55 protein-coding genes, 1 pseudogene and 1 riboswitch (1 of these 57 cut by a window edge) are annotated in these 55,585 nt (G+C 72.3%); of the genes and pseudogenes, 27 read left to right on the forward strand and 29 right to left on the reverse strand.

Annotated features, from left to right (window positions below; all coding sequences use genetic code 11):
• A protein-coding gene (locus ACFYSC_RS17730; RefSeq protein ID WP_389962265.1) for a DUF4267 domain-containing protein crosses the window boundary here: on the reverse strand, positions 1–70 show its 5' portion. 353 nt of this gene lie to the left of the window's left edge; the window shows 70 of its 423 coding nt (coding positions 1–70); its start codon is at positions 68–70; the stop codon falls past the left edge of the window.
• 76 nt (positions 71–146) lie between these two features.
• Positions 147–1,316, reverse strand: a complete 1,170-nt coding sequence (locus ACFYSC_RS17735) for an FAD-dependent monooxygenase (RefSeq protein ID WP_389962268.1) — start codon at positions 1,314–1,316, stop codon at positions 147–149.
• Positions 1,317–1,376: 60 nt separating this feature from the next.
• On the opposite strand from ACFYSC_RS17735, the gene ACFYSC_RS17740 reads away from it, so the two are divergent.
• On the forward strand, positions 1,377–1,919 hold the full coding sequence (locus tag ACFYSC_RS17740; protein WP_389962271.1) for a TetR/AcrR family transcriptional regulator: 543 nt from the start codon (positions 1,377–1,379) through the stop codon (positions 1,917–1,919).
• 238 nt (positions 1,920–2,157) lie between these two features.
• Positions 2,158–2,658: a hypothetical protein gene (locus ACFYSC_RS17745; protein WP_389962275.1), complete on the forward strand. Its 501-nt coding sequence runs from the start codon at positions 2,158–2,160 to the stop codon at positions 2,656–2,658.
• Between the two features lie 40 nt (positions 2,659–2,698).
• On the opposite strand, the gene ACFYSC_RS17750 is transcribed toward ACFYSC_RS17745, so the two are convergent.
• The gene (locus ACFYSC_RS17750) at positions 2,699–3,406 is read right to left on the reverse strand and encodes a class I SAM-dependent methyltransferase (RefSeq protein WP_389962278.1); all 708 of its coding nucleotides are present in this window, start codon (positions 3,404–3,406) and stop codon (positions 2,699–2,701) included.
• A 66-nt stretch (positions 3,407–3,472) separates the two neighbouring features.
• Positions 3,473–4,435 carry a helix-turn-helix domain-containing protein gene (locus ACFYSC_RS17755; RefSeq protein WP_389962281.1) on the reverse strand — a complete coding sequence of 321 codons (963 nt, stop codon included), beginning with the start codon at positions 4,433–4,435 and terminating at the stop codon, positions 3,473–3,475.
• 112 nt (positions 4,436–4,547) lie between these two features.
• Here ACFYSC_RS17755 and ACFYSC_RS17760 point away from each other — a divergent pair, with 112 nt between their 5' ends.
• Entirely contained in the window at positions 4,548–5,177 is a 630-nt protein-coding gene (locus ACFYSC_RS17760) for a hypothetical protein (RefSeq protein WP_389962285.1), read from the forward strand.
• A gap of 58 nt (positions 5,178–5,235) precedes the next feature.
• On the opposite strand, the gene araA is transcribed toward ACFYSC_RS17760, so the two are convergent.
• From araA to epsC, 9 genes are all read right to left on the reverse strand, one after another.
• Positions 5,236–6,717, reverse strand: a complete 1,482-nt coding sequence (gene araA / locus ACFYSC_RS17765; RefSeq protein WP_389962288.1) for an L-arabinose isomerase — start codon at positions 6,715–6,717, stop codon at positions 5,236–5,238.
• Positions 6,714–7,391, reverse strand: a complete 678-nt coding sequence (locus tag ACFYSC_RS17770; protein ID WP_362936649.1) for an L-ribulose-5-phosphate 4-epimerase — start codon at positions 7,389–7,391, stop codon at positions 6,714–6,716. The genes araA and ACFYSC_RS17770 overlap by 4 nt, the downstream gene beginning before the upstream one ends.
• Positions 7,392–7,553: 162 nt before the next feature.
• Positions 7,554–9,203: a ribulokinase gene (araB, locus tag ACFYSC_RS17775; RefSeq protein WP_389962291.1), complete on the reverse strand. Its 1,650-nt coding sequence runs from the start codon at positions 9,201–9,203 to the stop codon at positions 7,554–7,556.
• A 58-nt stretch (positions 9,204–9,261) separates the two neighbouring features.
• Positions 9,262–10,251, reverse strand: coding sequence for a galactofuranose ABC transporter, permease protein YjfF (gene yjfF, locus ACFYSC_RS17780; RefSeq protein ID WP_389962294.1), 990 nt, complete (start codon positions 10,249–10,251; stop codon positions 9,262–9,264).
• Entirely contained in the window at positions 10,248–11,345 is a 1,098-nt protein-coding gene (locus tag ACFYSC_RS17785; RefSeq protein WP_389962297.1) for an ABC transporter permease, read from the reverse strand. Before ACFYSC_RS17785 ends, yjfF begins: the two co-directional genes overlap by 4 nt.
• Positions 11,342–12,853, reverse strand: a complete 1,512-nt coding sequence (locus tag ACFYSC_RS17790) for a sugar ABC transporter ATP-binding protein (protein WP_389962300.1) — start codon at positions 12,851–12,853, stop codon at positions 11,342–11,344. Before ACFYSC_RS17790 ends, ACFYSC_RS17785 begins: the two co-directional genes overlap by 4 nt.
• Positions 12,854–12,944: 91 nt before the next feature.
• A complete protein-coding gene (locus tag ACFYSC_RS17795) occupies positions 12,945–13,937 on the reverse strand; it encodes an ABC transporter substrate-binding protein (protein ID WP_389962303.1) in 993 nt (330 codons plus the stop codon).
• A 637-nt stretch (positions 13,938–14,574) separates the two neighbouring features.
• Positions 14,575–14,937 (reverse strand): ArsC/Spx/MgsR family protein, encoded by a 363-nt coding sequence (locus ACFYSC_RS17800; RefSeq protein ID WP_362936631.1) that lies wholly within the window; start codon positions 14,935–14,937, stop codon positions 14,575–14,577.
• Positions 14,938–15,045: 108 nt separating this feature from the next.
• Positions 15,046–15,834 (reverse strand): serine O-acetyltransferase EpsC, encoded by a 789-nt coding sequence (gene epsC / locus ACFYSC_RS17805; RefSeq protein WP_389962307.1) that lies wholly within the window; start codon positions 15,832–15,834, stop codon positions 15,046–15,048.
• Positions 15,835–15,981: 147 nt separating this feature from the next.
• Here epsC and ACFYSC_RS17810 point away from each other — a divergent pair, with 147 nt between their 5' ends.
• A complete protein-coding gene (locus ACFYSC_RS17810) occupies positions 15,982–16,197 on the forward strand; it encodes a hypothetical protein (protein WP_389962310.1) in 216 nt (71 codons plus the stop codon).
• Positions 16,198–16,300: 103 nt separating this feature from the next.
• Here the strand turns inward: ACFYSC_RS17810 and ACFYSC_RS17815 are convergent, their stop codons facing one another.
• Complete coding sequence (locus ACFYSC_RS17815) at positions 16,301–16,543, reverse strand: cell division protein SepF (RefSeq protein WP_362936622.1); 243 nt, start codon at positions 16,541–16,543, stop codon at positions 16,301–16,303.
• Between the two features lie 435 nt (positions 16,544–16,978).
• On the opposite strand from ACFYSC_RS17815, the gene ACFYSC_RS17820 reads away from it, so the two are divergent.
• A complete protein-coding gene (locus ACFYSC_RS17820; RefSeq protein ID WP_389962313.1) occupies positions 16,979–17,788 on the forward strand; it encodes an MBL fold metallo-hydrolase in 810 nt (269 codons plus the stop codon).
• Between the two features lie 93 nt (positions 17,789–17,881).
• Here ACFYSC_RS17820 and ACFYSC_RS17825 read toward each other — a convergent pair whose 3' ends face one another.
• The gene (locus ACFYSC_RS17825) at positions 17,882–18,760 is read right to left on the reverse strand and encodes a GNAT family N-acetyltransferase (protein WP_389962316.1); all 879 of its coding nucleotides are present in this window, start codon (positions 18,758–18,760) and stop codon (positions 17,882–17,884) included.
• 290 nt (positions 18,761–19,050) lie between these two features.
• Here ACFYSC_RS17825 and ACFYSC_RS17830 point away from each other — a divergent pair, with 290 nt between their 5' ends.
• Together ACFYSC_RS17830 and ACFYSC_RS17835 are read left to right on the forward strand one after the other, a co-directional pair.
• The gene (locus ACFYSC_RS17830; RefSeq protein WP_389962319.1) at positions 19,051–19,638 is read left to right on the forward strand and encodes a flavoprotein; all 588 of its coding nucleotides are present in this window, start codon (positions 19,051–19,053) and stop codon (positions 19,636–19,638) included.
• Positions 19,639–19,860: 222 nt separating this feature from the next.
• Positions 19,861–20,220 (forward strand): DUF1801 domain-containing protein, encoded by a 360-nt coding sequence (locus ACFYSC_RS17835; RefSeq protein WP_362936610.1) that lies wholly within the window; start codon positions 19,861–19,863, stop codon positions 20,218–20,220.
• A 174-nt stretch (positions 20,221–20,394) separates the two neighbouring features.
• Here ACFYSC_RS17835 and ACFYSC_RS17840 read toward each other — a convergent pair whose 3' ends face one another.
• On the reverse strand, positions 20,395–21,420 hold the full coding sequence (locus ACFYSC_RS17840; protein WP_389962322.1) for a bifunctional 5,10-methylenetetrahydrofolate dehydrogenase/5,10-methenyltetrahydrofolate cyclohydrolase: 1,026 nt from the start codon (positions 21,418–21,420) through the stop codon (positions 20,395–20,397).
• 12 nt (positions 21,421–21,432) lie between these two features.
• Positions 21,433–21,515, reverse strand: a riboswitch (ZMP/ZTP riboswitch).
• 110 nt (positions 21,516–21,625) lie between these two features.
• Complete coding sequence (locus ACFYSC_RS17845; RefSeq protein WP_389962325.1) at positions 21,626–22,429, reverse strand: SAM-dependent methyltransferase; 804 nt, start codon at positions 22,427–22,429, stop codon at positions 21,626–21,628.
• A gap of 286 nt (positions 22,430–22,715) precedes the next feature.
• On the opposite strand from ACFYSC_RS17845, the gene ACFYSC_RS17850 reads away from it, so the two are divergent.
• Complete coding sequence (locus ACFYSC_RS17850; protein WP_389962328.1) at positions 22,716–23,717, forward strand: MBL fold metallo-hydrolase; 1,002 nt, start codon at positions 22,716–22,718, stop codon at positions 23,715–23,717.
• 48 nt (positions 23,718–23,765) lie between these two features.
• Entirely contained in the window at positions 23,766–24,305 is a 540-nt protein-coding gene (locus ACFYSC_RS17855) for an STAS domain-containing protein (RefSeq protein ID WP_389962331.1), read from the forward strand.
• On the opposite strand, the gene ACFYSC_RS17860 is transcribed toward ACFYSC_RS17855, so the two are convergent.
• Positions 24,189–25,157: an anti-sigma factor RsbA family regulatory protein gene (locus ACFYSC_RS17860; RefSeq protein ID WP_389962334.1), complete on the reverse strand. Its 969-nt coding sequence runs from the start codon at positions 25,155–25,157 to the stop codon at positions 24,189–24,191. The two genes, ACFYSC_RS17855 and ACFYSC_RS17860, sit on opposite strands and share 117 nt — an antisense overlap.
• A 355-nt stretch (positions 25,158–25,512) precedes the next feature.
• Here ACFYSC_RS17860 and ACFYSC_RS17865 point away from each other — a divergent pair, with 355 nt between their 5' ends.
• Genes ACFYSC_RS17865 through ACFYSC_RS17875 form a run of 3 tightly spaced genes read left to right on the forward strand, consistent with a single transcriptional unit; the run spans position 25,513 to position 27,502 of the window.
• Positions 25,513–26,217 carry a hypothetical protein gene (locus tag ACFYSC_RS17865; RefSeq protein WP_362936592.1) on the forward strand — a complete coding sequence of 235 codons (705 nt, stop codon included), beginning with the start codon at positions 25,513–25,515 and terminating at the stop codon, positions 26,215–26,217.
• On the forward strand, positions 26,218–26,937 hold the full coding sequence (locus ACFYSC_RS17870) for a hypothetical protein (protein WP_389962338.1): 720 nt from the start codon (positions 26,218–26,220) through the stop codon (positions 26,935–26,937). It begins immediately after the preceding gene.
• Entirely contained in the window at positions 26,873–27,502 is a 630-nt protein-coding gene (locus ACFYSC_RS17875) for an HAD-IA family hydrolase (protein WP_389962341.1), read from the forward strand. The genes ACFYSC_RS17870 and ACFYSC_RS17875 overlap by 65 nt, the downstream gene beginning before the upstream one ends.
• A 41-nt stretch (positions 27,503–27,543) precedes the next feature.
• Here the strand turns inward: ACFYSC_RS17875 and lipB are convergent, their stop codons facing one another.
• Positions 27,544–28,194, reverse strand: coding sequence for a lipoyl(octanoyl) transferase LipB (gene lipB, locus ACFYSC_RS17880; RefSeq protein ID WP_389962344.1), 651 nt, complete (start codon positions 28,192–28,194; stop codon positions 27,544–27,546).
• A gap of 127 nt (positions 28,195–28,321) precedes the next feature.
• The gene (locus ACFYSC_RS17885; RefSeq protein ID WP_362936580.1) at positions 28,322–28,510 is read right to left on the reverse strand and encodes a PspC domain-containing protein; all 189 of its coding nucleotides are present in this window, start codon (positions 28,508–28,510) and stop codon (positions 28,322–28,324) included.
• A gap of 271 nt (positions 28,511–28,781) precedes the next feature.
• Here ACFYSC_RS17885 and ACFYSC_RS17890 point away from each other — a divergent pair, with 271 nt between their 5' ends.
• The 3 genes from ACFYSC_RS17890 to ACFYSC_RS17900 all read left to right on the forward strand — a co-directional run bounded on the left by ACFYSC_RS17890 (position 28,782) and on the right by ACFYSC_RS17900 (position 34,060).
• The gene (locus ACFYSC_RS17890) at positions 28,782–30,515 is read left to right on the forward strand and encodes a M28 family metallopeptidase (RefSeq protein WP_389962348.1); all 1,734 of its coding nucleotides are present in this window, start codon (positions 28,782–28,784) and stop codon (positions 30,513–30,515) included.
• A gap of 222 nt (positions 30,516–30,737) precedes the next feature.
• Positions 30,738–32,309, forward strand: a complete 1,572-nt coding sequence (locus ACFYSC_RS17895; protein ID WP_389962352.1) for a M28 family metallopeptidase — start codon at positions 30,738–30,740, stop codon at positions 32,307–32,309.
• 248 nt (positions 32,310–32,557) lie between these two features.
• Positions 32,558–34,060, forward strand: coding sequence for a M28 family peptidase (locus ACFYSC_RS17900; protein WP_389962355.1), 1,503 nt, complete (start codon positions 32,558–32,560; stop codon positions 34,058–34,060).
• A 47-nt stretch (positions 34,061–34,107) separates the two neighbouring features.
• Here ACFYSC_RS17900 and ACFYSC_RS17905 read toward each other — a convergent pair whose 3' ends face one another.
• Together ACFYSC_RS17905 and ACFYSC_RS17910 are read right to left on the reverse strand one after the other, a co-directional pair.
• Positions 34,108–35,247, reverse strand: coding sequence for a hypothetical protein (locus ACFYSC_RS17905; RefSeq protein WP_389962358.1), 1,140 nt, complete (start codon positions 35,245–35,247; stop codon positions 34,108–34,110).
• Positions 35,244–35,735 (reverse strand): SigE family RNA polymerase sigma factor, encoded by a 492-nt coding sequence (locus ACFYSC_RS17910; protein WP_389962361.1) that lies wholly within the window; start codon positions 35,733–35,735, stop codon positions 35,244–35,246. Before ACFYSC_RS17910 ends, ACFYSC_RS17905 begins: the two co-directional genes overlap by 4 nt.
• A gap of 146 nt (positions 35,736–35,881) precedes the next feature.
• On the opposite strand from ACFYSC_RS17910, the gene ACFYSC_RS17915 reads away from it, so the two are divergent.
• Positions 35,882–36,721: an undecaprenyl-diphosphate phosphatase gene (locus ACFYSC_RS17915; RefSeq protein WP_389962364.1), complete on the forward strand. Its 840-nt coding sequence runs from the start codon at positions 35,882–35,884 to the stop codon at positions 36,719–36,721.
• 85 nt (positions 36,722–36,806) lie between these two features.
• Positions 36,807–39,656 (forward strand): ATP-dependent RNA helicase, encoded by a 2,850-nt coding sequence (locus ACFYSC_RS17920; RefSeq protein ID WP_389962367.1) that lies wholly within the window; start codon positions 36,807–36,809, stop codon positions 39,654–39,656.
• A gap of 6 nt (positions 39,657–39,662) precedes the next feature.
• Here ACFYSC_RS17920 and ACFYSC_RS17925 read toward each other — a convergent pair whose 3' ends face one another.
• Positions 39,663–40,244, reverse strand: coding sequence for a TetR/AcrR family transcriptional regulator (locus tag ACFYSC_RS17925; RefSeq protein WP_389962370.1), 582 nt, complete (start codon positions 40,242–40,244; stop codon positions 39,663–39,665).
• Between the two features lie 118 nt (positions 40,245–40,362).
• On the opposite strand from ACFYSC_RS17925, the gene ACFYSC_RS17930 reads away from it, so the two are divergent.
• The 3 genes from ACFYSC_RS17930 to ACFYSC_RS17940 all read left to right on the forward strand — a co-directional run bounded on the left by ACFYSC_RS17930 (position 40,363) and on the right by ACFYSC_RS17940 (position 42,165).
• A complete protein-coding gene (locus ACFYSC_RS17930) occupies positions 40,363–41,289 on the forward strand; it encodes an NmrA/HSCARG family protein (protein ID WP_389962374.1) in 927 nt (308 codons plus the stop codon).
• On the forward strand, positions 41,286–41,948 hold the full coding sequence (locus ACFYSC_RS17935; RefSeq protein WP_389962377.1) for an LLM class flavin-dependent oxidoreductase: 663 nt from the start codon (positions 41,286–41,288) through the stop codon (positions 41,946–41,948). Before ACFYSC_RS17930 ends, ACFYSC_RS17935 begins: the two co-directional genes overlap by 4 nt.
• Before the next feature lie 64 nt (positions 41,949–42,012).
• On the forward strand, positions 42,013–42,165 hold the full coding sequence (locus ACFYSC_RS17940) for a hypothetical protein (protein ID WP_389962380.1): 153 nt from the start codon (positions 42,013–42,015) through the stop codon (positions 42,163–42,165).
• A 137-nt stretch (positions 42,166–42,302) separates the two neighbouring features.
• Here the strand turns inward: ACFYSC_RS17940 and ACFYSC_RS17945 are convergent, their stop codons facing one another.
• The 3 genes and pseudogenes from ACFYSC_RS17945 to ACFYSC_RS17955 form a co-directional block, all read right to left on the reverse strand.
• A complete protein-coding gene (locus ACFYSC_RS17945; RefSeq protein WP_389962383.1) occupies positions 42,303–43,205 on the reverse strand; it encodes an RNA polymerase sigma-70 factor in 903 nt (300 codons plus the stop codon).
• Positions 43,206–43,302: 97 nt separating this feature from the next.
• The gene (locus tag ACFYSC_RS17950; RefSeq protein WP_389962766.1) at positions 43,303–44,094 is read right to left on the reverse strand and encodes a hypothetical protein; all 792 of its coding nucleotides are present in this window, start codon (positions 44,092–44,094) and stop codon (positions 43,303–43,305) included.
• Positions 44,095–44,479: 385 nt separating this feature from the next.
• Positions 44,480–44,785, reverse strand: a pseudogene (locus tag ACFYSC_RS17955) (helix-turn-helix domain-containing protein); the annotation flags it as partial.
• Positions 44,786–44,927: 142 nt separating this feature from the next.
• Between ACFYSC_RS17955 and ACFYSC_RS17960 the strand changes: the two are divergent.
• The 7 genes from ACFYSC_RS17960 (at position 44,928) to ACFYSC_RS17990 (ending at position 51,578) form a co-directional block, all read left to right on the forward strand.
• Positions 44,928–46,193, forward strand: coding sequence for a hypothetical protein (locus ACFYSC_RS17960; RefSeq protein WP_389962385.1), 1,266 nt, complete (start codon positions 44,928–44,930; stop codon positions 46,191–46,193).
• Positions 46,193–47,251 (forward strand): serine hydrolase domain-containing protein, encoded by a 1,059-nt coding sequence (locus tag ACFYSC_RS17965; protein ID WP_389962388.1) that lies wholly within the window; start codon positions 46,193–46,195, stop codon positions 47,249–47,251. Before ACFYSC_RS17960 ends, ACFYSC_RS17965 begins: the two co-directional genes overlap by 1 nt.
• Complete coding sequence (locus tag ACFYSC_RS17970) at positions 47,244–48,296, forward strand: UDP-N-acetylmuramate dehydrogenase (protein WP_389962391.1); 1,053 nt, start codon at positions 47,244–47,246, stop codon at positions 48,294–48,296. The genes ACFYSC_RS17965 and ACFYSC_RS17970 overlap by 8 nt, the downstream gene beginning before the upstream one ends.
• Before the next feature lie 178 nt (positions 48,297–48,474).
• Positions 48,475–49,326 carry an SPFH domain-containing protein gene (locus ACFYSC_RS17975; protein ID WP_389962394.1) on the forward strand — a complete coding sequence of 284 codons (852 nt, stop codon included), beginning with the start codon at positions 48,475–48,477 and terminating at the stop codon, positions 49,324–49,326.
• Positions 49,319–49,573 (forward strand): hypothetical protein, encoded by a 255-nt coding sequence (locus tag ACFYSC_RS17980; RefSeq protein WP_389962397.1) that lies wholly within the window; start codon positions 49,319–49,321, stop codon positions 49,571–49,573. Before ACFYSC_RS17975 ends, ACFYSC_RS17980 begins: the two co-directional genes overlap by 8 nt.
• Before the next feature lie 89 nt (positions 49,574–49,662).
• On the forward strand, positions 49,663–51,069 hold the full coding sequence (locus ACFYSC_RS17985) for an amidase (protein WP_389962399.1): 1,407 nt from the start codon (positions 49,663–49,665) through the stop codon (positions 51,067–51,069).
• Between the two features lie 119 nt (positions 51,070–51,188).
• Positions 51,189–51,578, forward strand: a complete 390-nt coding sequence (locus ACFYSC_RS17990) for a hypothetical protein (RefSeq protein ID WP_389962402.1) — start codon at positions 51,189–51,191, stop codon at positions 51,576–51,578.
• Positions 51,579–51,800: 222 nt separating this feature from the next.
• Here ACFYSC_RS17990 and ACFYSC_RS17995 read toward each other — a convergent pair whose 3' ends face one another.
• From ACFYSC_RS17995 to deoC, 3 genes are all read right to left on the reverse strand, one after another.
• Entirely contained in the window at positions 51,801–52,679 is an 879-nt protein-coding gene (locus ACFYSC_RS17995; protein WP_389962405.1) for an aldehyde dehydrogenase family protein, read from the reverse strand.
• 182 nt (positions 52,680–52,861) lie between these two features.
• Positions 52,862–54,286 (reverse strand): aldehyde dehydrogenase family protein, encoded by a 1,425-nt coding sequence (locus ACFYSC_RS18000; protein ID WP_389962408.1) that lies wholly within the window; start codon positions 54,284–54,286, stop codon positions 52,862–52,864.
• A 2-nt stretch (positions 54,287–54,288) separates the two neighbouring features.
• Positions 54,289–55,227, reverse strand: a complete 939-nt coding sequence (gene deoC, locus ACFYSC_RS18005) for a deoxyribose-phosphate aldolase (protein ID WP_362936751.1) — start codon at positions 55,225–55,227, stop codon at positions 54,289–54,291.
• Between the last annotated feature and the right edge of the window lie 358 nt (positions 55,228–55,585).

The raw sequence follows: 55,585 nt of genomic DNA on the forward strand, positions 1-55,585 counted from the left end.
CGATGAACAGGGCGCCGACGACTGCGAGGACAGTGCCGACCGTGGTGCGAGACAGCGGTTTCGTGGACATTGAGAGATCTCTTTCAAGGACGGTGGGGGTCAGGACGCCTGGCGGTCGCGGGTCCAGGCGGGGTGTCCGCGAGGTGTCACCAGGCGGGCAGGTCGATGGCGGTGGCGGCGCGGTGGATCGGCTCGACGACCTTGGCCATGATCCGCTCCTTGCCGGGCAGCAGGTTGACCAGACGCAGCATCAGCATCGACATGCGGACCTGGGAGCGGCTCGACAGGACCATGCGCTTGATGTTGGCGGTGCCCAGGGCCTGGTTGGCCGCGACGAAGGACCGCATCCGCGCCTCGTACGCGGGGAAGGCGGCGGTGTGGTCGCCACCGGCCCGCTTGAGCTCGCCCGCCAGCACGTACGCGCCGACCAGCGCGAGACTGGTGCCCTGGCCGGAGGCGGGTGAGGCGCAGTAGGCGGCGTCGCCGACCAGGGCGACCGGGCCGGCGTGCCAGGTGTCCATGCGCACCTGGCTCATGGAGTCGTAGTAGAAGTCGGGGGCGCCGGTCATGGCCTCCAGCAGGCGTGGCACCTCCCACCCTGATCCGCGGTAGGCCTCGGCCAGCGCACGCTCCTGCTCGGCTCGGTCGCCTGCCTTGCCGGTGGCGGCCCACAGGAACATGGCCTTCGCGCCGGCGTCCTGGCGGGTGCTGTAGAGCAGCGCCGTGCGGCCGGGGCCGACGTAGGTGAGCTCCTCGCAGTCGAGCCCGAGGTGGTTGGGCACGCTGAAGATCGAGACGTTGTAGCCCATGTCGTGGACGAAGCGCTCCTCGGGGCCGAAGGCCAGGGCGCGGGTGTTGGAGTGCAGCCCGTCGGCGCCGATGACGAGGTCGAAGTCGCGGACGAGCCCGCCGGCGAAGGTGACCCGGGTGCCGTCGATGGCGGCGATCGAGTCGCCGAAGACGTACTCGACGCCGGCGGTCGCCTCGTGGAGGAGCCGGGCGAGGTCGCCGCGGTGCAGTTCGGCGTCCTGGTGGACGCGGCCGCCGAAGCTGTCGCCGTCCATGCTGGCCACCCGGCGGCCCTCGCCGTCGACGACCGAGCCGGCGCGGACGTCGGTGCGCAGGGCGCGGATCTCCTCCAGCAGGCCCATCCTCTCGACGACGTCGAGGGCGGCGCCCCGGATGTCGACCTTGTAGCCGCCTTCGCGGATGTCGGCGGCGCGCTCGACGACGGTCGGGGTGAAGCCGTGCTCGCGGAGCCAGTAGGCCAGGGTCATGCCCGCCATGCTGGCGCCGGAGATCAGGATGTTCGTCACGCCACGAATAGTACATATGTGTTAGACACATGTGCAAGACGGCTGTGTAAGCTCGGGTCCATGGGAAATCGAGAAGATCTTCTGGAAGGCGCCAAGCACTGCCTCTACGAGAAGGGCTACTTCCGCACGACCGCGCGTGACATCGCCACGGCCGCGGGGGTCAGCCTGGCCGCGATCGGCTACCACTACGGCACGAAAGACGCGCTGCTCAACGAGGCGGTGGTGGAGGCGATGCAGGAATGGGCCGACGACCTGGGCCGGGCGCTGGCCGGGCCGGGAGACTTCGAGACGACCTGGGCCAAGGTCATCGAGTCCTTCACCCGTGCCAGGCCACTGTGGGTGATCCAGTTCGAGCTGGTCGCGCACATGGCGCGCACCCCCGAGATGCGCGAGTCCTTCGCGGAGGCGGGACGGCAGGCCAGGCTGGGGCTGGCGGAGCTGTTCGGCTCCGACTCCGAGAAGGTGGGAGCCGTGATCCAGACCCTGGTGGGCGGCCTGGCGGCGCAGTGGCTGGTGGACCCCGACGGCGCGCCGGATCCGGCGGACCTGCTGGAGGGCTTGCGCGTCCTGATGGGGCCCGCGCCGATGCCGTCCGAGGGGTGAGGCCGCGCACCGCAGGCGGTGACGGCGCGGCGGATCACGGCTCGCCGTGGTGATGCCGCCGGGCCTTCGAACATGAACTCGCCGGGCACGGCGTCAAGCGGAGGGCCGCCTCACGGCCGGGCGGCTATGGCCGTCATCTCCGTCGCCACGCGCACCGGCCACCGCTCTGGAGGCCCGGCCCGAACTCCCCTACGATCGACGCCGGCCCCCGGCAACCGCCCGCAGAGGAGTCGCGCCCATGGCCAACCGCTTCGGCGACGGTCCTCGTGTCCTGAGGCTCTCCAACGGCGCGACCGACGCGTTCCTGTCCGTGCTGCAGTTCGCCCTGTCCGACCTGGCCGCCGACCGATGGGAACGGGCGCTGGCGCAGTGGATCGCCTGGCACGACCAGAACCTCGCCGGCCGCGGCTGCGTCGGCTTCGACCTGAAGGAGATCGCCTGGGACCCGGCGGAATTCCCCCGGCAGAAGGCGTTCCTCCTGCGCGCCATCGACCTGGCCGGCACCCGCCACCGCTGGGACGAGCTGTGCTACGACCCGGCCCTCGCGGAGCCGCACCTGCGCGCGTACCGGGACATCGTCGAGCGGTTCGAACTGCCCGCGCGGTACGGCCCGTCCGGGACGTGGAGCTGGCCGGGCGCGGACGACGAGGAGACGTTCTGCCCCGCTCACGGCGTCCACTGCTCCGAGCTCGGCTGGTGCCGGGTCTGCGACGACCGCACGCCGGGCCCGAGGACATGAACCCGCCGCCCGGCGGCGCCTCCAGGCTTTGGATCGGGCTCTAGGCGAGCCGCCAGGCGAGGAGGCCGTCGGGCGCGCCGGCCCGCGTGAAGCCCGCCCCGGTCAGCTCCTTCTCGATCACCTCCCACGCGGGGCGGTAGGCGTGGCCGACGATCTCCTCCTCGTCGATCACCCGGTCGCCCTCGGTGATCCGGTAGAGGTAGCGGGCCCGGCACGCCTCCTCCCCGTCCGATTCGAGGATCTCCGACAGGACCGTGTAGGTGTGCCGGCCCACGCGGCGCGAGTCCAGTTCCCGCATCGGGCCCACCGCCGGCGGGCCGCCGTCACGCCAGGTGAGGACCAGCAGGCCGCCGGGCTCCAGGTGGGCGGCCAGCACCGGCCAGAGCCGCGCCCGGTAGTCCGGCTCCAGGGCGTACATCACATTGATCATCACCATGGCCTCGACCGGTTCGGCCAGGTCCAGGCTCAGCGCGTCGCAGGGCAGCACGGTCACCCGCTCCAGCAGCTCCGGGCGGGCGGTCAGCCGGGACAGCAGCACCCCGCGCATGCCGGCCGAGGGCTCCAGCGCGAAGATCTCGGCCGGGGTCCAGTCGGCCAGCGACGTGGTGATGAGGCCGGTCCCCGCGCCGATCTCCAGAACGCTCCGCCGCACCCCGGCCAGGAGCGGGGGCAGCGTCCTGCGGATCTCCGGCACGTGCGCGTTCTCGTGGATGAGGTCGTAGAAGGGAAGGGCGATGAAGTCGGTCATGGCGGGCAACGCTACCCACGGACAGACCGCCGAGCGGGATGAATCCCCAGCCTCGGCGGAAGATCCTCACCGGTTGTCCGGGGCGGGGCGGGTCCGTGAGCGGAAGGTGCGGCGGTAGGTGTCCGGGGGCACGCCGACCGTGCGGTTGAAGTGCCGGCGCAGCGTCGTGGCGGTGCCCATGCCGGTGGCCGCCGCGATGGCGTCGACGCCGTCACCGGTGGTCTCCAGCAGTTCCTGGGCGTGACGGATCCGCTGGGTCAGCAGCCACTGCAGCGGGGTGGTGCCGGTCACCGACCTGAAGTGGCGGTTCAGGTTCCGTGAGCTCATCCGCGCCCGGCGGGCCAAGTCCTCCACGGTCAGCGGCCGGTCCAGCCGTTCGATCACCCAGGGGAACAGTTCGGCGAGCGGGTGGTCGTCGGGGGCGGGCACCGGGGCGGTGACGAACTGGGCCTGACCGCCGTCCCGGTGCGGTGGCACGACCAGGCGGCGGGCGACCGTGTTGGCGACCGAGGAGCCGTGGTCGAGACGGACGAGGTGCAGGCACAGGTCCATGGCCGCGGCCTTGCCGGCCGAGGTGAGCACGCTGCCGTCGTCCACGTACAGGACGTCCGGGTCCACCTCCACCCGGGGGTGGCGGGCGGCCAGGTCCCCGGTGTGCGCCCAGTGCGTGGTCGCGCGCCTGCCGTCCAGCAGGCCGGCGGCGGCCAGCACGAACGCGCCCGTGCAGAGGGAGGCCACGCGCGCGCCCGCCTCGTGGGCCTCGCGCACCGCGTCGACCAGGTCGGCGGGCGGATCGACGTCGACGTCGGCCCAGCCCGGGACGATCACGGTGCCGGCGTGCCGGAGCCGGTCGAGGCCGTGGTCGGGCTCCAGCAGGAACCGGCCGAGCCGTACGGTGCCCGGCCCGCAGACGGTGACGTCGTACCAGGGGACCGTCACGCCGGCCGGGGCGGTGGCGAAGACCTCGTACGCCAGGGACAGCTCGAAGTGCAGCATGCCGTCGGTGGCGGCCAGCGCGACAGTGTTCATGTCCGGAATGGTACGGGCAATGGCATTCCGGACACTCACGGTGGGACGCCCGCCGTCACCAGGATGTTCACCACGGATCGCGGCAGGGCGTTCGAGTGCGAGGAGAGAAGCCATGGCATCGGGGACGTCAGAGGCGTCGGGGGCGTCGGAACTCAAGGTGGCGGTGTTCGGCGCGTACGGGCACACCGGGCGCTTCGTGGTGGCGCGGCTGCGGGAACGCGGGTTCGTCCCGGTCCTGTCCGGCCGTGACAGCGGAAAGCTGGAGGCGATGGCGTCCGGAACCCGGCTGGAGTACCACGACGACGAGCCGCCGGTCCTGGAGTGGCCCTTCCCCGGCCCGATGGGCCCCCGGACCGTCATCGGGGAGTTCACGATGGCCGACGTCGTGACCATCCCCAGCCACCTGCCCATCCCCGAGGTGCGCACCTACATGACGGCCGAGGCCGCCAGGGACCTGTCGGACCCGGACACTCCGGCGCCGGCCCCGGCCGACGAGCACGGGCGGTCCGCGCAGACCTTCCTCGTCGACGTCGTCGTGCGCTCCGGCGGCGCCGAACGGCGCGCCGTGGCGATCGGCCGGGACATCTACGCCGTCACCGCGCCGCTCGCGGTGGAGGCGGTCGAGCGTGTCCTCACCGGGCGGGCCGGGACGGCCGGCGTCGCCTCCGCCGGCGAGATCTTCGACGCCGCCGGCTTCCTCCGCGCGCTGGCCCCGCACATCTCCTTCGAGCCGCTTCCGTAGCGGGCCCTCCGGAACCGCGCGGCCGGCGAGCTCCCCCTCGCCGGCCGCCGCGGGCGCGTCAGAATCCCTGCGCGAGCCGGTAGTACGCCTGGTTCCAGCGCAGTTCCTTGGCGAACCGCCGGGAGGTGGTCTCGGCGTCGATGACGAGCAGCTCGACGCCGAGCATGTCGGAGAGGTCGGTGAGCTCCTCGGCCCCGACCGCCGCGGACAGCACGGTGTGGTGCGGCGCGCCGGCCGTCAGCCACGACTCGGTGGAGGTCCGCAGGTCGGGCCGCGGCCGCCAGACGGCGCGGGCGACCGGCAGGCTCGGCAGCGGCTCCGGCGGGGCGACGACGTCGATCTCGTTGGCCACCAGGCGGAACCGGTCGCCCATGTCGGCCAGGCCGATCACCACGGCCGGTCCGGGCCGGGCGTCGAACACCAGCCGCACCGGGTCCTCCCGGCCGCCGATGCCCAGCGGGTGGATCTCGCACGAGGGCGTGTCCTCGGCGATGGTGGGGCAGACCTCCAGCATGTGCGCGCCGAGGATCAGCTCCTCCCCCGGGGTGAGGTGGTAGGTGTAGTCCTCCATGAACGAGGTGCCGCCCGGCAGCCCGGCCGACATCACCTTCAGCGTGCGCAGCAGCACCGAGGTCTTCCAGTCGCCCTCGCCGCCGAAGCCGTAGCCGTCGGCCATGAGGCGCTGTACGGCGAGCCCCGGAAGCTGCCGCAGCCCGCCGAGGTCCTCGAAGTTCGTGGTGAACGCCCGGAAGCCGCCGGCCTCCAGGAAGGCGCGCAGGCCCAGCTCGATGCGGGCCGCGTAACGCAGGGAGTCGTGCCGCCCGCCGTCCGCGCGCAGCTCGGGGGCCACCCGGTAGACGTCCTCGTACTCCTTGACCAGCGCGCCCACCTCGGCGTCCGACGCGGAGTCCACGGCCTCGACCAGGTCGTTGACGCCGTAGGTGTTGACCGACACGCCGAACCTGAGCTGGGCCTCGACCTTGTCGCCCTCGGTCACCGCCACGTCGCGCATGTTGTCGCCGAACCGGGCGAGCCGGAGGGAGGTCAGCTCGGCCCTCCCGGCGGCGGCGCGCGCCCACGCCGCGACGCGCGCCGCCACGGCGGGGTCGCTGACGTGCCCGGCGACGGTCTTGCGCGGCACCCCGAGCCTGGTCTGGATGTGACCGAACTCGCGGTCGCCGTGCGCGGCCTGGTTGAGGTTCATGAAGTCCATGTCGATGGAGCTCCACGGCAGCTCGACGTTGGCCTGCGTGTGCAGGTGCAGCAGCGGCTTGCGCAGCGCGTCGAGCCCGGCGATCCACATCTTGGCCGGGGAGAACGTGTGCATCCACGCGATCAGGCCGGCGCAGTCGTCGTCGGCGTTCGCCTCCAGGCACACCCGGCGGATGGCCGCCGCGTCGGTGAGCACCGGCCGCCACTCCACCTCGAACGGCAGCGACTCACCCAGCTTCCCGGCGATCTCGCGGGACTGCCCGGCCACCTGGCGCAGCGTGTCCTCGCCGTACAGGCCCTGGCTGCCGGTCAGGAACCATAGCTTCACCGGTGACTCCTCTGTCCGTAGACGTTCTGGTAGCGGTCGTACAGGCTGTCGACGTCGCCCGGGGCGATCGGCACGGGGGTGCCGAGCTGGCGGGAGACGTGCACGGTGCGGGCGACGTCCTCGCACATCACGGCCGCCTTGACGGCCGCCTTCGGTGACTCGCCGATCGTGAAGACCCCGTGGTTGCGCATGAGGACCGCGCGGGAGCGGTGCCCGGTCAGGGTCTCCACGATGCCCTTGCCGATGTCGTCGCCGCCGATCAGCGCGAACGGCCCGACCGGGATCTCGCCGCCGAACTCGTCGGCCATCGCGGTCAGCACGCAGGGGATCGGCTCGTCCCGGGCCGCCCAGGCGGAGGCGTACGTGGAGTGGGTGTGCACCACCCCGTTCACCTCCGGCATGTGCCGGTAGACGTAGGCGTGCGCGGCCGTGTCGCTGGACGGCGCGAGCGTCCCCTCGACGAGTTCGCCGGAGAGGTCGCACACGACGATCGACTCAGGGGTCAGGTCGTCGTACGAGACGCCGCTGGGCTTGATGACGAAAAGGTCCGCCCCGGGCACCCGCCCGGAGATGTTCCCCGCGGTCCACGCTACGAGGCCGTAGCGGACCAGCTCGGTATGGAGGCGGCAGACGGTCTCCCGCAGCTCCTCGATCACACGCCTGTCCCCGCTCATGAGCCCGCCCCGATCACACGCTTCTCCTCGTTCCGGTCGCGGTTCACCCGCACGCCTCGTTCCGGTCGCGCCCTGAGCGCCCGTCCCGTTCCCGGTGGCCGCTCACGCGCTCGTCCTGTCCCTGGTCGCCGCTCACGCGCCCGTCCCGTCTCCGGTCGCCGCTCACGCGCTCGCCTCGTTCCTGATCGCGCGGAGCCGGTGCAGCATGCCGCCGTCCGCGAAGTGGTCGTGCAGCCGGCGGTACTCGGCGTACAGCCGGTCGTAGGCGTCGGCCCGCTTCTCGTCGGGCAGGTAGGCGCCGGTGACGCGCTTGCCCATCGCCGCCGCGGCCGCCGTGATGTCGGGGTGGGCGCCCGCGGCGACGGCCGCGTGGATCGCCGAGCCGAGGGCCGGCCCCTGGCCGGAGCCGATCACCGACAGCGGCCGGCGCAGCACGTCGGCGTAGACCTGCATGAGGAAGGGGTTCCTCAGCAGGCCGCCGGCGACCACGAACTCCTCCACCGGCACGCCGGAGGACTCGAACGTCTCCACGATCAGGCGGGCGCCGTACGCGGTGGCCTCGATGAGCGCGCGGTAGACGTCCTCCGGCCGGGTGGCGAGCGTCTGCCCGGCGATCACGCCGGACAGGGTGTGGTCGACCAGGATGGAGCGGTTGCCGCCGTGCCAGTCGAGCGCGACCAGCCCGTGCTGCCCGACCTTCTGCTCCGCGGCCAGCTCCGTCAGGTACTCGTGGAGGCCGAGACCCCGCTCCGCCGCCCGCCCGGCGTACGGCGCGGGCACGCAGTTGTCCACGTACCAGGCGAGGATGTCGCCGACGGCCGACTGACCGGCCTCGTAGCCCCACAGGCCGGGCACGATGCCGTCGCGCACCACCCCGCACATCCCGGGCACCTCGGCCAGGCGGTCGGAGCACATGACGTGGCAGGTGGAGGTGCCCATGATGGCGACCATCTGGCCGGGCCGCACCGCGTCGGCGGCGGCCGCGGTGACGTGCGCGTCGACGTTGCCGACGGCCACCGCGACGCCCTCGGGCAGGCCCGTCCACCCGGCGGCCCGCGCGGTCAGCCGACCGGCGAGGCCGCCGAGCGGCGCGAGCTCCCGGCCGAGCTTGCCGGTGAAACCGGCGAAGGCGGGGTTGAGCGCGGCCAGGAAGCCGCCGGAAGGGTAGCCGCCGTCCTGGAAGATCCCCTTGTAGCCGGCGGTGCAGACGTTGCGGGTCTCCACGCCGGTGAGCTGCCAGATGATCCAGTCGGCGGCCTCGATCCAGCGTTCGGCCAGCGCGTAGGTCTCCGGGTCCTCCTCCAGGACCTGGAGGCCCTTGGCGAACTCCCACTCGGAGGAGATCCGGCCGCCGTACCGGGGCAGCCAGGGCTCGCCGCGCTCGGCGGCCAGCGCGTTGATCCGGTCGGCGTGCGGCTGCGCCGCGTGGTGCTTCCACAGCTTGGGCCAGGCGTGCGGCCGGTCGGGCCGCGACTCGCACAGCGGGACGCCGTCCGCGGTGGCGGGCAGCACCGTGCAGGCCGTGAAGTCGGTGCCGACGCCGATCACCTGCTCCGGCGGGACCCCCGACGCCGCCAGGGCCTCCGGTACGGCGTGCCGCAGCACGTCGATCCAGTCCTGGGGCGACTGCAGCGCCCAGTCGGGGCCGAGCCGGACGCCCGACCCGGGGAGGGCGTCCTCGATCACCCCGTGGGCGTACTCGTGGACCGCGCCGCCCAGCTCCGCGCCGTCGCTCACCCGCACCACCACGGCCCTGCCCGACAGGGTCCCGAAGTCGACGCCGACGACGTAGCGCTCGCCGTTACCGCTCACATGCTCTCCAAAACTCGTCACGCGATCTTTCGGACCGACGGTGGGGACTTCCCGGCGGCTACCGCCTGCGAGCCGTGATCAGGCGTTGCATCAGGATGAAGACGAACAGAAGCAGGCCGATGAGGATCCGCGTCCACCAGGAGTTCAGCGTGCCCTCGAAGCTGATGATCGTCTGGATCAGGCCGAGCACGAGCACGCCCAGCACGGTGCCGAACAGGTAGCCGGAGCCGCCGGTCAGCAGGGTGCCGCCGATCACGACGGCGCCGATCGCGTCGAGCTCCATCCCGACCGCGTGCAGGCCGTACCCGGACAGCATGTAGAACGACAGCACCAGGCCGCCGAGGGCGGAGCAGAAGCCGCTGACCGTGTAGACGGCGATCTTCGTCCGCGCCACCGGGAGGCCCATGAGCAGCGCCGACTGCTCGTTCCCGCCGGTGGCGTACACGTTCCTGCCGAGCCGGGTGTAGTGGAGCGTGTACCCCGCCACGACGACCACGGCGGCGGCGACCAGCACGCCGGGCGAGATCCACATGTCCGCGCCGAGGTCGATCCGCGTCTGCGCGAACGCGGTGAACACCGGGTCCTCGATGGGGATCGACCGGGTGTCGATCGTGTAGCACAGGCCGCGGGCCAGGAACATCCCGGCCAGCGTCACGATGAACGGCTGGATCTCGAAATAGTGGATGATCGCGCCCATGCCGAGGCCGAGGACCGCCCCGATGAGCAGCACGATCAGCATCACCGGCCAGGGGGACCAGCCCTGTTTCAGCAGCGTCGCGGCGACCATGGTGGACAGCGCCACCACCGAGCCGACCGACAGGTCGATGCCGCCCGCGAGGATCACGAAGGTCATCCCGACGGCCACGACCAGCAGGAACGCGTTGTCGATGAAGACGTTGAGGATGATCTGCCCGGTGGCGAACCCCTCGTACCGGATGCCCCCCGCGGCGAACATGGCGAGGAACAGCGCGGCCGTGACCAGGACCGGGACGTACCTGCGCGGCACCCGGACCCGGAGCCGGCGGCCCGGGACTGTCGCGACGGTCATGCCGAGACCCTCACCTTCTCTTCCGCCACCGGGGACGCACCGGCGGGGCGGCGGCGCCGGTGGAAGACCTTCGCGCGGAAGGCCGGGGACTGGATCAGGCAGACGACGGTCACCACGAGCGCCTTGAACAGCAGCGTCGTCTCCGGCGGCACGCCGATCGAGTAGATGGTGGTGGTCAGCGTCTGGATGATGAGCGCGCCCAGCACGGTGCCGCCGATGGAGAACCGGCCGCCCGACAGCGGGGTGCCACCGATCACGACCGCCAGGATCGCGTCCAGCTCGATCCACAGGCCGGCGTTGTTGCCGTCGGCGCTGGAGACGTTCGAGCTGATCATGAGCCCGGCGATCCCCGCGCACAGCGCGCAGAACGTGTAGACGGTCAGGAGCACCCCGCGCGCGCTGATGCCGGCCAGCCGGCTCGCCTCGGCGTTGCCGCCGACCGACTCGATGAGCAGGCCGAGGGCGAGCCGCCGGGTGAGGAACGCGGTCAGCGCCAGCACCGCGAGCACGATGATGATCCCGAACGGCAGCGTGAGCCAGTAACCCCCGCCGATCAGCTTGTACGGCGCGCTGTTGATCGTGATGATCTGACCGTCGGTGATGAGCTGGGCGAGGCCGCGCCCGGCGACCATGAGGATCAGCGTCGCGATGATGGGCTGGACGCCCACGGTCGCGACGAGCAGGCCGTTCCAGGCGCCGAGCACCACCGAGAGCGCGAGGGCGAGGCCGACCGCCCCCAGTACGCCGCCCACCGAGTTCTGGTCTCCGAGGCCGCTGATCTGCAGGCACGCGAGGGCCCCGGAGATCGCCACGACCGAGCCCACCGACAGGTCGATGCCGCGGGTCGCGATGACCAGCGTCATGCCCAGCGCCACGAGGATCAGCGGCGCGCCGAACCTGACGATGTCGATCAGGCTGCCGTAGAGGTGGCCGTCCTTGAGCTCGATTTTGAAGAAGCCGTCGGTGAACATCAGGTTGACCAGCAGCAGCGCCGCCAGGATCACGACGGGCCACAACAGGCGGTGTCCGAGCAGGCGGCGTCCGGGCGAGGCGGACGCGTGCGCGGAAGCGGAGGAGGGTGCGGGTGCGGTCATGACGCGGCTCCGCTCGCGATCGTCTCCATCAGGGCGCCGGTGGTCAGCCGCTCGTCGTTGTCGATCTCGGCGATGAGGCGGCGGTCGCGCAGCACGCCGACCCGGTGGCTGAGCCGCAGGACCTCCTCCAGCTCGGCGGAGATGAACAGCACGGCCATCCCGCCGCCGGACAGCTCGGCCACCAGGCGCTGGATCTCCGTCTTCGCGCCGATGTCGATGCCGCGGGTGGGCTCGTCGAGGATGAGCAGCCGGGGTTCCAGGATGAGCCAGCGGGCCAGCAGCACCTTCTGCTGGTTGCCGCCGCTGAGGTTCCTGACGAGCTGCTCGGGGTCGGCCGGGCGGATGTTCAGTGCGGAGACGTACTTGGCGACCAGCTCGTCCTGTCTGCGCCGGGGGATCGGCCGGGTCCACCCGCGGGACGCCTGCAGCGCGAGGACGATGTTCTCCCGCACGGTGAGGTCGGGCACGAGCCCCTCCTCGCGCCGGTTCTCGGAGCAGAAGGCGAGCCGGTGGCGGATCGCCGCCCGGGGCGTGCGCAGCCCGACCGGCTCTCCCGCGATCCGCAGCGAGCCGGTGCCCGCGTGGTCGGCGCCGAACAGCAGCCGGGCGATCTCGGTACGGCCGGAGCCGAGCAGCCCGGCCAGACCGACCACCTCGCCTTCCCGGATGGTCAGCGTGAACGGTTCGATCGCCCTGGACCGGCCGAGCCCGTCCGTCTCCACGAGCGGCGCGCCCTCCCTGGCCGGCGGCCTGTCCTCCAGCCGCTCCAGGTCGGCGAGCTCGCGGCCGATCATCTTGCCGACCAGGTCCACCTGGCTCAGCTCGCTCGTGAGGTACTCCCCCACGAGCCGGCCGTTGCGCAGGACCGTCATGCGGTCGGCGATCTCGTAGATCTGGTCGAGGAAGTGCGAGACGAACAGGATCGCGATGCCCTGCTCCTTCAGCCGCCGCATCACCCGGAACAGCTGCGCGACCTCGCCGGAGTCGAGGCTGGAGGTCGGCTCGTCGAGGATGAGGACCCGGGCGTCGACGTCCAGGGCCCTGGCGATGGACACCATCTGCTGTACGGCCGGCGAGTACGCCGACAGAGGGGCCGACACGTCGATGTGGAGGTCGAGACGGCCCAGCAGTTCAGCGGCCCGGCGGCGGGCCTCCTTCCACCGGATTCGGCCGAGGCGGCGGGGCTCCCGGCCGATGACGACGTTCTCGGTGACGGAGAGGTTCGGGCAGAGGTTGACCTCCTGGTAGACCGTGCTGATGCCGGCCTCCCGGGCGGCCTGCGGTCCGGAGAAGACCACCGGACGGCCCGCCAGCTCGATCTCGCCGGCGTCGATGTCGTACACGCCGGTCAGCACCTTGATCAGCGTGGACTTGCCGGCGCCGTTCTCTCCCATGAGCGCGTGGACCTCGCCGGGCAGCAGCCGGAAGTCCACGCCGTCCAGCGCCTTCACGCCGGGGAACTGTTTGCCGATCCCTTTCATCCGCAGGATCGGCGCGGGTGGGGCCATGTGGCGTCTCTCTCCTCGTCGGCTGTGCTCACCGGCTGTGCTCACCGGCCGGCGGGCCGCCCCCGTCCCGCGGGGGCGACCCGGTCCGGGATCAGTACTTACGGCCCGGCAGAGCCTCCTTCGCCTGCTCCTGGGTGAAGGTGGTCTCCTCCGTCACGACGCGGGCGGGAACCTGCTCGCCCTTCACGACCTTCTTGGCCAGATCCATGAGCTGGGGGCCGAGCAGCGGGCTGCACTCGACGATGAAGCTGATCTTGCCGTCGGCCAGCGCCTGCATGCCGTCGTGGACCGCGTCCACCGAAATGATCTTGATGTCCTTGCCGGGCGCCTTGCCGGCGCCCTCGATGGCCTCGATCGCGCCGAGCGCCATGTCGTCGTTGTGCGCGTACAGGACGTCGATCTTCGGGTTGGCCTTGAGGAACGCCTCCATGACCTCCTTGCCCTTGGCCCGGGTGAAGTCGCCGGTCTGCGAGGCGATGACCTTGAACTTGGGGTCGGCGGAGATGACCTGCTCGAAGCCCGCCTTGCGGTCGTTGGCCGGGGCGGAGCCCGTCGTGCCCTCGAGCTGGACGATGTTCACCTGGTCGGTGCCGTCCTTGTACTGGTCGACCAGCCACTGGCCGGCCTTCTTGCCCTCCTCGGTGAAGTCGGAGCCGAGGAAGGTCTTGTAGAGGCTCGTGTCCTTCGAATCCACGGCCCGGTCGGTCAGGATGACCGGGATCTTGGCATTCTTCGCCTCGTTCAGCACGGTGTCCCAGCCCGATTCGACGACCGGTGAGAAGGCGATGACGTCGACCTTCTGCTGGATGTAGGAGCGGATCGCCTTGATCTGGTTCTCCTGCTTCTGCTGAGCGTCGGAGAACTTCAGGTCGACGCCCGCCGACTGGGCGGACTCCTGGACCGACTTGGTGTTGGCGGTTCGCCAGCCGCTTTCCGCGCCGACCTGGGCGAAGCCCATGACGATCTTTCCGTCGGACGAGCCGCCCGAACCGCCGGAGCCGCCGGAGCCGCCCGAACCACTGCAACCGGCCATGGCCAGTGTCGTGACGCCGACCAGGACCAGCGCCGAGATCCTCTTGAACACGGGGGTTCCTTTCTGGGTGTCAGTGCCGGGACGACGGAGCTCCCCCCTTCGCCCGGCTTCGATGCCCGGCGCTCGGCCCCGCCGAATGCTCGTCGCGTTCGGCCTGAGAAAACTGTGAGCGTTAACATTAGTTGTCGTCAAGGTGGGCTCCGGTTACGTTCTGATCACACCGAAATAATCCGTTAACACCCGTTGACGTCTCCGCCGAAGCACTCTTAAATGGGATTCGGGCTCTGGATGTTAGCGCTCACTACCGGGCGGTCAGGTACGTCGCCGACATCCGGACGGCAGCGACGTCGCAGGTGAGAGAGATCGGACGGCTGGGATCGCCGTACCCGGGCACATGAGACGGAGCGGTTTTCCGCAGTGCCCGCCGTCGGACTCCGTACTGCCCGAATTCCACCGGGCCGGCCGCCGTGAATTCCGTCCGCCGTAATTCACCGACCGGCCACGACGACCGGTCCGGCCGGTCCGGCACCCGGACGCGACGGCGGGTTCGACGCTCCCATGTCAGGCACGCCGACGGGTTCGGCACCCCCTCACCGGCCGCGCGTCGACCGCGGACCGGCTCGGCCGGTCCGGTGCCGGTCGGCGGCGACGGGCGCTCCGCCGCCGGCCGGCATCGGGTCGGCGACGGCTACCGGCGCGGGAGCACCGAGCGGACGGCCTCCTCGCTGCGGCCGACGACGGCCGATCCGTCGTCGGTGGTGATGATGGGACGCTGGATCAGGACGGGATGGGCGGCCAGCGCCCGGATCCAGCGGTCGCGGTCCGCGGGGGTACGGGGCCAGTCGGCCAGGCCGATCTCGGCGGCCACCGGCTCGCCCAGCCGGGCGATGTCCCAGGGGTCGAGGCCGAGCCGGGTCAGCACCTCGCGGAGCTCCAGCTCATTGGGCGGGTCCTCCAGATACCGGCGGACGGTGTAACCGGCCCGCTCGGAATCCAGGACGGACAGCGCGGAACGGCACTTGGAGCAGTCGGGGTTGATCCAGATCTCCATATGGTCATCCTTCGGCGCCTGGGCGGCGGGTACGCGGCGGGAACTCGGGGAGCGGGTCTTCCCAGCAGCGTAGAGGCGAGCGGCGGAAAGATGTCCATCCGGACGCGGTCACGTCGTTCCGGTCGCCTCGCCCGCCCCGGCGTGCGCCTGCGCGTGCCCCGCGCCGGGACGTCCCGGCCGCGGGGCCCACCCCCGGCGCGGCACCGGCGGCACCGCCGGGGTCACCGGCCCCGGTGACACCCCCTGCCCCGGTGACACGGCCCTGACCGGGGCGAGGGCCCGCCCGCCGGCGGGCACGTCTCCGAGAACGAGCGCCCGTGCCCCGATGACGGCGTCGTCTCCCACGTGCACCGGGCCGAGGACGGTCGCGCCGACGCCCAGCACCACGCGGGCGCCGATCACCGGGTGCCGCCGCTCCCCGGCGGCCCGCCGGTTGTCGCGCCACCACCCGACCGCGCCCAGCGTCACCTGGTGGTAGATGGTCACGTCGTCGCCCACGACGGCGGTCTCCCCGATCACCACCGCCGCTCCGTGGTCGACGAACACCCTGCGCCCGAGCACCGCACCGGGGTGGATCTCCACCCCGGTGAACCCGCGCGCGAGGAGCATCAGCAGCCGGGCGGGCAGCCGCCGGCCGCGCCGGTGAAGCCGGTGGGCGACCCGGTGCAGCCACATCGCCGGCAGCACCGGGTGCAGCAGCGCCTCCCACCGACTGCGGACGGACGGGTCCCGCTCGACGATCGTCCGCAGGTCCTCCCCCAGGGTGCGCAGCAACTCCCGGGGGCGGTCTCCGCGCGGCGTCGGCTCGGCGGGGCTCCCGTGTGCCGGGTGGGGCTGGTACATCACCTCATCGTCGGGGGCGCCGGATCCGGCCCGCTTCTTCGCGCGTGCCCGCATGCCGCCATCCGTTCTCACGGTGTGCGGATCATGTGACGGCGCGGTCCCCGGCCGCCGGCGGCGCGACGATCGCGCCCGGCAGGGCCGGGAGTTACCGTTGATCGCAGGGAAGGCACACGGCTCCCCGATCCCCGGAAGGGATGTGGAATGAACGCGTTCACATGGGTCCTCGTCGTCCTGTTCGGCGGGGCGGGAGTGATCTGGGCCGCCGACGTACTCAGGCTCAGAGGACGCCCCGAGCAGCGGCGGATCTCCGTGCCGCCCAGCCTGCTGACAGGCGCCCGGCTCCACCGGGCGTACGGCGGCGTCGACACGAGGCCGCTCATCCAGGAGATGCGGCGGGCCGACAGACGTCATCCCTGAGCCGACGCCCGCCGGGTGCCGCCGGGGAACACCACGGTGAGAGCCCGGTGGTCGCCTCGGGAACGGCACGACGGCCGCCCGGAGGCCGTTTCCCGTCAGCCGCCTATCGGACCCCGTCATCGGCGGGGGCGGCCATCCCGGCGGGCATGAGCAGGAACACCTTGGGAGAGAGCCGGTCCATGTCCCCTCTCCTGCCGAACACCAGGCCGGCGGCGAAGTCGACGAACTGTTTGGCCTCGTCGTCCGGCAGCTCGGTGAGGTCCATCACCACCGGTGTGCCCGTGCGGAAGAAGTGCCCCACATGGAGCGCCTCGTTGTAGTTCTGCGGGCGGAGCGTTTTGATCACCGCTCCAGTCTGCCCTGTTCACGGCCCCGGTCAAGGCGCGCCGGGATGCGTCCGGACGCGGCACGCCGGATGCGGCCACCGAACGCGGCGCGCCCGAAGCGGTGGCCGGGGCCGGCACGCCGGAAGCGGTGGCCGAACGTGACGCGCGATGTCCGGTCACCGCCCGCGCCCCGGCGTCCTGGGTCGAAGGCCCCCGAGGATCCTAAAAATAGGTAGATCGGTCTACTTGAAATTAATGAACCGATCGGTCTAGCGTCTACGGCATGGCGCGAGCCGGGCCGAGGACGTCGCACGCGCCAGACGGAGCACTCCTCGCCGGCGCAGGGCTCCTCCAAAGCCCTGCCACACACCCACACCGATGCGACGTCACACCCTGCACTCGGACACGGGGCACAACGCGGCATGATCTCCGCCGCCCCGTACGGAAGGACACCGATGAAGATCCACCACCTCAACTGCAGTTCCATGCGCGAGGTCGAGGCCACCTACGACGGCCCGCGGCCCGCGGCAGCCGTCTGCCACTGCCTGCTGATCGAGACCGACGCCCACGGCCTGGTCCTCGTCGAAACCGGCCTCGGGCTCGGCGACATCCGGGACCCCGCGACCTCACTGGAGGCGGAGTGGGCGGAGCTGGTGGGGCCGGCGCTCGACCCGGCGGAGACCGCCCTGCGCCGCATCGAACGCCTGGGCCACTCGCCCGCCGACGTGCGGCACATCGTGCTGACCCACCTCGACGTCGACCACAGCGGCGGCCTGCCCGACTTCCCGGACGCCCGCGTCCACGTCATGGAGGCGGAGCTGCGGGCGGCGATGGCCGAGGCCCCCAGCCGGCGCTACCGCCCGGCGCACTGGGCGCACCGGCCGCACTGGGTCACCTACGGCGCGGGCGAAGGGGAGTCCTGGTTCGGCTTCGGCGGCGCGCGGACCCTGGAAGGACTGCCCCCGGAGATCCTGCTGATCCCGCTCGGCGGGCACACCGCCGGTCACGCGGGCGTGGCCGTACGGGATCAGGACCGGTGGCTGCTGCACGCGGGCGACGCGTACTTCTACCACGGCGAGCTGCGGGCCGGGGAGCCGGAACCACACCCGCTGATGGACATCCTCCAGAACGACTCCCAGGTCGACCCCGGGCTGCGGCTGAGCAGCCGCGACCGGCTGCGCGCCCTCACCCATGACCACGGCGACGAAGTGGAGGTCTTCTCCGCCCACGACCCCTGGGAGTTCCAGCGCCACGCCACCGCCTGACGCGCTCCGAACGGACGCCGTCCGCGCAGCCGTCCGCGAGGCGGCACCGGCACCGGCACCGGAGGCGGCCTCCGAGCGGCCTCGGAGACGGACTCAGGGGAGGGTCCGGAAGTGGTAGCCGTGTGAGTAGGTGAAACCGATCCGCTCGTAGAGGGCGAGGGCCGCCCGGTTGTCCTTCTCCACCTGCAGGTACAGCCGGTCGGCGCCCTGTTCCGCCGCCCAGCGCGCGCCGGCCCCCAGCACGGCGGCCGCCAGCCCCCGGCGTCGCAGGTCCGGCCGGGTGGCCATGCAGAAGACACCGGCCCAACCGGAGTCGGCGACGACCATCCCCATCGAGGCGGCCCGTCCCTCGTGCGAGACGCTCAGGAAGGCGGCGGGCCCGGCGACCCGCGAGATGACCTCCCTGCCGACGGTCTCACTGTCGGAGTGGCCGTCCAGGTCCGCGAAGACGGCGAGCCACCGGTCCGGCTCGCCCGCCACCTCGACCGGCACGGACCGCGCCGCGCCCGCCGATGCCGTGCCCGCCCGCGTCACGGCCTCACGCGCCGCGGCCCCCGTCGTCCCCGCCGCGCCCGCCTGCGCCGTATCGGCCGACGACGTGGCGGCGAGGACGTCCCCGGTGTCCGCGGAGAGGACGGCGACCCCGCTCTCGACGTGGTAGCCGAGGCCGGCCAGCCGGGCGTCCAGATCCCGGTGGTGCTCGGCCGGGCTGATCTGGACGCGGACCGGGGCACCCCGGTCGCGGTAGAACCTCTCCACGTGCTCGATCGAGGTCACGGGGGCGGGCGGCGGCAGCGCGGAGTTGGAGCGCCGCCGCGTCACGCCCGGACTGTGCCGGAGCAGCCACCCCTCCCGCTCCTCGGTGACCGCGGTCGGCCAGGCCAGTGCCGCACACCGCTCGATCCGCCAGGCGGACCCGGCCTGGAAGGCCCCCCGCCGCCGAGGCGTCCCCATGTCCATGACATCGTGCACTTCGTCCCCTCCCATCACCCGAAACCAGTCTCCCGCGAGGAACACCGCTCACAGGACCGAAGGACCCGCTCAGGAGTGCCAGTGCCTGGACCCACCTCAGAAACGCCGCTGCCCGGACCCGCTCGGGGGCGCCGCTGCCCGGACCCGCGAGGGGGCGCCGGTGTCTGGACTGAGGAACGCAGGAGCGAAGCGACGGAGAGACGAGGGAAGACACCGGGTAAGAGCCCCCGAGCCGCGACGCGCCAGCGTCGCAATAAGCACTACCCCGAGCCGCGACACGCAGTGTCGCCATGAGCACAAGAAACGGCGTTCTGTACGTCATCGTGTGCGCTTCCGGCGGGGCCGGTGAGGTCGGCCGCCTCGTCCGGCTCGCCCAGGAAGAGGGGTGGGTCGTCCAGATCGTCGCCACCCCGTCCGCCCTGGACTTCATCGACGTCCCCGCCCTGGAACGGCAGACCGGCCGTCCGGTTCGCAGCCGTTACCGCAGGCCGGACGAGCCCAAGCCTCCGCGAGCCGACGCGATCATCGTCGCCCCGGCCACCTTCAACACGATCAACAAGTTCGCGCTGGGCATCGCCGACACCTACGCCCTCGGGCTCCTCGCCGAGGCTCCGGGCCTGGGCATCCCGGTGGTCGTACTGCCGTTCGTCAACGACGCCCTCGCTTCCCGCGCGCCCTTCCGCCGGAGCGTCGAGAGCCTGCGGGCCGAGGGCGTCTCGATCCTGTCCGGGCAGGGGTGGAAGCAGGGGCAGGACGGGTCCGGCTCCCCCGCCGTCCACGACCGGACCGGGGACCCGGAGGACCGGCCGTGGGCGCGGGCCCTCGACGCCCTCGGACGGCTGCGCCGGGAGACACCCGGCGAGGTGAGCGGCCCCTGATTCCCGGGACGGTCCCCGGGTCCCCCGGAACGGGCCTCCACCAGGTCGGCGACCGGAAACGGAGCACCTCACCGCGGCCCCGGAGCCCTGACGCGGCCGGAGCGCCCTCGCCGGATCACCGCCGGACCGGGCGGACGGGCATACCCCTGAATCGGAACGCCACACCCCAGAATCACGCGGAGGAAGTGGCCGCGCGCACCACGCGTGCATACCGTTTCGACCATGGGTGACACGAAGAAAGTAGACGATTTCCTGAGCAAGCTCGACCACCCGATGAAGGCCGAGATCGTGGCCGTCAGGGACATCATCGCCAAGGTGAGCCCTGACATCGAGGAGGACGTCAAGTGGGGCGGCCCCAGCTTCTTCTACAAGGAGGACATGGCCAGCCTCAACCCCCGGGTGAAGAACTACGTCGCGGTCATCTTCCACAAGGGGTCGCTGCTCAGCGACGAGACCGGACTGCTGGAGGCGGGCCCCAAGGGCAGGGCCTACGTCAAGTTCCACTCCATGGCCGAGGTGGAGGCCGGCCGGGAGACCCTTGAGAAGCTGGTGAACGACTGGATCAAACTCATGGACCAGTGACGGAGCCGGCCCGCGCCCGCGCCCGCGCCCGCGGCCGCGGCCGCGGCCGCGGGCGCGGGCGGGACGGCCGATCGACCGGAGGCCCCGGGCCCCCCGGAGGACCGGCCGGCCGGAGACCCCCGGGTCCCACAGAGGATCGGCCGGCCAGAGCCCCCGGATCCCGCAGAGGACCGGTCAGCCGGAGATCCTCCGGTCCCCGGGGCCGTTCGCGGCGGCCGTGGCGCGCTCCGCCGCCGCGACCGCGTTGCGGAACAGCATGGCGACGGTCGTCGGGCCCACGCCGCCGACCCTGGGGGTGATGGCGCCGGCCACCTGGGCGCAGGACTCGTCCACGTCGGGCAGCAGACGGCGTCCGGCGTAGCGCACGCCGCCGCCGATCACGACCGCGCCCGGTTTGACGTGCTCGGGCCGGATGATGCCCGGCACCCCGGCGGCGGCGATCAGGATGTCGGCGCGCCGGGTGTAGCGGGTCCAGTCGGGCACCCCGGTGTGGACCACCGTGACGGCCGCGTTGGCCGTGGGCCGCTTCTGCCCGAGCAGCATCGCCAGGGGGCGGCCGAGGGTCGCCCCCCGGCCGAGGATGACCACCTCCCGGCCGGACACCGGGATGCCGTGGTGGGCGAGGAGTTCCTCGATGCCCGCCGGGGTGCAGGGCAGCGGACCGGGCAGCCCGAGCGCGAGCCGTCCCATGTTGAGCGGGTGCATGCCGTCGACGTCCTTGTCCGGGTCCACGGCCATCAGCGCCCGGTCGTAGTCCAGGTGCGCCGGGACGGGGTACTGCACGAGCAGCCCGTGCACCGCGGGGTCGGCGTTGAAGGACTCGATGACGGAGTGCAGGTCGGCCTGGGTCGCGTCCGCGGGCAGGTGCGCGTGCGGGGAGGCGAAGCCGAGTTCGGCCGCCTGGCGCTGCTTGATGCGGATGTATCCGGCGCTGGCGTCGTCGTCACCGACGAGGACCGTCGCCAGGGCGGGCGTGACGCCCCGCCGTACCAGGGCGGCCACCCGTCCGGCCACCTCGGCGAGGATCCGCTCGGCCACCGGACCGCCGGGAAGGAGCCGCGCGGTGGGCGCGGCGTCGCCGGAGACGGCGGAGGCGGCGGGAGAACCGGACGGGCCGGAAGCGGTGGGTGCGGCGTCGCCGGAGGAGCCGGAGGAGCCGGAGGTCACGGGCGCGGGGTCACCGTACGGAGGCTGGGACATGTGTCTCCTCGGAGTGGGTGCCCAGGCGGTCGACCCCCACGACGAGCTCCCCGATGGTTGACGCCATCCCCGTGCCGCCAGTCGCTTGGCCTCCAGGATGCCCGATCGCCGCCCTTCCCCGCCAATCGGCCCCGCCGATCATCCGCGTCGGCCGGCCCCGCCGGTCGTCTCGACCGGCCGACGGCCGGCCGGGGCGGCGCGTCCGTCAGCGCAGCAGCCCGACCCCGCTGTAGCCGTCGACGCCGGGCATCTTGGGGAGGCGGGGCTCGTCCGCCTCGGGACGCCAGTCCTCGGTCGTCGTCAGGCCGGGCTCCACCAGTTCGAAGCCGTCGAAGAAACGCAGGATCTGCGCGTGGGTGCGGGGGGTCGGGGAGCCCGCGGCGGTCCGGGTGTACAGCTCGCGCCCCTGGCGGACGGTGTTCTCGTCGAGGTCCCCGAAGGACAGGTGGCTGATCGCCACGGCGCTGCCGGGGGCGAGCCGGCCGCGCAGCGTCGCGACGATCCGCTCGGCGAGGTCGTCGTCCGGGACGAAGTGCAGTACGGCGAGCAGGAGGACGCCCACCGGCCGGGTGAAGTCGAGATGCTTGGTGACGCGGGGGTCGTCGAGGACGGCCTCGGGTTCCCTGAGGTCTCCGTCCACGACGATGGTCCGCTGGTCTTCGGCCAGCAGGGCGCGCCCGTGGGTGAGCACGATGGGGTCGTTGTCGACGTAGACCGTACGGGAGTCGGGGTCGGCTCCCAGCGCCACCTGGTGCACGTTCTCCTGCGTGGGCAGGCCCGCGCCGACGTCGAGGAACTGCCGGATCCCCTGCTCCGCCATGAACCGTACGGCCCTGCGCAGGAAACGCCGGTTGGCCCGGACCCCTTCCCGGACGTTCGGCGTGATCTCGATGAGTTTCTCGGCCGCGGCCCGGTCGGAGGCGAAGTTGTCCTTGCCGCCCAGGAGGTAGTCGTAGATCCGGGCAACGCTCGGAACCGCCGGGTCGATCCCCTCGGGCACAGCGCTCACGTCTCATCCCACCTTCACGCGTTTCCGCCGATCATAAAGGAGCGGGCGAAGATTATGGCGGACCAAAGCCGAGAACTCCTCACATTTTCACGGCTCATATTCCCCCGCGGCGTCCGGAGCGGGCGTCGGCCCGAGTGAAGACCGCGCGGCGGTCGCCCGGAACCGGTCCTACTGGGAGAACCGGCTCTCCCGGGGTAGGAGGGGCCCGTCCGGGAAGGCCGTCGGCCCCGGTTTGGAAGGCCCCCGTCGCGGTGAGGATCCATCGGCGAGCCGGAGGAGGAACGATGTGGACGACGTGAGCGATCTGCCGATCTGCGTGACCTGCGGGGTCCAGTACGGCGAACCGCGTGACGACTGCCCGATCTGCGAGGACGAGCGGCAGTACGTCGGCTGGGAGGGGCAGCGCTGGACCTCCCTGCGCGAGCTGCGCGGAGCCGGGCACCGGTCCGTGGTCGCCGAGGAGGGGGCGGGCGTGTTCGGGGTGGGCACCGACCCGGCCACGGCCATCGGGCAGCGGGCGCTGCTGGTGCGCACCCCGTCCGGCAACGTGCTGTGGGACATGGTCACCCACCTGGACGACGACCTGATCAGACAGGTGAACGAGCTGGGCGGGATCGACGCCATCGCGATCAGCCATCCGCACTTCTACGGCACGATGGTGGAGTGGGCGCACGTCTTCGACGCCCCGATCCACATCCACTCGGCCGACCGCCGGTGGGTGGCCCGCCCCGACGAGTCGGTCGTCTTCTGGGACGGCGACACGCACGAGATCGCCGAGGGCCTCACGCTGATCAACGCGGGGGTGCATTTCGACGGCGGGCAGGTGATGCACTGGCGTGACGGCGAGAACGGCCGGGGCGCGCTGTTCTCCGGCGACATCCTCCAGGTGGTGCCCGACCGCCGCTGGGTGAGCTTCATGTACAGCTATCCGAACCTCATCCCGGAGCGTCCCCGCACGGTCCGCCGGGCTCTGTCGCTGCTGGAGCCGTACGGCTTCGACCGCGTCTACGGCGGGTGGTGGAAACGGGTCGTCCGCACCGACGGCGCCGCGGCCGTGCGCCGCTCCGCGGAGCGCTACCTCCGCTTCGCCCTGGACGACGCCCCGGACGACGCCCCGAGCGCCCCGGACAGCGCCCTGAACGAGGCCCCGGACAGCGCCCCGGGCGGCCCTGGAACCGGATCCGCAGCCGGAGCCGGCGGCGCGGACGGAGTCCCGGGCCGTGGAGGACGGGAAAGAATCACCGCAGAAACGGGTCATATCCCGCCCCGCAGCCCGTATACCTGGTAAGACGGATGGATACCCGCCCTGAGAACTGCGGGTCTAAGGAGCCCCCTGATGTCATCCGAAGGCGCGACGGCGCTCCTCATATCATCGGACTCGTACGGCGTCGTCACCGTCGTCCGTACCACCGGTGAACTCGACTACGACTACGCCCAGATGTTCCAACGAGAGCTCGCCCGGGCCCTGGACCGCGACTCCGGCCCGCCGGAGCTGCTCGTCCTCGACCTCGCCGGGCTCACCTTCTGCGACTCCACCGGAATGGCCGGACTGCTGTGGGGCATGCGCCGGAGCCGGGAGGCCGGGACCCGCATGGTGCTGGCCGGCGCGTCCAGCGCCCTGCTCCACATGCTGCGGATCACCGGCCTGCTGCCCTACTTCGAGACGGCGGCCTCCACGGCCGAGGCCGTGGAGCGTTTCGAGACGGCGGCGGACACGGGTCCGGAACGGGACCCCGGCCGGCCGGAACCGGAACCGGGATCAGTACGGATCGAGGTCGATGTGCAGCCGGATGACCGTGCCGGTCCCGGGGGCGGACCGGATCTGGACCAGGTCGCACAGCTGGTGGATCAGCCAGAGACCCCGGCCGCCCAGTGACCCGGCCTCGGGGAGCCTGCGGCCGGCCATCGGGTCGGCCATCACCCCCTCGTCACGGAACTCGCACACGAACGTGCCCCGCCACGTCCAGACGCGGAGGACGCCGTGCCCTCCCCCGTGGACGATGCTGTTGGCGGCCGCCTCGGTGACCGCGACGAGGACCTCCTTCAGCCGCTCCCTCCGCAGCCCGTACGGCGCGGCGCGGGAGGTGACCGCGTCACGGACCGCGGCGAGGTCCCCCGGCCCGTAGGGGATCTCCTCGAGGGGGCCGGGGGCGGGTTCGAGCTCGTCCCAGACGAAGGGGTCGGCGCTGTACGCCGCGTGCCCGCGGTGGACGCCCCGCTCCAGGACGAACGGGTGGCAGCGGGCGATCTCCCGCACGGTCCGGGCGCCGACCGCGGCGGTGTCGCAGGGGCACAGCAGCCACCAGTCGGGCGAGGCGGTGAACGCCACGTTGAGCAGCCACTCGTGGTAGCACAGCTCAATGGTCTCCGCGGCGTTCCGCCCGTCCCAGCCGCTCTCCCCGATGCCGCGCACCGGTCGTCCCCTCCCCGCCCACTCGGCGGTCCACCGCTGCCAGGCGGGGATGAGCCGGGCGGGGTTGCGGCCCAGCCGGGAGGAGTCCATGAACGCCACGCGAGGGTCGGGGGCGGGAAGCGCCGCGCGCAGGATCCGTTCCCTCCGCTCGGGCACGGAGACCAGGACGACCTCGTCGGCCGTCAGGGCGTCCTCGATGAAGGACAGCGCCCCGGAGAGGAACTGCGCCTCCCCGGAGTAGAGATAGAGCTCGTGGTGCAGCCCCGGCGTCTTCGCGGATCCCGTGAGTGTGTCGTGTGTTCCGGTGATGTCCATCGGCTCCAACCCGTCCTTGCGGGGCCGCGGCGGCCCGGATGCCCGGATGCGCGGTGCCGCGACCGCGGAGGGCCGCCGGACGACGCGCCGCCGGAACAGCCGGCTCCGGCGGGCGTCCCGGTCTCCGATCCCCGAGCCGGAGTCCCGGGACGACGGCCCTCGCGTTCTCGTGCCCCGTGCGCGGGGAGGCACACCTGCCGTGGAGCGGTCAGCCGAATTAACTATAAAAAGCAAGAAAAATAATGAAAAAAGAGAACTTCTCGAACGATGTCGCGAAACCCTGCGCGCGGCGCTGACAGGTGCGTCAAAATCGTGTCACCAGGGACGGTCCACTACATCACGAAAGTGGGTCCCGATGCGAAAAATGGTGCCGCGCATGACCGCGGAGTCGTTGCCCGAGCGGCTGGACGACCTGCCCGTGGAGCCGAAGGACTTCCTCCAGCTCGTGGCCGTCGACTTCACCGGGACCTATAACGTCTACCTCTCCGCCAAGGACGAACGGCTCAAGATGACCAGGCTCTCCATGAGCCTGCTGTCGGCGCCGTTCGCCGCCGCGATCGCGCTGGCCAGCACGAAGGTGATCGACCCCCGGGCGCTGACCTCGTGGGACGGTGTGCCGGGCTACCTGTTCGCGATGGTCACCGCGTTCGGGTTGCTGAACATGCTGCCGTTCCTGCGGCTGATCGAGGCCGTGAACGCCCACATGCGGACCGCCCGCGCCATCAACAACTTCCGCCTGCTCTACGTCGTCCAGCTCAAGGACCACCTGTCCGCGCTGGGCTGGACCCCCAACCTGCCGGTGGACCCCCGCTATCCCGAGACGTACGCGCCGCTCGCCTGGCCGGGCGTCAACGTGATGATGCTCGCCGTGGTCAACGGCGCCTACATGGCGGTCGGCGTGCTCGGCCTGGTGGGCGCCGATCCCAATCCGGCGTTGCTCATGGTGGTCATCGGACTGATCGCGCTGATCCACTATTTCATCTACTACGTCCGCGCGAACGTCTCCCGCCGCCGCAGGCTTCCCCACAATCCCTACCATTTCCCCAACGTGGAGACCTGAATGTCCGACTACCTCAGATTCGCGTCTTGTGGGGAGACGTGGATCTGGCTGATGCGCCACGTGCGACGCCACGGCCTGCCCGCCGAGGACGACCGCGGCCCGGTCCTCGAGGCCCCGCCGGCGCTGTTCGAGATCACCGGCCTCGGCTGGGACGACCCGGTCCTGCGCTCCTACGGCGACGCCCGGAAGATCCCGCCGTACTCCAGGAAGTTCAGTGAGCGCGTGGTGATCCCGCCGTTCAAGTACAGCTACGGAGGCCGGCTCCGGCAGCTCCTCGGCGTCGACCAGCTCCGCTGGGCGGCCGGCGTGCTGCGCGCCAAGCCGTACACCAAGAGCGCCTGGATCTCCCTGACCGTCCCCGGTGAGCCGCCGGACGCGGTGCCCTGCCTGACCAGCCTCGCCTTCCGGCTCCGCGAGGGGCGGCTGGCGATGACCGCGGCCTTCCGGTCACAGAACGCCCTCACCTCCTACCTGAACTACGTGCCGCTGCGTAGTATCCAGGGCGAGGTCGCCGAAGACCTCGGAGTGGGCTGTGGGGCGATGAGGGTCTTCGTCGACGTTCCGCACATCTACGCGGTGGACGCGGCGACGGTCGAGGAGATCCTCCGGCTGTCGGAGCGCGATGGGCTCGGCGAGGGCGGGTCGGCACCGGGTGATGCTGGTCGACCTGGACGGGACGGTGGTCGACTATGCCCGGACGGAGCGCGCCGCGCTGGCTGAGGTCCGCCACCGGTTCTTCCGGATGGACCACGCCGAGTTCCTGACGGCCTTCCACGCCGCCAACGAGCCGCTCTGGGCCGCCTACCGCGAACACCGGATCACGCTGGCGGAGCTCCGGCTGGAACGCTGGGCACGGCTGGGCGCCCCCCGCGGGGTGGCGGCGGCGTTCGAGGACGCGCTCGGGCGGCACGTGGCCCTGTTCCCCGAGGCCCGCGCCGCCCTGCGGCGGCTGGCGCGGCGCCTCCCCCTGGCACTGGTGACCGACGGCCTGGCCGACGTGCAGCGGGCCAAGCTGCGCCGTACCCGTATCGGGGGGTTCTTCCGGCACGTGGTGATCGCGCCCGAGGTGGGCATGCGCAAGCCCGACGGCGACCTGCTGCACCACGCCCTCGGCCTGCTGGAGGCCGAGGCCGGCGACGCGCTGATGGTCGGCGACTCCCCGGCGAGCGACGGCGCCTGCGCGCGGGCCGCCGGGGTGGACTTCTGCTGGGTGAACCGCACCGGGGCGGCGTGCGTCCCGGAGGTCCCGGTCCATCGGACCGTCACCCATCTCGGAACCGTCTGAAGGGGTCAGACCGGTTCGGGGGACGCCTCGACCTGAAGGGATCAGACCGGTTCGGAGGACGCCTCGAACGCCTCGGCGACCGCGGCCCGGACCCGGTCCATGCCGACCGGGGAGCCGATCTCGCGGCTCAGGGAGGTCATGTCGACCTCCGGCATGCCGCACGGCACCGCCCAGTTCCACGGGGACAGGTCGCCCTCGACGTTGAGGGCGAACCCGTGGCTGGTCACGCCGCGGCTCTGCCGCATGCCGATCGAGACGATCTTCCGGCCGGTCTCGACGGTCCACACCCCGGTGAGCAGCTCGGCGCCGGGCGGGGTGTCGCGGCGCTCGGCCGGGACGCCGAGCGCGCCGAGCGCGCGGACGAGGCGCAGCTCGACCTCCCGGACGTAGTCGACGATCTTCTCGGTCTCGTCGAGCTTGACGATCAGGTAGCCGACGAGCTGGCCGGGGCCGTGGTAGGTGAGCTGCCCGCCGCGGCCCGTGGTCACCACCGGGATGCCGTGGGACGGATCGGGCAGGTGCTCCTGGAGCGTACGCTTCCCGACGGTGTACACCTGCGGGTGGCTGAGGAGCCAGAGGGCGTCGGGGCGCTCGTCGCGCTGCCTTCCGCCGACCAGGTCGGTCATCCGCTCCATGGCCTTCTCGTACTCGACCAGCTCGTCCTGGATCAGCGACAGGGGACGTTGCCTCATGCCCCCAGCATATTTTCCCCTGCGGGTCCCGGCGGCGGCCGCCCTCCGTCGGCGGCCGGCCTCCGGTTCGGGCGGCTCCCGGTTAGGGCCGCCTTCGGTTCGGGTGGCTCCCGGTAGCGGGCGGCTTCTAGTAACGGGGGGCCGCGGAGGCCTTCGGCATGACGATCCACAGCACGACGTAGGCGACCCACATCGGCCCGGGAAGGAGCGAGAGGATCAGCCACAGCACCCGGACGAGGGTGGGCGGCACGCCGAGGCTCTCCGCGATCCCGCCGCAGACGCCGGCGATGACCTTGTGGTTGACCGAACGGTGCATTTCTTCCTCTTTCCGAGTCGTCGTTTCCACCCCGTTCAACGAGGGCCCGAGACGTCCACGTTCCCCACGAGACCCTGAGAAAACCCTGACAGGGTCGCGCCGGCCTCGCCTTTCCCGGAAGCGACCCGCTTCACCTGGTAAAACCCGTGTCCGCCTTCGCGTTCCCGACCGGCGCGTCAGACCCGCCTCGGGGTTTTACGCCGCTTACGGTTTACGGGGGTGCGCGCCCCTCGGAGTGCCCCGCACGTCCTTTCCGACCCGAGGAGCATGAATGCGCAACCACCTGACCGCCGGAACGGCGGCGATCCTCACCGTGCCCCTGGTGCTCGTCGCACCGGCCGTCTCGGCGGCCGCCCCGCCGACGGTGCCGCCCGTCGCCACGCTCCCGGCGGCCCCGCACGCCGTCCCGGTCACAGCCCCGGGCGCCGCTCCCCCGGCGACGCCGCACGCCGTCCCGGCGCCGGCCCGGACGGCTCCCCCGGACCTCGCGGTGCCGACGCTCATCCCGCCCCTCACTCCGCCGACGTTCGCCCCGGCGACGTTCGCCCCGCCGACGGCGACCCCGCTCCCCGTGCCGACCCTCTCGCTGGCGAACATCAAGGCGCACCTGGCCCGGTTCCAGGCCATCGCCGACGCCAACGGCGGCAACCGCGCCCACGGCAGCCCCGGCTTCCTCGCCTCGGCGAACTACGTCAAGAACCTCCTCGACGGCGCCGGGTTCACCACGACCCTGCAGCCGTTCACCTACGGCGGCCTGACCGGCTACAACGTCATCGCCGACTGGCCCGGAGGCGACCCCGACGACGTCCTCATGCTGGGCGCGCACCTCGACAGCGTGAACGCCGGACCGGGCATCGACGACAACGGCTCCGGCAGCGCCGCCCTGCTGGAGACCGCGCTGGAGGTCTCCCGCCGTGCGCTGAAACCCACCAGGCACCTGCGGTTCGCCTGGTGGGGCGCGGAGGAGCTGGGCCTGCGCGGCTCGGCCCACTACGTGAACAACCTCACGGCCGCCGAGCGCGCGAAGATCAAGGCGTACCTGAACATCGACATGATCGGCTCCCCCAACCCCGGCTACTTCGTCTACAACGGCGGCAACGCCGACAACACCACCGGGGTCCCGGCCCCGGAGGGCTCCGAGGAGCTGGAGCGGACTTTCCGGGCCTACTACGCCTCCATCGGCGTGCCCGTCGCGGAGGTCCAGCTGAACGCCCGGTCCGACCACGGTTCGTTCCTCGCCGCGGGCATCCCGGTGGGCGGCGTCTTCAGCGGGGCCGAGGACATCAAGTCCCTGACCCAGGTCCAGCTGTGGGGCGGCACGGCGGGCAGGCCGTTCGACTCCTGCTACCACCAGCAGTGCGACACCACCTCCAACATCGACGACACCGCGCTCGGCCGCAATGCCGGCGCCGTCCCCTACGCCGTGTGGACGCTCTCGCTGAGCGCGCCCCCGAAGGCCGTCTGGCAGGACGAGTTCGAGTCGGCGACCGGCTGGATCACCAATCCCGCGGGCACCGACACCGCCACCAGCGGCCGGTGGGAGCGCGGCCGCCCCGAGGCCACCTCCTACGAGGGCCCCAAGCAGCTCGGCACCACGACCAGCGGCGTCAACGACCTGGTCACCGGGCGGCGGGCCGGGTCGTCCGCGGGCGCGAACGACATCGACGGAGGCAGGACGAGCATCCAGTCGCCGCCCATCACGCTGCCGGCCGGCGGGCCGCTGAAGCTCTCCTTCTCCTGGTATCTCGCGCACGCCGCCAACGCCACCGACGCCGACTACTTCCGCGTCTCGGTCGTCGGCCGCGACAAGCGCCAGGTGTTCGAACGGCTCGGCCAGCCCGCCAACCGCGACGGCGCCTGGGCCACCGCGGAGACGGACATCTCCCAGTTCGCCGGTCAGACCGTCCGCATCCTCATCGAGGCCGCGGACGAGGCCAACCCCTCGCTCGTCGAGGCCGGCGTCGACGACGTCAGGATCAACTGGGGATCCGACCGGCTCCTCTGAGGACCCCGGGTACGGCTCCCGCCGGGCGGGAGCCGTACCCGGGAAGCAGGCCGCACCGCGGGACCGGAAGGGGCCCGCGCGGGCCGTGCCGCGGCGACCAGGGGAGCCCCATAACGTTTCACATCCCCGTTCGGGAGGATCTAGGCGCGGGCCGTTTATGACGGTACGTTCCGCCTTAGTACACACGGGGGACCTTCCACGTTCCACCTCCCGAGGAGCGCAATGCGCCTTACGTCACGCCGCGGCACGGTCAGGACGGCCGTCCTGGTCACGGCCGTCGCCCTTCCCCTCGCCCTCGCGGCACCCGCCGCGACGGCCGGGACCGCCGCGCCCGCCGCGTCCGGCGTCTCCGACATCCTGGCGGAGGCCGTGGCCCACCTGGTCAAGGGCCAGAACGTCAAGAAGCACCTCGACGCGCTCCAGGCCGTCGCCGGCGCCAACGGCGGCAACCGGGCCGTGGGCACGCCCGGCTACGACGCCTCGCTGGCCTACATCAGGGACAAGGTGACCCGGGCCGGCTACAAGGTGTCCACCACCGACGTCGAGTTCCCGATCAAGTGGGAGGAGTTCTCCCCCTCGGTCCTGCAGAAGGTCTCCCCCGAGGCGAAGACGTACGCCAACCCCACCGACTTCGTCACCGTGACCCCGTCCGACGGCGGGGACGTCACCGCGGAGATCCAGGTCGTCGACCCGGTCATCCCGCCCGCGCCCGTCCCCAACACCTCCACCGCGGGCTGCGAGAGCTCCGACTTCGCTGGATTCGTCCCCGGCCGGATCGCCCTGATCCAGCGCGGCACCTGCGCGTTCATCGACAAGGCCACGAACGCGAAGGCCGCGGGCGCGGCCGGCGTGATCTTCTTCAACGAGGGCCAGCCCGGCCGTACCGACCCGTTCGGGTTCGACATCCGCGAATGGCGCTTCGGCTTCCCGATCGTCATCACGAGCACCGCCGTCGGCCTCGACCTGGCCCGTGACCCGGGCACGGTCGTCCACCTGAAGGTGGACGCCAAGACCACGGTCGGCCACGCGAAGAACCTCATCGCCGAGTCCCGGTACGGCGCCGCCGGCGAGGTCGTGATGGCCGGCGCCCACCTCGACAGCGTCCCCGCGGGTCCTGGCATCAACGACAACGGCTCCGGCAGCGCCGCCATCCTGGAGACCGCGCTGAAGACGGCGCACCTGCCCACCAAGAACCGGCTTCGGTTCGCCTGGTGGGCCGGCGAGGAGCTGGGCCTGCTCGGCTCCGACCAGTACGTCGCGGGACTGTCGCAGGCCGAGCGGGACCGGATCCGGCTCTACCTCAACTTCGACATGATCGCCTCGCCGAACGACGTCACCTTCCTCTACGACGGCGACGACTCCGACGCCGAGGGCTCGGGCCCCGGCCCGGACGGCTCCTCCGGAATCGAGAAGGTCTTCGAGCGGTACTACGGCAAGCGCGGCCTGCCGTACAAGGGGACCGACTTCGACGGCCGCTCCGACTACGGCGCGTTCATCGCCAACGGCATCCCGTCCGGCGGCATCTTCACCGGCGCCGAGGGGATCAAGACCGCCGAGGAGGCCGCCCGCTTCGGCGGCACGGCCGGCCGGCCGTACGACCCCTGCTACCACGACGTGTGCGACACCATCGCCAACGTCAACGCCGCCGCCCTCGACCGCAACGCCAGGGCCGTCGCCTACGCGACCGCGCGGTACGCCTACGACCTGACCGGCATCCCCGACCGGAACGCCGCCGCCCAGGCCAAGGCCGCCGCCGCCCCGGCGCGGACCCCGGCCCACGGCGCGGCGAGCTGACCCACCCGGCCGCGCCGTCCCCGCGGCGCGGCCGGACCACACAGGACCACACCGGGCGTCGCCTCCGCGGCGCACCGGGCCGCACCCGCGCCGTGTCCACGGCGCACCGGACCGGACCAGAACCACATCGGAACCACACCGAACGCGCCGCGTCCGCGGCGCGCAGGCGCACCACCAGGTTGTACGGCACGCGCCCCACGAAGGCGCGCGCCGATCGGGGGATCCCCTCACCTCCCAACCCGAGGAGCATGATGCGCAAACTGTGGAGCATCGGGGCGGCGGCGATCCTGGCCGTCCCGCTGGCGCTCACCGCACCGGCCGTCTCGGCGGCCGCCCCGCCGGACATCTCGCTGACGAACGTCAAGGCCCACCTCACCCAGCTCCAGTCGATCGCCACCGCCAACGGCGGCAACCGCGCCCATGGCCGCCCCGGCTATCTCGCCTCGGCGAACTACGTCAGGAACCTCCTGGACGGCGCGGGCTTCACCACCACCCTGCAGTCGTTCAGCTACAACGGGGCGACCGGCTACAACGTCATCGCCGACTGGCCCGGAGGCGACGCGAACGACGTCCTCATGGTCGGCGCGCACCTCGACAGCGTGACCGCCGGACCGGGCATCAACGACAACGGCTCCGGCAGCGCCGCCATCCTGGAGACCGCGCTGGAGGTCTCCCGCCAGCGGCTGGCGCCGTCCAAGCACCTGCGTTTCGCCTGGTGGGGCGCGGAGGAGCTGGGCCTGCGCGGCTCGCAGTACTACGTGAACAACCTGCCGTCCACCGAACGGTCCAAGATCAAGGGTTACCTGAACTTCGACATGGTGGGCTCTCCCAACCCCGGTTACTTCATCTACGACGGCGACAACTCCGACGGCGTGGGCTCGGGCCCCGGCCCGGCCGGCTCGGCGCAGCTGGAGGCGACGCTCGCCGCCTACTTCGCCTCGATCGGCGTGCCGACCCGGGGCACCGACTTCGACGGACGCTCCGACTACGGGCCGTTCATCAGCGTCGGCATTCCGGCGGGCGGCACGTTCACCGGGGCCGAGGGCATCAAGTCGAGCTCCCAGGCGAGCCTGTGGGGCGGCACGGCGGGCGCGGCGTTCGACTCCTGCTACCACCGCTCGTGCGACACCGTCTCCAACGTCAACGACACCGCACTGAACCGCAACGCCGACGCGATCGCCTACGCCGTGTGGACGATCGCCACCGCCACCCCGCCGGTGACGGTCTACTCCGACACCTTCGAGACGGCGACCGGCTGGACCGTCAACCCGTCCGGCACCGACACCGCCACCGCCGGGCAGTGGGAGCGCGGCGACCCCGAGGCCACCGCCTCCAGCGGCGCCAAGCAGCTCGGCACCACGGTCAGCGGCGTCAACGACCTGGTCACCGGACGTCTGGCCGGGGCCTCGGCCGGTGACCACGACATCGACGGCGGCACCACCACCGTGCAGTCGCCGCCGATCACGCTGCCGTCGGGCGGCCCGCTCAAGCTGGGCTTCTCGTGGTACCTCGCGCACGGCTCCAACTCCTCCAGCGCCGACTACCTGCGCGTCAAGGTCGTCGGCTCCACCACCACCCAGGTCTTCCAGCAGCTCGGCGCGGCGGCCAACCGCGACGGGGCCTGGGCCGCGGCCGAGGCGGACGTCTCCGCCTACGCCGGGCAGACCGTCCGCATCCTCGTCGAGGCCGCCGACGCCTCCACCGCCTCGCTCGTCGAGGCCGGCATCGACGACGTGAAGATCACCCGCTAGGAGCCCCGGTACGGCTCCCGCCCCGCGGCGGGAGCCGTACCGGAAGGTCAGTGCTCGGAGGTGAAGGTGGCCCCCTCCTCGCCGGGGCCGGAGGAACGATCCGCCTGCGGTGCGGGTACATCCCACTGCTGGACGGCGACATCCCAGTTCCCGGGGGCGGGAGCGAGCCCGTCGAGGATCCCCTCGGCCGTTTCCGCGCTCTTCTGCAGATCGGACATGAAGTCCGTCCCCGACGGCACCCGGTCGCGTGGCACCACCGCGACCGTGACGCCGTCGCTGCTCAGGAAGTCCCACTTCGCCGGCTTCGGCCCGCACGGCCGCGCCACGGCGAGCACGCCGCCGTCGCGGACGCCCGGCCAGATGAACGCGTACATGTCCGCGTCCTCACATCGGACGTACACCGAGCCCGGCCCGCTTGTCGCCGCCTTCACCCGGAACCTCTTGTTGATCTTCGTGTAGGAGCGGCTCTCGACCGTGTGGCTGTCGGGAAGACCGCCCAGATTCCGCTCGCCCTTCGTCGCGGGCATCGTGCCGTTGTCGAGGCAGATGTCCGGCGAGCAGGATCGGGTGGAGACACCGCCGTCGTGGACCGCGATCTCCCAGAAGCCGGGTCCGGGTGCGGCGCCCGCCAGCACCCGGTCGAAATCCTCCGGTGTGAGCGTCGTCTTCCTCATGATCTCCGGTGGAACCTGCGAGGTCCGTACGGTGAACGCCTGGATCTCGGCGGCGGTCCCCTCCCCGGCTCCTTCGAGCGTGCCGAGCGCGGTCCGCTGACGCCCCCGATCGCTTCCGCAGTCGCTGCGATCGACCCGGTTCCCGAAGCGTACGAAGGTCTGCACCGGACCGGCGCAGTTCACCCGGTAGGAGGACCGGTCCGTCCTCGGGACGAAGGAGAGAGTCTCGGTCTTCCCCTCCGTCTCGAACCGCGCACCCGCCAGCCGTATCCCCTCTTCCCGGGGCGCCTCCACCGTGGCCGCGATGTTCGACGCCGTCCCCCGGCCACCGTGCAGCAGCAGCGGTGCGGGGGTGGCCACGACCGCCAGCGCCGCGACGACCGCGGCCACACGCCTGCGCCGCCGGATCCGGCGCCCCTTGGCGATTATCTCCTCCAGGTGGGCGGCGCCCCCGCTGCCGCCCCCGCTGCGCTCGATGAGCAGGTCCCTCAGGTCGTGCTCGTCGTGGATCATCGCTTCGCCTCCGTCATCGTCCCGATTCCCCGATCGACCCGCAGCCGGGCCAGCGCTCTGCCGAGCTGGCTCTTCACGGCCCCCAGCGAGCAGCCGAGCACGTCCGCCACCTGGGCCAGGGTCATCCCCTCGAAGTAATGCAGGACCACCACCGCCCGCTGGCGGACGGACAGCACGCCGAGCGCCGTCCACAGCGCGTCCCGCTCGCCGACGCCGTCGGTGAAGTCCCCTTCGATCGCCTGCTCCGGCAGGACCTCGGTAGGCACCTCGCCCCGCCAGCGCCGCCGCCACCAGGAGGCATGTGTGTTGGTGATGATCCGGTAGACGTACGGATCGGGGTTGCCGTCGATCCGCCGCCAGGCGGTCCACGCCTTCGCCAGCGCCGTCTGCACCAGATCCTCGGCTTCGGCCCAGTCCCTGGTGAGGAGATACGCCGTTCTTCGCAGCCGTTCGTGCCGCTGCGCGACGTAGTCCGCGAACTCAGTCATTCCTTTGCCTCCCGCGTACGGCTTCGAGAATGACTACCGCCGGGGCCCCGCACCCGGTTGACAGCGATCTCAACCGAATGACCGAGGCGCGGCGACTCTCCACCTCCGCTAATCTCGCGTAGGTCACGCACGTGCTGGGATGGAAGGTGCCCACGTTGATCGGCTGGTTCGAAGCGGTGGTCCTCGGGCTCGTACAGGGGCTGACGGAGTTCCTGCCGATCTCCTCCAGTGCCCACATCAGAGTCGTCTCGGCGCTCCTGGGCTGGCAGGACCCGGGTGCGGCGTTCACTGCGGTGATCCAGCTCGGCACCGAGGCCGCGGTGGTGATCTACTTCCGCCGGGACATCTGGGAGATCATCTCCACCTGGACCCGGTCGCTGTGGCGGCCCGACCTGCGGTCCCACCACGCGGCGCGGATGGGCTGGTACGTCATCGCCGGCACGATCCCGATCGTCGTGCTGGGCCTGCTGTTCAAGGACAGCATCGAGACGGTCTTCCGCGACCTGCGCCTGATCGGCACCACCCTGATCGTCTTCGGCGTGATCCTGTGGCTGGCCGACCGCACCGCCCGCAACAAGCTCACGCTGCAGAAGAACCTCAGCCTCACCCACGCCCTGGTGTACGGCCTCGCCCAGTCGCTGGCCCTGATCCCGGGCGTCTCCCGCTCCGGCGGCACGATCAGCGCCGGCCTGGTGCTCGACTACCGCCGGGAGGAGGCCGCCCGGTACTCCTTCCTGCTGGCCATCCCGGCCGTGCTGGGATCCGGGTTCCTGGAGCTGTTCAAGATCGGCGAGGGCCGGGCGCCCGAGTGGGGGCCGACCATCCTGGCGACGGTGATCTCGTTCTTCGTCGGCTACGCCGCGGTGGCGTGGTTCCTGAAGTACATCAGCACCCACCGCTTCACCGGCTTCGTGGTCTACCGGATCATCCTGGGCGTCGTCATCATCGCCCTGGTCTCCTCCGGCGTCCTCAACCCCATGGCGTAGTACCCGCGCGGACGGCGCAACCGGGACGACGGACGCCCCGGAGGGCCGGGACCGCGCGGTCGTCCGGATCGGGAAGACTGGACGGGTGCGTCCCGACCGCTTCGACCTGCCCGTCCGCCACGCCCTGCCCGAACTGCTCGCGGCACTGGACGAGCGCGGCGTCGCCGTGCTCGCCGCGCCGCCCGGCACGGGCAAGACCACGCTCGTCCCGCTCGTCCTGGCCGGCCTCGCCGGAGCCCGCCGACCCGCGGGCGAGCCGGTTCCCGGCCAGGAACCGGGGAGGGTGATCGTCGCGGAGCCCCGCCGGATGGCGGCGCGGGCCGCGGCCCGCCGGATGGCCTGGATGCTGGACTCCCGGGTCGGTGCGGAGGTCGGGTTCTCGGTCCGGGGCGAGCGCAGGGCCGGACCGGACACGGTCGTCGAGGTCGTCACCACCGGGGTCCTGCTCCAGCGGCTGCAACGCGACCCCGAACTGGCCGGCGTCGGCACCGTCCTGCTGGACGAGTGCCACGAGCGCCACCTGGACGCCGACACCGCCCTCGCCTTCCTCCTCGACGTCCGCGCCACCCTCCGTCCCGACCTGCGGATCGTCGCCGCCTCCGCCACCGCCGACGCCGAACCGTGGGCCCGGCTGCTCGGCTCCGGCGCCCCGCCGTACGGCGACGCGGCGTCCGGTGACCCTCGCGGCGCCTCGTCCGGCACGGCACCGGGCACGCCGTCCTCCGGCGCGGCGGGCGGCGACCACGCGTCCGGCGGCGCGCCGTACGGCACCGGCGTCTCCGGCGGCGACGTGGCGCCCGTCGTGCGGGCCTCCGGTGAGGCGCACCCCGTCACGCCCGTCTGGGCGCCCCCGCCGGGCCCGGTGACGCCGCCGCGCGGCCTGCGGGTGGACCCGGCGTTCCTGTCCCACGTCGCCGCCGTCGTACGGCGCGCCCTGGCCGAACGGGAGGGGGACGTACTGTGCTTCCTGCCGGGGGTCGGCGAGATCGGCCGGGTCGCCGCGCTGCTCGGCGGGGACACCGGGGGCATCGGGGACACGGAGATCCTCCAGGTCCACGGGCAGGCCCCGGCCCGCGTCCAGGACGCGGTGCTCTCCCCCGGCCGGGGACGACGGGTCGTGCTCGCCACCTCGGTCGCCGAGTCGAGCCTGACCGTGCCCGGCGTCCGGGTCGTGGTCGACTCGGGTCTGGCCCGCGAGCCCCGCACCGACCACGCCCGCGGCCTGGGCTCGCTCGTCACGGTCCGCGCGTCCCGGGCGTCGGCCATTCAGCGTGCCGGGCGGGCGGGCCGCGAGGCGCCGGGAACGGTGTACCGGTGCTGGTCGCAGGCCGAGCACGACCGCCTGCCCGAGTACGCGCGGCCCGAGATCGCCCTGGCCGACCTGACCGGCTTCGCCCTCCAGGCCGCCTGCTGGGGCGACCCCGAGGCCACCGGTCTCGCGCTGCTCGACCCGCCCCCGCCGGCCGCGATGGACGCCGCCCGGCGGACCCTCCTCGCCCTGGGAGCCCTGGGAGCCTCCGGCGGACCCGGCGCCCCCGGTGCTCCCGGGGGACTCGGCGCTCCCGGCGCTCCCGGCGCTCCCGGCGTCCCCGGAGGCCGGGTCACCGCCCGGGGCCGCATGATGGCCGCCGCCGGGGTCCACCCCCGCCTGGCCCGCGCCCTGATCGACGCGGGTCCCCGGGCCGCCGAGGTGGTGGCGCTGCTGTCGGAGCCGCTGCCCCGGGACGCCGGTGACGACCTGGTGGCGATCTGGCGTTCCGTCCGGCGGGGTGGGAACGGGCCCGGGGACGGCTTCCCGGCCCGCTGGCGCGGGGAGGCCGCCCGCCTGGCCCGCGCCGTACCCCGTGAGGACGCCGGACGGGACGGGACCGCGCCGGAACCGTCACGCCGTCCGGGGAGCGGTGAACGCGCGGCCGGCCGCTCCGGGACGCGGCGATCCGGAGACGGCGGCCCCGGAACCGGCGGGCCCGGGTCCGACGACGCCGTGGCCGGGCTGACGGTGGCGCTGGCCTACCCGGAGCGGGTGGCCCGGCGGCGCGGCGGCGCGTACCTGATGGCGTCGGGGACGGCGGCGGAGCCGCCCGCCGGGTCGCGGCTGGGCGACGCGGAGTGGCTGGCGATCGCGGTGGCGGACCGGCCGGTGGGGTCGGCGGCGGCGAGGATCAGGCAGGCCGTCGTGATCGACGAGGAGACCGCCCGGCTGGCCGCCGCGTCCCTGTACGAGGCCACCGAGGAGGTCGCCTGGCGGATCCCGCCGGGTGAGCGGCGCGGTGACGTCTCGGCACGCCGGGTGGAGCGCCTGGGCGCCGTCGAACTGTCGTCGGTCCCGCTGCGCGACGCCGACGTCCGGCCCGCCGTACTCGCGGGCCTGCGCGCCGAGGGGCTCTCGCTGCTGCGCTGGATGCCCGAGGCCGTCGCGCTGCGCGAGCGCCTGGCGTTCTGTCGGCGCGCGCTCGGCGACCCCTGGCCCGCGACGGACGACGACGCCCTCGTCGAGGCTGCCGACCGGTGGCTGGAGCCGGAGCTGTCGCGCGCCCGCCGCCGCGCCGACCTGGAGCGCGTCGACGTGGCCGCCGCGCTGCACCGCCTCGTCCCGTGGCATGCCCGGCTGGCGGAGGTCGCCCCCGAGCGGATCGAGGTGCCCAGCGGTTCGCGGGTCAGGATCGACTACTCCGGCGACCGGCCGGTCCTGGCGGCGAAGCTGCAGGAGCTGTTCGGCTGGGACGAGGCCCCGCGGATCGCCGGGGTGCCGCTGGTGGTGCACCTGCTGTCCCCGGCGGGCCGTCCGGCCGCCGTCACCGGCGACCTGGCCACGTTCTGGCGCGAGGGCTACCGCGCGGTCCGGGCGGAGCTGCGGGGCCGCTATCCCCGGCATCCCTGGCCGGAGGACCCCCTGTCGGCGGTCGCCACCCGCCGCGCCAACCCGCGCCGCTGACGGGGTTCAGCGCGGGCGGACTCCGTCGATGGCGAGTGCCAGCAGGCGGTCGGCTTCGGCCGGGCCGTCGGGCTCCTGCTCGGTGGCCAGGGAGATGGCGCCGACGAGCTTCAGGAGATGGGTGACGGCGATCCCGGGGCGCACCGCGTCCGCGGCCCGTGCGCGGGCGAGGAGCCCCTCGCCCGCCGTGATGATCATTTCGTGACAGGTACGGCCGAGCGCCGGGTCGCCGCCGCCGCTCATCAGCGAGGCGCCGAGGCCCCGGTTGGCCGCGGCGTGGGCGCCGACGGCGCGAAGCCAGGTGAACAGCGCCTCTCCCGGGTCGGAGGCGGTGAGCAGGTCATCGGCCCTGGCGCAGAGCGCCTTCACCCGGTCTTCGAAGACCACTTCCAGGAGGGCCCGCCGGGTGGGGAAGTGCCGGTGCAGGGTCGCCGAGCCGACTTCGGCACGCCGGGCGATCTCCTCCAGCGACGCCTCGGCACCGTGCTCGGCGACGAGGGCCCCGGCGGCGGTCACGATCCGGTCGAAGTTGCGGCGGGCGTCGGCACGCATCCGCTGCCGGGATGGCACGACGGCGTCCTTGGACACTGCGGCTCCTGATGACTTGCTAAACGGGGTGGTCCTCCATATCGTAGCGAACGCCAAACGGAGGACCACCCCACTTAAGTGGGCGACTCCTCCTCGCATGAGCGCAGAGGGAGAAGCGGTGACACCGACGAACAAGACCGTCGTGGTGGTGGGGGCGACCGGCCTGCAGGGCAGGGCCGTGACGCGCCATCTGCTCCGCGACGGCTGGCGGGTGCGCGCGCTCACCCGCGATCCGGACGGGGACGGCGCCCGGGCGCTGGCGCGGGCCGGTGCGCAGGTGATGCGGGCGCGGATGGAGGACGTCGCCTCCCTGACCGCGGCGGCCGAGGGCGCCTGGGGGCTGTTCAGCGTTCAGCCCACGGTCGGCTCGCCCGGCGCCGCGCCCGGCTTCACCACCGAGGACGAGGTGCGCTGGGGCGTGAACGTCGCCGAGGCCGCGCACGCCGCCGGTGTCGGGCACCTGGTGTTCACCTCGGTCGCCGGCGCGGACCGCCATCCCGGCGAGAAGGTGCCGGTGAACCTGGTCAGCAAGTGGCGGATCGAGAGGCGCATCGCCGAGCTCGGCCTGCCCGCGACGATCCTGCGGCCGGTCTCCTTCATGGAGAACTTCACCGGCGGCTACGCGTTGCGGAACGGCATCCTGTCCACCGGGATCGCACCGGACACCGTCCAGCAACTCATAGCCGTCGACGACGTCGGCGCCGTCACCGCGCTGGCCTTCTCCCGGCCCAGGGAGTGGATCGGCCAGGCGGTCTCCCTGGCCACCGACGAGCTCACCCCCGTCCAGGTCGCCGAGGCCGTCGGGAAGGCACTGGGGATCCCACTGCCCTACGTCCAAATCCCGATCGAGGTGATCCGGGACCTGAGCGAGGACTTCGCCTACGCCAACGAATGGCTCAACGAGCGCGGCTACCGCGCGGACATCCCCGCCACCCGGCGGATCCATCCCGCCGCGATGGACTTCTCCACCTGGCTGAGGCGCACCGGCGCCGCGCGGATCTCCGCGTTCCTGGACTCCGCGCGCACCGCCGGGCAGGGCGCGTGAGCGTCCGCGCGCCCGGCCTCGGACGCGTCGGGATCTGGGCGGGGGAGTTCGACGCGCTCCCCGCGGCCGAAGTCCGCCAGGCCGCGGCCGTGATCGAGGACCTCGGTTACGGCGCCCTGTGGATCCCCGAGACCACGGGTCGCGAAGCCGTCGCGCAGGCCGCGATCCTGCTGGCCGGCACCCGGCGGATCACCGTGGCCGCCGGGATGACCGACGTCTACGCCCGCGACGCGGTCACGGCCGCCGCCGCGCAACGCACCCTGGAGGAGGCCTTTCCCGGACGGTTCCTGCTCGGCCTGTGGGACGGCCATCCGAGCCTGGCCGAGGACGTCCGCGGCCACCGCTTCGGCCCTCCCCTGGCCACCATGCGCTCCTACCTCGACGCTCTCGACACCGCCCCGTTCGGGCCCCCCGCCACGACGGCCTCACCCCACCGCGTCCTGGCCGCACTGGACCCCGGCATGCTCGCCCTGGCCGCCGAACGCGCCCGGGGCGCGACCGTGCTGGGCATGCCCGTCGAGTACACCCGCACCGCACGCGAGATCCTCGGAGAGGACCGTCTTCTGGCCGTCACCCAGTTGTGCGTCCTCGGCCGGGACCGCGCACACCGCCGAACCGGCCCGCACCACGGCCGCGGCCGCCCTGCCCAACCGCCGTGAACTGCTGCGCGGGCTCGGGCACCCGTCCCCGGAGACACTCGACGACCGGCTCGTCGAGGCGATCGTGGCCCATGGCCGCGCCGAGGACATCGCCCGCCGTGTCCGGCGGCACCTCGACGCCGGAGCCGACCACGTCAGCCTGCACGTCGTGACGGCCGGGTCGCACGTCCCGCCCACCCGGCGGTGGGAGGAACTCGCCGCGCACCTCCTCGCTTGATCCGGCGCCGCCGGCCCGCGGTGAACGAGCCTCGGTGAAACCGGGCGGCCGGCCCCCGCGGCTGCGGCGCGGCCCGTGTCCCACCGGGCACCGCCCCGATCACGGGGAGGCCGTACGGCCGGGCCCGGCCGGTCCGGTCAGGCGGGTGCGGCGGTGATCTTGGACGGGTTCATCATCCACAGCACCCGGTCGATGCCCTCGGCGGAGGCGTCGACCGTGAGGACCGTGAACACCTCGCCGTCGCGGCTGAGCAGCGCGGACGTCTGCCCGTTCGTGCTCGCGTACCGCACGTCGACGCCGTCCCAGAAGTGGCTCGCGAACGCCCTGACGTACTTCGCCACCCGGGTCGCGCCCACAACGGGGAAACGGGAGGCGCGCACCGCGCCGCCGCCGTCGGAGTAACTGATCGCGTCCGCGGCGAGGATCTCCTCCAGCGCGTCCAGGTCGCCGGAGCGGGCGGCGGTGACGAAGGCCGTCAGCAGCCGGCGCTGCTCGTCCCTGGCCACGGGCGCGCGGCGTCCTTCGAGCACGTGCCTGCGGGCCCTGCTGACCAGCTGGCGGACGGCCGGCTCGCTCGCCCCGACGATCTCGGCGATCTGCCGGTAGGGGTAGTCGAAGGCCTCCCGCAGCACGTAGGCCGCCCGTTCGGTGGGCGAGAGCCGTTCCAGCAGGACCAGCACCGCGAACTCCAGCGCCTCGCCCCGCTCGGCGCCGAGGTAGGGGTCGGCGCCGGTGTCGACCGGTTCGGGCAGCCAGGGGCCGACGTAGGTCTCGCGCCGCGCCCGCGCGCTCTGGCTCTCGTTGATGGCCAGCCGGGTGGTCACCGTCGCCAGGAACGCGGCGGGGTTGTCCACCGCGGCGCGATCGCAGCCCTGCCAGCGCAGCCAGACGTCCTGGACCAGGTCCTCGGCCTCGGCGGCGCTGCCCAGCATCCGGTAGGCGATGCCGAACAGGCGGGGCCGCACGTCCGCGAACACCGCGACGGCGTGGTCCAGATCCCCCGCTCCGCCGGACGTCCCCACCGGCCTGCCGTCCACCACGCCGTCACCTCCCGCTCGGGTCTCCCCTCATCCTGTCACCCGCCCTCAGTGGAGCCCGACCGGGGCGATAAGAGGTCTACCACCGTTTGAGGCCCCCTCAGATGAGGAGGCCGCTGCGGGCGGCCAGACCGCGCAGTTCCGGTGTCGTGCGCCCGGACGTCAGGAGACCGGAGACGAGGGACCTCACCGCCGGACGGCTGTGTGTTTCTTCGGGGGCGTGGCGTTCGGCGGTCAGGATCGCGCGTATGCAGTCGTCGCGACGGCCCAGTTGTCCGAGGGCTGCGGCGATGTCGGTGTAGTAGCGGGAGCGGCGTTCCACACTGGGAAGCTTCTGCGGTGTGATGGCGCTTGCGGCGGCCAGCGCCGCAGCGGGGTCACCGGCTGAGTTCTCCGCCGAGATGAGATGCAGCTGAACGGTGACCGGGCTGATGCCTCCGCCGTGGTCGCGCAGGAGAGTGGCGCCGCCGAGTTCGGTGGCGATGGCGGCGGCTTCGGCGGTGAGCTGCCGCATGCCCTGGCGGTCGCCGCTGCGCGCGGCGGTGTAGGCCGCCGATTGGATCAGCAGGCCACGTTCGGCGGCACCGGCGCGTCCTGCGCTGCGCAGGCCGGGATCGTCGGCGGCGGCCAGCGCGATGGACATGGCCTGGTCGTTCCACCCGGCTTTGCGAGCCAGGACGGCGAGGTTCCGCGCGGCTTCGGCCATGGTGAGCATGTCACCCCCTACTTCGGCGAGTTGGCGGGCACGGTCTGCCGCCATCCATCCGAGGTGATGCTCGTCGAGTTTGACGAGCATCCGGGTCACCAGGACGTAGGTCTGCACGAGGGTCGTGTACTGATCCGTACCGGCGCCGAGGGCGTGCCCCGCGCGGATCAACCAGGGCAGGCGCACGGCTAGGCCGCCGTAGCAGCAGGCGTGGAAGTCGCTCAGGGCACGCGCAAGCTCCGCGGGTACCTGCCTCCGGCGACAGCGCCGCCGGAGCGTCGCCCAACCCGAGCATCGCGTCGCGCAGGCCGGCGACAAGCGCGTCGCCGAGCGTCGCCTCGCCGGGTTCCGCGCCTCTTACGGGGATGCGGGAGCTTGCGGCAGCGACAGCCGTGACCGCCAGGTTCGCCAGCAGATTCCTTCGCCGCACCGGGTCTTCACCATCCCCCCGCCGAGTGCTCTCCACCTTATGAGGAGGAGGCAGGCGAGGGTAAGCGACAGGCGCGGTGACCTGGCTGTGCCGGACATTCCATGGCGGGGCCAGACCGAACGCCTCACAGGCGATGCCCAGCGCCCCGGCGAAGCGGCGCAGCACCGCGACGTCGGTCATCGGTGAGATACCCCGTTCGTAGCGGGAGACCTGAGCGGCGGAGTACCCCGTCCTCTCACCGAGCTGGGCCAGCGTCAGCCGTTGCGCCTGTCGTGCTTGACGAACGAGATCCCCGGGCGTTGTGATCACCTGGGGGATTGCTCGTGGACTGCCAATCGCATCCATACCCTGTCCCCGCTGGTAGCCGAGACTGTGTCTTTCCACGTAGCCGCCAAGGGGGCCGGGGAAAGGGGCTTTGCGTCGGATGCAAACGCCTTTGCAGCTCATGCCAGTGTCTCTCCCGCAGGCCGACGAGATGCGGTGACCTCGAAGGGCAGACGGCTCGCGCTGTGCGGGCCGCCATCCGGATCCCTTCCAGGAGGTCTCGATGCACTCTCCGCTTCCCGTCCGGCCCCCAGCGCTTTCCGCCGTGGATGAACGCCTGGCCCCCGGCTACTACGTACAGGTCGGCGACCTCACCCCTCGCATCGCGCAGCTGCCGGCACGCTGCACAACGGTCTTCGACATCAAGGACGCGATGGCCGCCGACCTCGACGGCTTCACCGGTGCGGGCGAGGAGCCGCGCGGTGCCGTGGAGGACGGCGCCCTGATCGAGGGCGACGTCATCGTCCAGGCCGGCGCTCGCGTCGAACAGGGCGCTCGAATCGCTGGGCCGGTGCTGATCTGCGCTGGTGCGGTCATCGCGGCGCCCGACATCATCGACACCGGCGTATGTGCCCAGATCCTCACCTACACCGGAGCCTGCGTCACCACCGCGCTGGGCCGGTTCGCCGTGGCCCCGGCCGAGGCGGTCCGCCCGGTCATCCACTCCGACCTCGGCCGACAGGTCCGCACGACCGCCGTCCTGGCTGCCGCGGTGCTGGCCCGCGCCGGGCAGGTCGACTTCCCTTACCCTGGCGGGGACGCCTTCTGTGCCCGGCTGATCGACCGGCATCTGGCGGCGATGCAGTCCGCCGGTGCCGAGATCACCGCTGATACCACCGGCATCCGCGCCCGCTACGGTCCCCGTGGTCCGCAGGCGTTCACCATGGATGTGGCGACCCCGTACGGGCCGAGCCTGGGGGCGACGGTGACGGCGATGCTGCTGGCCGCCCGGATCCCGGGCACCAGCCTGATCACGAACCCGTCGATCGAGCCGGAGGTCATCGAGACCGCCCGGTTCCTGGCCGAGCGCGGTGTCGGCATCGGGTTCGACGGCCACGGGCTGCACGTCAATGGGACCGACCGGATCGGTGGCGGGGCGTTCACCGTCATCGGTGACCGGATCGAGGCCGCCACCATGATCATGGCTGCTGCCGCCACCGGCGGTGACGTCCACCTTGATGGGATCACCACCGCCGCCTTCCCCGAGGGCCTCACCGCGGCCCTGGCAGCGACGGGCGTCACCGTCACCGACGACCGGGCCGGCGGCGTCCACACCACCCTGGACGGTCCCCTGCGAGGCATCGACGTGGCCACCGGCGCGGTCGTCTGCCTGCGCGGACCCGTCCGGCTGCACGCCACCACGGCGGCCGCCGCCGATATCCGCGCGGTGACCGCTTTGCTGATCGCCGCGCTGACCGTCGATGGTGTCTCTACGATCCGGGGGGCGTACCACCTCCGGCGCGGCTATGGCCATCTGCTGGCCAACTTCGTCCCGCTGGGAGCCGACGTCACCACCGTGGAGGGCCCCTGATGCCTGCCGTACCGTTCAGTGCCGACGACACCGCCCGGCTGCGGGACGCCCTGGGGAAGGTGATCGCTGACGGCGCCGCCCCCGGTGGCGTCATCGTCTGCGGCACCATCGACGGGCAGCGCGAGGTCCTCACTGGCGGCATCATCGCCACCGAGGCGGGGAATGCGGTCCCGGCCGAGACCACGATCTATGACATCGCGTCACTGACGAAGATTGTTTCGACGTGGCCGCTGGTCGGCCGGGCCCTCGACGCCGGCCTGCTAGACCTGGACGCGCCCGTGCGCAACGTCCTGCCCGCCGTCAGCGGGGAGGCGCCGAGCGGCGAGGCGACCGTACGCCAGCTCTTGGCCCACACCTCCGGCGTGCGGGCGGCGACCCGGCTGGACCGCTACCGGGGCGCGGACGCGCCGCTGCACGAACTGCTGTGCCGTGAGCCGCTCGAGGACGCGCCCGGCTGCCACCGTTACATCAACCGCGGCTACATCCTCCTCGGCCTGGCCCTCGCACACGTCCACGGCCGGCCACTGGATGCTCTCGCCGACGAGCTATGGCGGTGCCTGGGGATGCGGTCCACGATGTACGGGCCCGTGGGCCGCGGACCGCACGTCGCGCCGACCGAGCAGCGCATCCCCGGCGCACCGCGCATCTGGGGTGCCGCACACGATGACAACGCCGCGCTCATGGGCGGCGTGGCCGGCCACGCCGGCGTGTTCTCCACCCCGCACGACCTGGCTGTGTACGCCCATGCCCTGCTCGCCGCCCACGCCTGTGGTGACGGTCTGGGCGACTGGCTACGGGCGAGCCTTGTCACGCAGGCCGAGATCGAGCCGGGAGTGGACCGCGGCCTGTCGTGGATCCTCACCACCGGCAGGCGTGTCGCCTACCATCACGGTTTCACCGGCACCAGCCTCTACCTCGCCCCGGACGCCGGTCGCTACTTGGTGATCTGCACCAACGCCGTCTACCACGGCACCGCCCGATCCCGGATCGCGCCGCTGCGGACCCTTGCGCTCAAGCTGATCTCCGCCGCCTGGCGTTCGGAGACACGACATGAGTGACCTGCTGGCCGACCACACCACGCTGCGCGTCGGCGGTCCCGTCGGTCGACTGCTGGCCCACACCGACCCCGCCGCTTGGCCCGACCTCGTCCGCGCCGCCGCCACCGAATCCGCGGTGCCCTTCACCCTCGGCGGCGGCGGCAACGTCCTTGCCGACGACGCCGGATACCCGGGACCGGTGATCCGCGTGGCGACCCGCGGCATCTCCATCCGTCCCGTCGGTGGCGGCGTCGTGGACGTCACCGCTCACGCCGGCGAACCGCTGCAAGCACTCGTCGACGTCGTCCTCAATGAGGGCCTGTCGGGCATCGAGTACCTCGCGGGAATCCCGGGCACCGTAGGCGCCGCCCCAGTGCAGAACACCGGCGCCTACGGGCAGCAGATATCCGACACCCTGACACATTTGACCGTCTACGACTGGAGCCGCCATCAGTTGGGCGTCTTCCGCCCCGAGGCGTGCGGCTTCGGCTACCGCACCAGCATTTTCAAGACCCATCCGGGCCGGTGGACGATCCTGGAAGCCACCGTGCGCCTCACCTACAGCGCCCTGGCTGCCCCCGTCGCCTACCGGCCTCTCGCCCAAGCGTTCGGCGTGCCCCTCGGCACCCGGCCGCCGCTCAAGGAGGCGGCACACGGGGTCCTCGCCGACCGCCGCAGGCGTGGCGTGTCCCTGCCGGAAAGCGGCCCCGATGCCCGCCAGGCCGGGTCGGTCTTCCTCAACCCGGCCATCACCGCAGTTCAAGCAGCCGTGGTTCAGGCGGCGGGCGGCGTGGTCACGGTGGGAGACCGCGGTGTCCTGCGGACCAGCGCCGGATGGCTGCTCGAACTGGTCGGTTACCGTCCGGCCAGTCCCCTCACACCGGGGGTGTCCTGCTCGACGCGCCGAACCCTCACCTTCACCGCTCACGACGGCGTCACCGCGGCTTCCTTCCACGCTGCGGTACAGAAGGCGGCCGACGACGTGTTCGACACCACCGGCATCCGTCTGCGTCCTGAGCCGGTGCGGCCTGCTCCGATACGACCGCTGCAACGGCCATACGGCTGAGCGGCCGGGTCTCGGGCTCCCCGGCGGAGCCGAAGGCCGACCTCGGTGAGGCGTGCGGCCCCTGTGCCCCACCCTGCCGGGCGCATTCCAAGAAAACGGGGCGGCGGGATACGGGTTGCGCGCGGTTCCGCTTTGGGCGCTATCGTGGTGATATCACTCCGATAGCAGAGGAGAGCACATGGAACGACGCGCCTTCCACTTCAACGGGTTCGCCGTGCTGGGCGGGCTGGTGCTGCTCGGCGTCGCCCTGGCCGCGGCGGGCCTGGCGGCCGGACCGGCCGTCCTGGTCGCCGCCGCGATCGCCTGGGGCGTCGTCGCGCTCGTCGTGGCCAGCGGTTTCACCGTGGTCAACCCGAACGACGGGATGGTGGTCCAGTTCCTCGGCCGCTACATCGGGTCCCTGCGCGACGCCGGCTTCCAGTGGACCGCGCCGTTCACCAACCGGCGGCGGATCACGCTGCGGGTGCGCAACTTCGAGACCGCCAAGCTCAAGGTCAACGACGCCGACGGCAACCCGGTGGAGATCGCCGCCGTCGTCGTCTACAGGGTGACCGACACCGGCAAGGCGGCCTTCTCCGTGGACGACTACGAGCAGTACGTGGCGATCCAGTCGGAGGCCGCCGTCCGGCACCTGGCCACCAGCCACCCCTACGACTCCCACGACGACAGCCGCACCAGCCTGCGCGACGGCGCCGAGGTGGCCACCGAGCTGACCACCGAGCTCGGCGAGCGCACCCACCTCGCCGGGGTGGAGGTGCTGGAGGCGCGCATCACCCACCTCGCCTACGCCCCGGAGATCGCCCAGGCCATGCTGGTCCGCCAGCAGGCCGCGCAGGTGGTCGCGGCGCGCACGCAGATCGTCGCCGGCGCGGTAGGAATGGTCCAGCTCGCGTTGACCAGGCTGGCCGAGGAGGACGTGGTGGATCTCGACGAGGAGCGCAGGGCCCAGATGGTGTCCAACCTGCTGGTGGTCCTGTGCGGTGACCGCGCGACCCAGCCGGTGGTGAACGCCGGCAGCCTGTATGGCTGAGCGCAAACGGATCCTGCTCAGGCTCGACCCGGCCGTCTACGAGGCGATCGCCAAGTGGGCGGCCGACGACCTGCGCAGCGTCAACGCCCAGCTGGAGTACGCCCTTCGTCTGGCCCTGCGCGGGGTGGGCCGCGAGGTCAGGCGGGCCGGGCGGGAAGACTCCGGCCACGACGGGCGGAGCCGGGAGGATGAACGGGACGGCCCTGATGGTTCAGACGAACATTCGCGATCAGGTGATTACGGATGACCGGTGATGACACGGACGGTACCCAACAAGTCACCTGATTGAGACGTGTAACGCTTCCGTCGGCGTGCCGTCCGTACCAGACTCGGGGCATGCCGTGGGTGGGGAAGTCCGCAGGTGAGATCGCGGAGGCCGTTCGACGTGGCAAGGCCGGCGCTCCGGAGGTGGTCGAGGAGCACCTGCGGCTGATCGCCGAGCGCGACGGGCGCGTCGGCGCGTTCCGCAAGGTCCGGACCGAACGGGCCATGGCCGAGGCGCGCGCCGTACAGGAGCGGCCGGACCTCGCCGAGCTGCCGCTGGCCGGGGTGCCGGTGGCGGTCAAGGACAACATCCCGGTCCGCGGCGAGTCGACGCGCAACGGGTCGGCGGCCTCCTCCAGCGAGGCCGCCGCCGCCGACCACCCGGTGGTCGCCCGGCTCAGGGCGGCGGGCGCGGTGGTCGTCGGCCTCACCAACGTGCCGGAGCTGTGCCTGGTCGGCTTCTCCGACAGCGTGTACGGCATGGCGCGCAACCCCTGGGACCCGCGGCGCACGCCGGGCGGCTCGTCGGGCGGCGCCGCCGCCGCGGTGGCCGCCGGGATGGTCCCGCTCGCCCAGGGCAACGACGGGCTCGGCTCGCTGCGCATCCCCGCCGCCTGCTGCGGGCTCGTGACGATCAAACCGGGTCCGGGCGTGGTCCCGCCGCCCGGGAACGACTGGCACGGGATGTCGGAGAACGGCCCGCTGGCCACGACCGTCGGCGACCTCGCGCTGGGCCTGGCGGTGATGGCCGGAGACATGTCCCTCGCGGCGCCCGGCGACAGCGAGTACCTGGAGGCCGGCAGCGCCATCGACGACTACCCGGGAGGGCTGACCCCCGCGGAGCCGGTGCGGCTGCGGATCGCCACGGCGCCGGCGCCGCTGCCGCCGGGCTTCTGGGTGGACCCCGAGCTGCAGCGGGCCGTGGTCGAGGCGGGCCACACGCTCGCCGCCGCCGGGCACACCGTGGTGGAGCACGAGCCGAGGATGCCGAGCTGGGTCGGGGCCGCCGCGATCGCCGGCTGGTTCGCGTGCGCCCGCGAGGACACCGAGGACCTGGACCCGCGCCGGCTGGAGCGCCGCACCCGGGCGCTGGCCAAGGCCGGCCGGCTGCTCGCCCGATTCAGGCTGGACGGCTCGGCGGGCCGCGACCGCTGGCGCGCCCACGGCGCCGACCAGTGGTTCGGCAACGCCGATGTGCTGATCACCCCGACGCTCGCCGCCGTCCCGCCCCCCGCCGACCGCTGGGGCGACCGCGGGCTGCTGGCCAACGTGCGGGCCAACGTCACGTACGCCCCGGTCACCGCTGCCTGGAACATGGCCGGCTGGCCCGCCATGAACGTCCCGTACGGCTGGCACTCCACGGGCATGCCCATCGGGGTGCAGCTCGTCGCGCCCCCCGGAGGCGAGTCACAGCTGCTGGCACTGGCCGCCTGGCTGGAGACCGCCCACCCCTGGCTGCGCCACGCGCCGATGGACTGACGTTCCCATCCGCTCCTGTCCTTTTCCGGTCATACCCCCGGCCGGGGCCCGCACCGCGAACGATGCGATGAAGCCGTTCGTCCAACGGATGTCGGACGAAGCATTCAAAGGGGAGAAACATGCAGCCTTCCCGGCGGTTCACTGAGAAGGCCGCCCTGGCCGGGGCGGGCGTGCTGGCGGCGGGAGCCCTCGTCCTGGGAGGCACCGCCTGGTGGAACGGGCTCCACGGGCCGGAGGTGACCATCGTGAAGGAGACGCGGAAGATCGCGAAGAGGGGGACCATGCTCACCAACGTGGTGTGCGGGGAAGGCAGGCGCGCCGTGGGCGGCGGCCATGCCTTCCACGGCACCTATGACGTGAGCAGGCCGGTGTCCTTCCCGGTGAGTGCCCCCGAAAGCACGAGCGACCGCCCCGGCGCCGTCCAGGACGCGTGGGAGTTCGTCGTGCAGAACCCGACGGCCGAGGAGATCGACGTCGAGCTCTACGCGATCTGCGTCCCCGCCCGCTGACTCGCGTGCGGCCCGGCACGCGCGTGCCCGGAGGGGCCACCGCCCGCGCGGCCCGCGGCGCCGTACCGCCCGTCAGGGACGGAACCGCCGCGACCCGGTGCGGAGCGCCCGTCACGGACGGCCACCCGGGACGTCGCGCCGTACCGCCCGTCACGGACGGGACCGCCGGGACGCGGCGCCGTACCGGCCCCGGGGTGGACCCCGGAGCCGGTACGCGGCCCGTCAGACGCCGGTGGGATGCCAGACGGTCTTGGTCTCCAGGAACGCCGTCAGACGCCGGGTGCCCGGGTCGGCGGCCCAGTCGTCCGCCTGTCCGGCGGGCGCGGGGCGCAGGACCCGCTTGAGGTTCTCTGCCGCCGCCTCCTCGCACGCGACCGCGAGACCGGGGTCGGAGACGCCGGTGAGGTCGAGGGCGTTGACGTCCATGTGCCCGGCCAGCCAGGGCGCGATCTCCTTCGCCGAGCCGGTGAGGATGTTGACCACTCCGCCCGGCAGGTCGGAGGTGGCGAGCACCTCGGCCAGGGTGACGGCCGGCAGCGGGGCCCGCTCGCTCGCGACGACCACGCAGGTGTTGCCGGTGACGATCACCGGGGCGATCACCGAGACGAGGCCCAGCAGCGGGTCGTCGGGGGCGACGACCGCCACCACTCCGGTCGGCTCCGGCGAGGAGATGTTGAAGTACGGCCCGGCGACCGGGTTGGCCGACCCCGCCACCGCGGCGATCTTGTCGGACCAGCCGGCGTACCAGACGAGCCGGTCCACGGCCGCGTCCACGACGTCCCCCGGTCGCTTGACCCCGGCGTCGGCCAGCTCGGCGGCGAACTGCGCCCGGCGGCCCTCCAGCATCTCGGCGATCCGGTAGAGGATCTGCCCCCGGTTGTACGGCGTCGCCCCGGACCAGCCGCCGAACGCCTTGCGCGCGGCGGCCACCGCGTCGCGGGCGTCCTTGCGGGACGCCCTGGAGGCGTTGGCCAGGAACTCGCCCTTGGAGGAGGTCACCGCGTAGGACCTTCCGCTCTCCGAACGCGGGAACGCCCCGCCGATGTACAGCTTGTACGTCTTTCGCACGGCCAGCCGTGCGGGCGACTCGGTCCTACTCATCTCCGCGCCCTCTCCGCGAGCTCTCCTGCTGTGCCAGCCTGGCCGGCACGAAGATCTGTCCGCACCGGCTCACCCCGCACCGGTGGGCGAACCAGCCGCGCGGCTCCGGGCGGCCGGCGCGGGCGAAACCGTGGCCCCGCGTCGCCTGGTCGCGACGGGTACGGCGCCGCTTCCGATCGTGGTCACACATCGAGGTACGCCTCCAGCCCATGCCTGCCGCCCTCCCGGCCGTAGCCGGACTCCTTGTAGCCGCCGAACGGGGAGGTCGGGTCGAACCGGTTGAAGGTGTTGGCCCACACGACGCCCGCGCGGAGCCGGTCGGCCATCCACAGGATGCGCGAGCCCTTCTCCGTCCACACGCCCGCCGACAGGCCGTAGGGGGTGTTGTTGGCCTTCTCCACCGCCTCGGCCGGGGTACGGAAGGTCAGCACGGACAGCACCGGGCCGAACACCTCCTCCCGGGCGATGCGGTGCGACTGCGCGACGCCGGTGAAGATCGTCGGCGGGAACCAGAATCCCCGCTCGGGCAGCTCGCACGCCGGGGACCAGCGCTCGGCGCCCTCCAGCTCACCGTGGTCGGACAGCTCGCGGATCCTCGCGAGCTGCGCGGCGGAGTTGATCGCGCCGATGTCGGTGTTCTTGTCCAGCGGGTCGCCCAGGCGCAGCGTGGACAGGCGCCGCTTGAGCGCCTCCAGCAGCTCCTCGGCGATCGACTCCTGCACCAGCAGCCGGGAGCCCGCGCAGCAGACGTGCCCCTGGTTGAAGAAGATGCCGTTGACGATGCCCTCGACCGCCTGGTCGAGGGCGGCGTCGTCGAAGACGATGTTGGCGGCCTTGCCGCCGAGCTCCAGGGTGACCTTCTTGCGCGTCCCGGCGACGGACCGGGCGATCAGCCGGCCGACCTCGGTGGAACCGGTGAAGGCGACCTTGTCGACGTCCGGGTGGTTCACCAGCGCCGCGCCGGTCTCGCCCGCGCCGGTCACGATGTTGACCACGCCCGGCGGCAGGTCGGCCTGGCGGCAGATCTCGGCGAACAGCAGCGCGGTCAGCGGGGTGGTCTCGGCGGGCTTCAGCACGACCGTGTTGCCGCAGGCCAGCGCCGGGGCGATCTTCCACGCCAGCATCAGCAGCGGGAAGTTCCACGGGATGACCTGGCCGGCCACGCCCAGCGGCCGGGGGCTGGGACCGTACCCGGCGTAGGGGAGCTTGTCGGCCCAGCCGGCGTAGTAGAAGAAGTGCGCCGCGACCAGGGGGAGGTCCACGTCGCGCGACTCCCGGATCGGCTTGCCGTTGTCCAGCGACTCCAGCACGGCCAGCTCGCGGGAGCGCTCCTGGATGATGCGGGCGATCCGGAAGAGGTACTTGGCCCGTTCGGAGCCGGGCATCGCCGACCAGGCGCCGAACGCCTCGCGCGCGGCCCGGACGGCCCGGTCCACGTCGTCGGCGGACGCGGACGCCACCTCGGCCAGGACCTCTTCGGAGGCGGGGTTGACCGTCTTGAACGACGGGCCCGCGCCGTCGGTGAACTCGCCGCCGATGAACAGCCCGTAGGACGGCTTGATGTCGACGACGTCGCGGGACTCGGGGGCCGGTGCGTATTCGAACATCGTCAGTCCAGGGTGAAGTAGTCGGGGCCCGCGTACCGGCCGGTGGCCATCTTCTGGCGCTGCATCAGCAGGTCGTTGAGCAGGGAGGAGGCGCCGAGGCGGAACAGGTCCGGGGTGAGCCAGCCGTCGCCGGCGACCTCGTTGACCAGGACGAGCATCTTGATCGCGTCCTTGGTGGTGCGGATGCCGCCCGCGGGCTTGACGCCGACCGTGCGGCCGGTGGCGGCCAGGAAGTCGCGGACCGCCTCCAGCATGACCATCGTCACGGGATAGGTCGCGGCCGGCTGCACCTTGCCGGTGGAGGTCTTGATGAAGTCACCGCCGGCCATCATGGCCAGCCAGGACGCCCGCCGTACGTTGTCGTAGGTCGCGAGCTCGCCGGTCTCCAGGATCACCTTCAGGTGGGCCTCGCCGCACGCTTCCTTGATCGCGACGATCTCCTCGAAGACCTTGACGTAGTCGCCGGACAGGAACGCGCCGCGGTCGATCACCATGTCGATCTCGTCGGCGCCCGCCTCGACGGCCAGCCGGGTGTCGGCCACCTTGACGTCGAGGGAGGAACGCCCGCTGGGGAACGCCGTGGCGACGCTGGCCACCTTCACGCCCGACCCGGCGAGCGCGCCGACGGCCCCCGCCACCATGTCGGGGTAGACGCACACCGCGGCCACCTTGGGGACGGCCGGGTCGGCCGGATCGGGGTGGACCGCCTTGGCGCACATCGCGCGGACCTTGCCCGGCGTGTCGGCGCCTTCGAGGGTGGTCAGGTCCACCATGCGGATGGCCAGGTCGATGGCCTCCGCCTTGGCGGTCGTCTTGATGGAGCGGGTGCCGAGCATCGCGGCCCGCTGGTCGGCGCCGACACGGTCGACACCGGGCAGGCCGTGGAGGAAGGTTCGCAGCGCGACGTTGGACGAGGCCACGTCGGCGAACGAGGTAGTCACAGTTGACACCTCTACAGCATGCCGACTGGCGTGATTAGTTCCAAACCGGACACCGCCCAGGTCCGGGTCCGGGTTTCGGCAATGTTCGCCGAGGACGGTGGGAACACCTCCGGAACCGGGCGGGAACGGATCGGGACGAGGCCGGAGCCACCTGGAACGGATGGGAGGGAACAGCCCGACCTGGAGCGAAAAGGACATAACGGACAGGACGGAACGGCCCGGCCCCCGGGTTCCGGGCATGCCTAGGTACCCCCTAGGCATGCCCGGACCTGCCTAGGCATCCCCGCGGCGCGGAAGGCCCCGGGAGATAGGGCATCCGTCCGATGTGAGGGCGGGGGCCTTAGGCCGAATCTTGAGA

Origin of the sequence: Streptosporangium sp. NPDC004379, assembly GCF_042873875.1 — a bacterium.
Taxonomy (GTDB): domain Bacteria; phylum Actinomycetota; class Actinomycetes; order Streptosporangiales; family Streptosporangiaceae; genus Streptosporangium.

Excerpts from the sequence above, each read along its gene's own strand:
- ACFYSC_RS17785 (WP_389962297.1), bottom strand. The coding sequence starts at position 11,345 with ATGACCGCACCCGCACCCTCCTCCGCTTCCGCGCACGCGTCCGCCTCG.
- ACFYSC_RS17755 (WP_389962281.1), bottom strand. The coding sequence starts at position 4,435 with ATGAACACTGTCGCGCTGGCCGCCACCGACGGCATGCTGCACTTCGAG.
- ACFYSC_RS17990 (WP_389962402.1), top strand. The coding sequence starts at position 51,189 with ATGCAGCCTTCCCGGCGGTTCACTGAGAAGGCCGCCCTGGCCGGGGCG.
- ACFYSC_RS17820 (WP_389962313.1), top strand. The coding sequence starts at position 16,979 with ATGAAGATCCACCACCTCAACTGCAGTTCCATGCGCGAGGTCGAGGCC.
- ACFYSC_RS17910 (WP_389962361.1), bottom strand. The coding sequence starts at position 35,735 with ATGACTGAGTTCGCGGACTACGTCGCGCAGCGGCACGAACGGCTGCGA.
- ACFYSC_RS17840 (WP_389962322.1), bottom strand. The coding sequence starts at position 21,420 with ATGTCCCAGCCTCCGTACGGTGACCCCGCGCCCGTGACCTCCGGCTCC.
- ACFYSC_RS17975 (WP_389962394.1), top strand. The coding sequence starts at position 48,475 with ATGGAACGACGCGCCTTCCACTTCAACGGGTTCGCCGTGCTGGGCGGG.
- ACFYSC_RS17855 (WP_389962331.1), top strand. The coding sequence starts at position 23,766 with ATGTCATCCGAAGGCGCGACGGCGCTCCTCATATCATCGGACTCGTAC.
- ACFYSC_RS17900 (WP_389962355.1), top strand. The coding sequence starts at position 32,558 with ATGATGCGCAAACTGTGGAGCATCGGGGCGGCGGCGATCCTGGCCGTC.
- lipB (WP_389962344.1), bottom strand. The coding sequence starts at position 28,194 with ATGAGGCAACGTCCCCTGTCGCTGATCCAGGACGAGCTGGTCGAGTAC.
- ACFYSC_RS17905 (WP_389962358.1), bottom strand. The coding sequence starts at position 35,247 with ATGATCCACGACGAGCACGACCTGAGGGACCTGCTCATCGAGCGCAGC.
- ACFYSC_RS17860 (WP_389962334.1), bottom strand. The coding sequence starts at position 25,157 with ATGGACATCACCGGAACACACGACACACTCACGGGATCCGCGAAGACG.
- ACFYSC_RS17870 (WP_389962338.1), top strand. The coding sequence starts at position 26,218 with ATGTCCGACTACCTCAGATTCGCGTCTTGTGGGGAGACGTGGATCTGG.
- ACFYSC_RS17750 (WP_389962278.1), bottom strand. The coding sequence starts at position 3,406 with ATGACCGACTTCATCGCCCTTCCCTTCTACGACCTCATCCACGAGAAC.
- ACFYSC_RS17965 (WP_389962388.1), top strand. The coding sequence starts at position 46,193 with ATGCCTGCCGTACCGTTCAGTGCCGACGACACCGCCCGGCTGCGGGAC.
- ACFYSC_RS17985 (WP_389962399.1), top strand. The coding sequence starts at position 49,663 with ATGCCGTGGGTGGGGAAGTCCGCAGGTGAGATCGCGGAGGCCGTTCGA.
- epsC (WP_389962307.1), bottom strand. The coding sequence starts at position 15,834 with ATGCGGGCACGCGCGAAGAAGCGGGCCGGATCCGGCGCCCCCGACGAT.
- ACFYSC_RS17760 (WP_389962285.1), top strand. The coding sequence starts at position 4,548 with ATGGCATCGGGGACGTCAGAGGCGTCGGGGGCGTCGGAACTCAAGGTG.
- ACFYSC_RS17800 (WP_362936631.1), bottom strand. The coding sequence starts at position 14,937 with ATGGAGATCTGGATCAACCCCGACTGCTCCAAGTGCCGTTCCGCGCTG.
- ACFYSC_RS17810 (WP_389962310.1), top strand. The coding sequence starts at position 15,982 with ATGAACGCGTTCACATGGGTCCTCGTCGTCCTGTTCGGCGGGGCGGGA.
- ACFYSC_RS17745 (WP_389962275.1), top strand. The coding sequence starts at position 2,158 with ATGGCCAACCGCTTCGGCGACGGTCCTCGTGTCCTGAGGCTCTCCAAC.
- ACFYSC_RS17770 (WP_362936649.1), bottom strand. The coding sequence starts at position 7,391 with ATGAGCGGGGACAGGCGTGTGATCGAGGAGCTGCGGGAGACCGTCTGC.
- ACFYSC_RS17740 (WP_389962271.1), top strand. The coding sequence starts at position 1,377 with ATGGGAAATCGAGAAGATCTTCTGGAAGGCGCCAAGCACTGCCTCTAC.
- ACFYSC_RS17865 (WP_362936592.1), top strand. The coding sequence starts at position 25,513 with ATGCGAAAAATGGTGCCGCGCATGACCGCGGAGTCGTTGCCCGAGCGG.
- ACFYSC_RS17790 (WP_389962300.1), bottom strand. The coding sequence starts at position 12,853 with ATGGCCCCACCCGCGCCGATCCTGCGGATGAAAGGGATCGGCAAACAG.
- ACFYSC_RS17895 (WP_389962352.1), top strand. The coding sequence starts at position 30,738 with ATGCGCCTTACGTCACGCCGCGGCACGGTCAGGACGGCCGTCCTGGTC.
- ACFYSC_RS17995 (WP_389962405.1), bottom strand. The coding sequence starts at position 52,679 with ATGAGTAGGACCGAGTCGCCCGCACGGCTGGCCGTGCGAAAGACGTAC.
- ACFYSC_RS17830 (WP_389962319.1), top strand. The coding sequence starts at position 19,051 with ATGAGCACAAGAAACGGCGTTCTGTACGTCATCGTGTGCGCTTCCGGC.
- ACFYSC_RS17875 (WP_389962341.1), top strand. The coding sequence starts at position 26,873 with ATGCTGGTCGACCTGGACGGGACGGTGGTCGACTATGCCCGGACGGAG.
- ACFYSC_RS17835 (WP_362936610.1), top strand. The coding sequence starts at position 19,861 with ATGGGTGACACGAAGAAAGTAGACGATTTCCTGAGCAAGCTCGACCAC.
- ACFYSC_RS17970 (WP_389962391.1), top strand. The coding sequence starts at position 47,244 with ATGAGTGACCTGCTGGCCGACCACACCACGCTGCGCGTCGGCGGTCCC.
- ACFYSC_RS17980 (WP_389962397.1), top strand. The coding sequence starts at position 49,319 with ATGGCTGAGCGCAAACGGATCCTGCTCAGGCTCGACCCGGCCGTCTAC.
- yjfF (WP_389962294.1), bottom strand. The coding sequence starts at position 10,251 with ATGACCGTCGCGACAGTCCCGGGCCGCCGGCTCCGGGTCCGGGTGCCG.
- ACFYSC_RS17890 (WP_389962348.1), top strand. The coding sequence starts at position 28,782 with ATGCGCAACCACCTGACCGCCGGAACGGCGGCGATCCTCACCGTGCCC.
- ACFYSC_RS17885 (WP_362936580.1), bottom strand. The coding sequence starts at position 28,510 with ATGCACCGTTCGGTCAACCACAAGGTCATCGCCGGCGTCTGCGGCGGG.
- ACFYSC_RS18000 (WP_389962408.1), bottom strand. The coding sequence starts at position 54,286 with ATGTTCGAATACGCACCGGCCCCCGAGTCCCGCGACGTCGTCGACATC.